This is a genomic window from Bacillus sp. FSL W8-0102 (genome assembly GCF_038007225.1).
Taxonomy (GTDB): domain Bacteria; phylum Bacillota; class Bacilli; order Bacillales; family DSM-4216; genus Bacillus_O; species Bacillus_O smithii.
In genome coordinates, this window is the sequence record NZ_JBBOWT010000001.1 from 57,672 (window position 1) to 115,342 (window position 57,671).

Annotated in this window: 43 protein-coding genes, 9 tRNA genes and 6 rRNA genes (1 of these 58 only partly in view); 56 read left to right on the top strand and 2 right to left on the bottom strand. The window is 43.4% G+C overall.

The features are described from left to right. Positions 1–232: 232 nt before the first annotated feature. Positions 233–1,102 (top strand): 4-(cytidine 5'-diphospho)-2-C-methyl-D-erythritol kinase, encoded by an 870-nt coding sequence (gene ispE / locus N1I87_RS00275; protein WP_341100166.1) that lies wholly within the window; start codon positions 233–235, stop codon positions 1,100–1,102. 61 nt (positions 1,103–1,163) lie between these two features. Beyond that, positions 1,164–1,997, top strand: a complete 834-nt coding sequence (purR, locus tag N1I87_RS00280) for a pur operon repressor (protein WP_341100168.1) — start codon at positions 1,164–1,166, stop codon at positions 1,995–1,997. Positions 1,998–2,004: 7 nt separating this feature from the next. Here purR and N1I87_RS00285 read toward each other — a convergent pair whose 3' ends face one another. Next, positions 2,005–2,883, bottom strand: a complete 879-nt coding sequence (locus N1I87_RS00285) for an IS982 family transposase (protein WP_011230510.1) — start codon at positions 2,881–2,883, stop codon at positions 2,005–2,007. A 139-nt stretch (positions 2,884–3,022) separates the two neighbouring features. On the opposite strand from N1I87_RS00285, the gene N1I87_RS00290 reads away from it, so the two are divergent. The 16 genes from N1I87_RS00290 to N1I87_RS00365 all read left to right on the top strand — a co-directional run bounded on the left by N1I87_RS00290 (position 3,023) and on the right by N1I87_RS00365 (position 18,958). Beyond that, a complete protein-coding gene (locus N1I87_RS00290; protein ID WP_003352314.1) occupies positions 3,023–3,400 on the top strand; it encodes a RidA family protein in 378 nt (125 codons plus the stop codon). 273 nt (positions 3,401–3,673) lie between these two features. After that, on the top strand, positions 3,674–3,967 hold the full coding sequence (gene spoVG, locus N1I87_RS00295) for a septation regulator SpoVG (RefSeq protein WP_003352313.1): 294 nt from the start codon (positions 3,674–3,676) through the stop codon (positions 3,965–3,967). 183 nt (positions 3,968–4,150) lie between these two features. Beyond that, a complete protein-coding gene (gene glmU, locus N1I87_RS00300; RefSeq protein ID WP_341095980.1) occupies positions 4,151–5,524 on the top strand; it encodes a bifunctional UDP-N-acetylglucosamine diphosphorylase/glucosamine-1-phosphate N-acetyltransferase GlmU in 1,374 nt (457 codons plus the stop codon). A gap of 15 nt (positions 5,525–5,539) precedes the next feature. Then, positions 5,540–6,496, top strand: a complete 957-nt coding sequence (locus N1I87_RS00305; RefSeq protein ID WP_048622335.1) for a ribose-phosphate diphosphokinase — start codon at positions 5,540–5,542, stop codon at positions 6,494–6,496. 312 nt (positions 6,497–6,808) lie between these two features. Beyond that, entirely contained in the window at positions 6,809–7,453 is a 645-nt protein-coding gene (locus tag N1I87_RS00310; protein ID WP_048622336.1) for a 50S ribosomal protein L25/general stress protein Ctc, read from the top strand. A 301-nt stretch (positions 7,454–7,754) separates the two neighbouring features. Next, complete coding sequence (gene pth, locus N1I87_RS00315; RefSeq protein WP_341103232.1) at positions 7,755–8,315, top strand: aminoacyl-tRNA hydrolase; 561 nt, start codon at positions 7,755–7,757, stop codon at positions 8,313–8,315. A gap of 66 nt (positions 8,316–8,381) precedes the next feature. After that, a complete protein-coding gene (locus N1I87_RS00320) occupies positions 8,382–8,612 on the top strand; it encodes an anti-sigma-F factor Fin family protein (protein WP_341100169.1) in 231 nt (76 codons plus the stop codon). A 70-nt stretch (positions 8,613–8,682) separates the two neighbouring features. Next, positions 8,683–12,210: a transcription-repair coupling factor gene (gene mfd, locus N1I87_RS00325; RefSeq protein ID WP_341100171.1), complete on the top strand. Its 3,528-nt coding sequence runs from the start codon at positions 8,683–8,685 to the stop codon at positions 12,208–12,210. A gap of 295 nt (positions 12,211–12,505) precedes the next feature. After that, on the top strand, positions 12,506–13,042 hold the full coding sequence (gene spoVT / locus N1I87_RS00330) for a stage V sporulation protein T (RefSeq protein WP_003352305.1): 537 nt from the start codon (positions 12,506–12,508) through the stop codon (positions 13,040–13,042). Between the two features lie 202 nt (positions 13,043–13,244). Then, positions 13,245–14,840 (top strand): putative polysaccharide biosynthesis protein, encoded by a 1,596-nt coding sequence (locus tag N1I87_RS00335; RefSeq protein ID WP_270583674.1) that lies wholly within the window; start codon positions 13,245–13,247, stop codon positions 14,838–14,840. Next, on the top strand, positions 14,840–16,306 hold the full coding sequence (gene mazG / locus N1I87_RS00340) for a nucleoside triphosphate pyrophosphohydrolase (RefSeq protein WP_341100173.1): 1,467 nt from the start codon (positions 14,840–14,842) through the stop codon (positions 16,304–16,306). Before N1I87_RS00335 ends, mazG begins: the two co-directional genes overlap by 1 nt. Before the next feature lie 74 nt (positions 16,307–16,380). Then, on the top strand, positions 16,381–16,641 hold the full coding sequence (locus N1I87_RS00345) for an RNA-binding S4 domain-containing protein (protein ID WP_040340798.1): 261 nt from the start codon (positions 16,381–16,383) through the stop codon (positions 16,639–16,641). Positions 16,642–17,110: 469 nt separating this feature from the next. Beyond that, on the top strand, positions 17,111–17,410 hold the full coding sequence (gene yabP / locus N1I87_RS00350) for a sporulation protein YabP (RefSeq protein ID WP_003352300.1): 300 nt from the start codon (positions 17,111–17,113) through the stop codon (positions 17,408–17,410). After that, entirely contained in the window at positions 17,407–18,036 is a 630-nt protein-coding gene (gene yabQ, locus N1I87_RS00355; RefSeq protein ID WP_341100175.1) for a spore cortex biosynthesis protein YabQ, read from the top strand. The genes yabP and yabQ overlap by 4 nt, the downstream gene beginning before the upstream one ends. A gap of 22 nt (positions 18,037–18,058) precedes the next feature. After that, positions 18,059–18,454, top strand: coding sequence for an FtsB family cell division protein (locus N1I87_RS00360; protein ID WP_341100176.1), 396 nt, complete (start codon positions 18,059–18,061; stop codon positions 18,452–18,454). A 75-nt stretch (positions 18,455–18,529) separates the two neighbouring features. After that, entirely contained in the window at positions 18,530–18,958 is a 429-nt protein-coding gene (locus tag N1I87_RS00365) for a S1 domain-containing RNA-binding protein (protein ID WP_003352297.1), read from the top strand. Between the two features lie 367 nt (positions 18,959–19,325). Here N1I87_RS00365 and N1I87_RS00370 read toward each other — a convergent pair. Beyond that, positions 19,326–19,399 (bottom strand) — tRNA-Met (locus N1I87_RS00370). 404 nt (positions 19,400–19,803) lie between these two features. Between N1I87_RS00370 and spoIIE the strand changes: the two genes are divergently transcribed. From spoIIE to disA, 38 genes are all read left to right on the top strand, one after another. Beyond that, positions 19,804–22,284, top strand: coding sequence for a stage II sporulation protein E (gene spoIIE, locus N1I87_RS00375; protein WP_341100179.1), 2,481 nt, complete (start codon positions 19,804–19,806; stop codon positions 22,282–22,284). Between the two features lie 75 nt (positions 22,285–22,359). Then, the gene (locus N1I87_RS00380; protein WP_003352295.1) at positions 22,360–23,094 is read left to right on the top strand and encodes a VWA domain-containing protein; all 735 of its coding nucleotides are present in this window, start codon (positions 22,360–22,362) and stop codon (positions 23,092–23,094) included. Then, complete coding sequence (locus tag N1I87_RS00385; protein WP_341100182.1) at positions 23,063–24,055, top strand: protein kinase domain-containing protein; 993 nt, start codon at positions 23,063–23,065, stop codon at positions 24,053–24,055. Before N1I87_RS00380 ends, N1I87_RS00385 begins: the two co-directional genes overlap by 32 nt. A gap of 356 nt (positions 24,056–24,411) precedes the next feature. After that, entirely contained in the window at positions 24,412–25,797 is a 1,386-nt protein-coding gene (gene tilS, locus N1I87_RS00390; protein WP_341100184.1) for a tRNA lysidine(34) synthetase TilS, read from the top strand. 114 nt (positions 25,798–25,911) lie between these two features. Next, complete coding sequence (locus N1I87_RS00395; protein WP_040037972.1) at positions 25,912–27,093, top strand: IS701 family transposase; 1,182 nt, start codon at positions 25,912–25,914, stop codon at positions 27,091–27,093. A gap of 97 nt (positions 27,094–27,190) precedes the next feature. Further along, entirely contained in the window at positions 27,191–27,745 is a 555-nt protein-coding gene (hpt, locus tag N1I87_RS00400; protein ID WP_048622347.1) for a hypoxanthine phosphoribosyltransferase, read from the top strand. Between the two features lie 117 nt (positions 27,746–27,862). Then, positions 27,863–29,866 (top strand): ATP-dependent zinc metalloprotease FtsH, encoded by a 2,004-nt coding sequence (gene ftsH, locus N1I87_RS00405; RefSeq protein ID WP_341100186.1) that lies wholly within the window; start codon positions 27,863–27,865, stop codon positions 29,864–29,866. 424 nt (positions 29,867–30,290) lie between these two features. Beyond that, on the top strand, positions 30,291–31,058 hold the full coding sequence (locus N1I87_RS00410; RefSeq protein WP_040340791.1) for a type III pantothenate kinase: 768 nt from the start codon (positions 30,291–30,293) through the stop codon (positions 31,056–31,058). 14 nt (positions 31,059–31,072) lie between these two features. Then, positions 31,073–31,951, top strand: a complete 879-nt coding sequence (gene hslO, locus N1I87_RS00415; RefSeq protein WP_341100187.1) for an Hsp33 family molecular chaperone HslO — start codon at positions 31,073–31,075, stop codon at positions 31,949–31,951. Between the two features lie 248 nt (positions 31,952–32,199). After that, complete coding sequence (gene cysK / locus N1I87_RS00420) at positions 32,200–33,129, top strand: cysteine synthase A (protein ID WP_341100190.1); 930 nt, start codon at positions 32,200–32,202, stop codon at positions 33,127–33,129. Between the two features lie 313 nt (positions 33,130–33,442). Next, on the top strand, positions 33,443–34,270 hold the full coding sequence (folP, locus tag N1I87_RS00425; RefSeq protein ID WP_341100192.1) for a dihydropteroate synthase: 828 nt from the start codon (positions 33,443–33,445) through the stop codon (positions 34,268–34,270). Then, the gene (gene folB, locus N1I87_RS00430; RefSeq protein ID WP_040340789.1) at positions 34,263–34,634 is read left to right on the top strand and encodes a dihydroneopterin aldolase; all 372 of its coding nucleotides are present in this window, start codon (positions 34,263–34,265) and stop codon (positions 34,632–34,634) included. Before folP ends, folB begins: the two co-directional genes overlap by 8 nt. Further along, positions 34,627–35,154 carry a 2-amino-4-hydroxy-6-hydroxymethyldihydropteridine diphosphokinase gene (gene folK / locus N1I87_RS00435; RefSeq protein ID WP_003352283.1) on the top strand — a complete coding sequence of 176 codons (528 nt, stop codon included), beginning with the start codon at positions 34,627–34,629 and terminating at the stop codon, positions 35,152–35,154. The genes folB and folK overlap by 8 nt, the downstream gene beginning before the upstream one ends. After that, positions 35,106–35,312 carry a helix-turn-helix domain-containing protein gene (locus tag N1I87_RS00440; protein ID WP_048622354.1) on the top strand — a complete coding sequence of 69 codons (207 nt, stop codon included), beginning with the start codon at positions 35,106–35,108 and terminating at the stop codon, positions 35,310–35,312. The genes folK and N1I87_RS00440 overlap by 49 nt, the downstream gene beginning before the upstream one ends. A 25-nt stretch (positions 35,313–35,337) precedes the next feature. Beyond that, positions 35,338–36,333 carry a tRNA dihydrouridine synthase DusB gene (gene dusB, locus N1I87_RS00445; RefSeq protein ID WP_270584646.1) on the top strand — a complete coding sequence of 332 codons (996 nt, stop codon included), beginning with the start codon at positions 35,338–35,340 and terminating at the stop codon, positions 36,331–36,333. A gap of 179 nt (positions 36,334–36,512) precedes the next feature. Further along, positions 36,513–38,000 (top strand): lysine--tRNA ligase, encoded by a 1,488-nt coding sequence (gene lysS / locus N1I87_RS00450; protein ID WP_341100193.1) that lies wholly within the window; start codon positions 36,513–36,515, stop codon positions 37,998–38,000. Between the two features lie 8 nt (positions 38,001–38,008). Beyond that, positions 38,009–38,185, top strand: a complete 177-nt coding sequence (locus tag N1I87_RS00455; RefSeq protein WP_341100196.1) for a hypothetical protein — start codon at positions 38,009–38,011, stop codon at positions 38,183–38,185. 94 nt (positions 38,186–38,279) lie between these two features. Beyond that, positions 38,280–39,834, top strand: a 16S ribosomal RNA gene (locus N1I87_RS00460). 134 nt (positions 39,835–39,968) lie between these two features. Then, positions 39,969–42,901, top strand: a 23S ribosomal RNA gene (locus N1I87_RS00465). Positions 42,902–42,977: 76 nt separating this feature from the next. Then, positions 42,978–43,093, top strand: a 5S ribosomal RNA gene (gene rrf / locus N1I87_RS00470). A gap of 6 nt (positions 43,094–43,099) precedes the next feature. Beyond that, positions 43,100–43,175 (top strand) — tRNA-Val (locus N1I87_RS00475). Positions 43,176–43,240: 65 nt separating this feature from the next. Further along, positions 43,241–43,313: transfer RNA gene (locus N1I87_RS00480), tRNA-Lys, on the top strand. Between the two features lie 6 nt (positions 43,314–43,319). Further along, positions 43,320–43,401, top strand: a tRNA-Leu gene (locus N1I87_RS00485). Positions 43,402–43,410: 9 nt separating this feature from the next. Continuing rightward, positions 43,411–43,485: transfer RNA gene (locus N1I87_RS00490), tRNA-Gly, on the top strand. A gap of 7 nt (positions 43,486–43,492) precedes the next feature. Beyond that, positions 43,493–43,578, top strand: a tRNA-Leu gene (locus N1I87_RS00495). Between the two features lie 7 nt (positions 43,579–43,585). Continuing rightward, positions 43,586–43,662 (top strand) — tRNA-Arg (locus tag N1I87_RS00500). 2 nt (positions 43,663–43,664) lie between these two features. Next, positions 43,665–43,738 (top strand) — tRNA-Pro (locus N1I87_RS00505). Between the two features lie 16 nt (positions 43,739–43,754). Then, positions 43,755–43,830: transfer RNA gene (locus N1I87_RS00510), tRNA-Ala, on the top strand. A gap of 138 nt (positions 43,831–43,968) precedes the next feature. Beyond that, positions 43,969–45,523, top strand: a 16S ribosomal RNA gene (locus N1I87_RS00515). A gap of 135 nt (positions 45,524–45,658) precedes the next feature. Further along, positions 45,659–48,591 (top strand): 23S ribosomal RNA (locus N1I87_RS00520). 76 nt (positions 48,592–48,667) lie between these two features. Further along, a 5S ribosomal RNA gene (rrf, locus tag N1I87_RS00525) occupies positions 48,668–48,783 on the top strand. Together the 16S, 23S and 5S rRNA genes with 8 tRNA genes alongside form the textbook arrangement of a ribosomal RNA operon. Positions 48,784–49,097: 314 nt before the next feature. Then, the gene (locus tag N1I87_RS00530) at positions 49,098–50,657 is read left to right on the top strand and encodes an IS1182 family transposase (protein ID WP_270584763.1); all 1,560 of its coding nucleotides are present in this window, start codon (positions 49,098–49,100) and stop codon (positions 50,655–50,657) included. 494 nt (positions 50,658–51,151) lie between these two features. After that, entirely contained in the window at positions 51,152–51,616 is a 465-nt protein-coding gene (locus N1I87_RS00535) for a CtsR family transcriptional regulator (protein WP_371836624.1), read from the top strand. Between the two features lie 16 nt (positions 51,617–51,632). Beyond that, the gene (locus N1I87_RS00540) at positions 51,633–52,187 is read left to right on the top strand and encodes a UvrB/UvrC motif-containing protein (RefSeq protein WP_003354818.1); all 555 of its coding nucleotides are present in this window, start codon (positions 51,633–51,635) and stop codon (positions 52,185–52,187) included. After that, positions 52,177–53,247 (top strand): protein arginine kinase, encoded by a 1,071-nt coding sequence (locus N1I87_RS00545; protein ID WP_048622356.1) that lies wholly within the window; start codon positions 52,177–52,179, stop codon positions 53,245–53,247. Before N1I87_RS00540 ends, N1I87_RS00545 begins: the two co-directional genes overlap by 11 nt. 15 nt (positions 53,248–53,262) lie before the next feature. Then, complete coding sequence (gene clpC, locus N1I87_RS00550) at positions 53,263–55,707, top strand: ATP-dependent protease ATP-binding subunit ClpC (RefSeq protein WP_048622357.1); 2,445 nt, start codon at positions 53,263–53,265, stop codon at positions 55,705–55,707. Between the two features lie 354 nt (positions 55,708–56,061). Next, positions 56,062–57,435: a DNA repair protein RadA gene (gene radA / locus N1I87_RS00555; protein ID WP_341100198.1), complete on the top strand. Its 1,374-nt coding sequence runs from the start codon at positions 56,062–56,064 to the stop codon at positions 57,433–57,435. Between the two features lie 3 nt (positions 57,436–57,438). Continuing rightward, on the top strand, positions 57,439–57,671 hold the beginning of the coding sequence (gene disA / locus N1I87_RS00560) for a DNA integrity scanning diadenylate cyclase DisA (RefSeq protein ID WP_003354814.1). 835 nt of this gene lie beyond the right edge of the window; 233 of the gene's 1,068 nt are visible here — the first part of the coding sequence; it begins with the start codon at positions 57,439–57,441; its stop codon lies beyond the right edge, outside the window.

The window sequence follows — 57,671 nt, forward strand, 5'->3', positions numbered from 1 at the left end:
AATAACATACTTGAATGGCTATAATGTGAAAGAATACATACATTTGCATAACAACGTTTTATTTTTTCTTTAGTAAATGATTGATTGACAAATACATCGAACGTTCGATTGGGATGAAGGAAGGGCACATGGGTGTTCTTTTCTGTCTCTAAATACCTTCCGATTTCAAACTGCTCAGGGCGGTTTCCAATATCAAACCATCATTCTTCGGTTCAATAGAGTAGGTGAATAAATGAAATTGCATGTAAAAGCACCGGCGAAAATCAATTTATCTTTAGATGTCCTTCATAAGAGACCTGACGGCTATCATGAAGTGGAAATGGTAATGACGACCATTGATCTGGCAGATCGAATAGAGTTAAAAGAATTACGACAAGATGAAATTAGAATTGACTCTCATAACCGTTTTGTTCCCGACGATCATCGCAACTTGGCGTTTCAAGCGGCTAAGTTGTTAAAAGAAACGTATCACATCAAAAAAGGCGTCTCCATTTCCATTGATAAAGCGATTCCGGTAGCGGCCGGACTTGCAGGAGGGAGCAGCGATGCCGCAGCTGTGCTTAAAGGTCTTAATCAAATGTGGCAATTAGGTCTCTCTCTAGAGGAACTGGCCGACCTAGGTTCTCAAATTGGATCTGATGTTTCATTTTGTGTTTTTGGAGGAACGGCGCTTGCAACCGGTAGAGGGGAAAAAATTACCCCGCTTCCAACACCGCCGAATTGCTGGGTGGTTTTGGCCAAACCCCAAATAGGAGTCTCTACCGCGGAAGTTTATCGAAATTTGAAATTGGAAGAGGTTCGACATCCGAATACGAAAGCAATGATTGAAGCGATTGTCGAGCAAAATTATGAAAAAATGTGCCAAAATGTAGGAAATGTATTGGAAAGTGTCACTTTAAAAATGCATAAGGAAGTGGCGCAAATCAAAGAACAAATGATTCGATCGGGAGCGGATGCAGTATTAATGAGCGGAAGCGGGCCTACTGTTTTCGCTCTTGTACAGCATGATTCACGAATGAATCGGATTTACAATGGGTTGAGAGGATTCTGCGGCCAAGTTTTTGCGGTTAGAATGGTGGGCGGACCGCCGACCATTGTGTAAAACCGTATATTAATGTATATTTAAAAGAAAATATTCGGTTTTAAGGAGGCGCGGTGATTATATGAAATTTCGGAGAAGTGAACGGCTCATTGATATGACTTATTATTTATTAGAACATCCCCGCGAGCTAGTATCTTTAACTTTTTTTTCGGAAAGGTACGGTTCTGCCAAATCTTCCATTAGTGAGGATTTAGGAATTTTGAAAGAAACGCTGGAGCAAAGAGGGATGGGCACTTTGCAGACCATTCCCGGCGCTGCGGGAGGGGTCAAGTTTTTTTCAAAAGTAAAAGAAGAGGATGCAAAGGCATTTATTAAAGAATTATGTCAGCAATTAGAAAAACCTGAGAGGCTTCTTCCCGGTGGATATTTATTTATGACAGATCTCATTGGAAACCCGCAAATCATACACAAAATTGGGAAACTATTAGGATCCGCGTTTTCTGAAATCGAAATAGATGTGATTATGACGGTGGCCACCAAGGGTATTCCAATCGCTTACGCTACAGCTGCCCATTTAAATGTGCCAGTGGTCATTGTCAGAAGCGACAGTAAAGTGACAGAGGGACCCACTGTAAGCATCAACTATGTTTCCGGTTCGACAAAACGGATACAAACCATGGTGTTGTCAAAACGAAGTTTAAAAGAGGGATCAAGAGTGTTGATCGTGGATGACTTTATGAAGGCTGGCGGAACGATCAACGGAATGAAAAGCATGCTGGCTGAATTTAATGCCGAAGTGGCAGGCATCGCCGTTTTGGTTGAGTCCGAGCATGCAGAGGAACGATTGGTGGAAGATTATATTTCACTTGTAAAATTGCGGGATGTTGATGTAAAAAAGAAGGAAATAAAGGTAGATGAAGGGAATTTTTTTACTAAAAATAACCCGTGGTGCTAGTTGAGCTTTAGCGCTCAACTAGCCCAAGTGTAACCAGGGAATAAGCTAACAATATACCGTCTAGTGCCACTTCAAATCCGATAATCGAATTGGCTCGGATCCCCGTGATGCGATAGTGGTCAACCAGAACCGAGAACACCGTCTCGATCACTTTGCGTTTTTGTTGGATCCACTGCTCCCATGTCTCAGACGCACGATGTTTCTGGTTTTTTCGAGACGGAGTCCAAAGCGCCATTTGGTATTCTTCGTACAGCCTTTTTTGCAAGTCACGGCTAATGAATCCTTTGTCCCCAAAGTTATAGGGATGAGGAATTTGAGTCATCACGCTTTCGGCTGCGATTCGATCGTGGCAAGATGCTTCCGTCACCACATACCCCATTGGCAGCCCTTGATCGGTCACTTGAAGGTGCAGCTTCAACCCGTAGTACCATTGCTTTTTGGAAGCGCAATACCCGATGTCGGCGATCTCTTGAAACCGTTTGACGCGATGCATTCTTGCCGTATGGCACAACGGGAGCGGCAAGCTGTCAACGACGGCATAGGCATGATGTTGACCGCGTTTTGCCAGCTCATGACGGATCCATTTGATGGCGAAACCAAGCGCCCGGCAACGGCGGTTGTATCGGGAGCGTTCAAGAAACGAGCCGTTTGTGAACAAATTTCCCGTGACAAAACGATGCCACGCCCGTTCAGAAGTAAAACCGAGCAGCTTTCCTAAAAGATGAATGGCGATGATGACAGCGTCCTCTTGCTTGACCAAATGGCGATTTCGACGATGAAGATGCACCTGAATGCATGAAAGTTGAGCAGAAACAAAAACGAAAATGGCGGCATATTGCTTTTGAATCTTGGCCCGATCTGTAGTAAAATGAAAGTGCTCTTGCATGGGGATTCTCCTTTCGAATGGTAGGTCGCACTTTCATTCTACAGGAGATTCGCCAGCAAGGGCTATTTTTATGCTTGCTCAAGTTTATCTAGCACCACGGGTTAAAAATATTCATTTTATTTAAGGAGAGAAAAGAAGGATGAAACAAGTTGCTACGAAGAATGCCCCTGCTGCCATCGGCCCTTATTCCCAAGGAATCATTGTCAATAACCTCTTTTTCAGCTCAGGTCAGATTCCGTTGACGCCTGAGGGAGTATTGGTGGAAGGAAGCATTGAAGAACAGACAAGGCAAGTGTTCCGCAATCTGCAAGCTGTATTGCAAGAGGCAGGAGCGTCGCTGGAAACCGTTGTAAAAGCAACGGTATTTTTAAAGGATATGAATGATTTTTCCGTTGTAAACGACATTTATGCGGAGTTTTTCGGGGACCATAAACCGGCTCGATCTTGTGTGGAAGTGGCTCGGCTGCCAAAAGACGCAAAAATTGAAATAGAAGTGGTTGCACTCGTGAAATCATGATGGATAAAAAACTGTCGACATCGTCGGCAGTTTTTTTCATTGGACTCCTTACACATAATGATTCAGTTTCTTTGATGGCTGGAAATAGAGATGGGTTCATCCATCTTCCCATTTCTTTTTACTTGGCTGTTTTACAAAATTATTTTGGAGACGTTAAGAGAAAAGGAGTGACTACTAAAAATTTTTAAAAAATTTTCCTATTAAAAGAAGGAAAATTAGAAATACTGTTGAATATATTTATTAGATTTTCACAAAGGAAGGGTGGTGAACAGAGTGGAAGTAACAGATGTTAGACTCCGCCGTGTCAACACGGACGGTCGTATGAGGGCAATCGCTTCCATCACTCTGGACAACGAATTTGTTATTCATGATATTCGAGTAATTGATGGCAATAATGGCTTATTTGTTGCCATGCCGAGCAAACGGACACCGGATGGTGAGTTCCGTGATATTGCTCATCCAATTAACTCCAATACTCGCGGTAAAATTCAAGACGCAGTATTGAGCGAATATCATCGGTTGGGAGAGTTAGAAGAAATAGAATTAGAAGAAGCCGGAGCTTCCTAATCACATATGAAACAGCATGAGCCTACTTCATAAGTAAGGCTCTTTTTTTGCGCTTCTACCCCCCATCATTTACCATCCTTTTCTTTCCCACGCTGAAAGCATGAGTTTCCCAAGCAACCTTGAAAAGATTGTGTATTTAGGATATTATTCAATATGGATAAAAAGGTTATTGGGGGACCCTGTATGACAAATATATATGCCATTATTTTGGCTGCCGGCCAAGGCACAAGAATGAAGTCTAAGCTTTATAAAGTATTGCATCCTGTATGCGGCAAACCAATGGTAGAGCATGTAATCGATCAAGTTTCGACTTTGAATACAGATAAGATTGTTACAATTGTAGGCCACGGCGCGGAAGCAGTAAAAGCGCAGTTGGATGGAAAAACGGAGTTTGCAGTACAGGAAGAACAATTAGGTACAGCTCATGCCGTTATGCAAGCGGAAGGGCTTTTAGGTGATAAAGAAGGAATGACATTAGTGATTTGCGGTGATACGCCGCTTATTCAGGCTGATACAATGAAAGCGCTTATCGAACACCATCAACAGCATCAATCAAGCGCTACGATCTTAACGGTTCATATGGATCAGCCGGATGGATACGGCAGGGTAATCCGCAATCAGGAAGGCTTTGTTGAGCGGATTGTTGAACATAAAGACGCAACGGAAGAAGAGAGAAAAGTACAAGAAATTAATACTGGCACTTACTGTTTTGACAATAAAGCTCTTTTTGAAGCATTAAAGAAAGTAAGCAACGATAACGCTCAAGGAGAATATTATTTGCCGGATGTCATTGAAATTATGAAATCGGAAGGAAAAACCGTTGCCGCTTATCAAATCGATGATTTTGAAGAAACGCTCGGAGTCAATGATCGAGCTGCTTTAAGCCAAGCAGAGAAAATTATGAGAAGAAGAATCAACCTTCGTCATATGAAAAATGGTGTCACTATCGTTGATCCCGACCACACCTATATCGGAACGGACGTAGTGATCGGACAAGATACGATCATTTACCCAGGCACGATGATCACAGGTCACACTGTAATTGGAGAAGATTGTGAAATTGGGCCTAATAGTGAGATAAAAGATTGCACCGTAGGGGATCGAACATCGATTCGCCAATCGGTTGCATACGATAGTGCCATTGGCAGTGATGTGAAGATTGGCCCGTTCGCGCATATCCGCCCAGATTCCCAAATTGAAGATGAAGTAAGGATCGGGAATTTTGTTGAAATTAAAAAGACGGTATTTGGCCGCGGAAGCAAAGCTTCACATTTAAGTTATATAGGAGATGCAGAAGTGGGCAAAGGAGTGAACATCGGCTGCGGCTCCATTACCGTAAATTATGATGGTAAGAATAAACATAAGACGAAAATAGAAGACGGGGTTTTTGTCGGCTGTAACTCAAATCTAGTTGCTCCTGTGACAATCGGCAAAGGCGCCTATATAGCTGCAGGCTCCACGATTACGGAAGATGTCCCTGGGGATGCTTTAGCGATAGCGCGCGCCCGCCAAATCAATAAGGATGGCTATGTTCAAAAATTAAACCATAACAAATAATTTCGGAGGTCCATCATGTATAACCAGTATTTAGATCCAAATTTGAAAATCTTTGCCCTCAATTCCAACAGGGCATTGGCAGAAGAAATTGCCAATTTTGTCGGAGTGGAGCTTGGAAAGTGTTCTGTTAAACGTTTCAGCGACGGAGAAATCCAAATTAATATTGAGGAAAGTATTCGTGGATGCGATGTCTATGTCATTCAGTCAACCAGTTCTCCGGTGAATGATAATCTGATGGAACTGTTAATTATGATCGATGCCTTAAAACGGGCTTCTGCCAGAACGGTGAATCTTGTGATTCCTTATTACGGTTATGCACGACAAGATCGAAAAGCGCGCGCTCGCGAACCGATTACAGCAAAATTAGTGGCAAATTTATTGGAAAAAGCCGGTGCGACCCGTGTCATCACATTGGATTTGCATGCCCCGCAAATTCAAGGATTCTTTGACATTCCTATTGATCATTTAATGGGAGTAAAAATTTTAGCCGATTATTTCAAAAAGAAACAGTTTGACGACGATATTGTGATTGTTTCTCCTGACCATGGCGGTGTTACACGCGCTCGAAAAATGGCGGAACGCATGAAAGCACCGATTGCCATTATTGACAAACGTCGTCCAAAACCAAATGTTGCTGAAGTCATGAATATCGTGGGAAATATTGAAGGGAAAATTGCTATTTTAATAGATGACATCATTGATACAGCTGGTACAATTACATTAGGAGCAAACGCCCTTGTAGAAAACGGGGCTAAAGAAGTGTATGCATGCTGTACACATCCGGTATTATCCGGGCCGGCGATTGATCGGATTCAAAATTCCAATATCCGGGAACTTGTTGTAACCAACTCTATTGCTCTTCCCGAGGAAAAGAAAATCGATAAAATCGTGGAACTTTCCGTTGCACCATTAATGGGTGAGGCCATTATTCGTGTTCATGAAGATCAATCTGTCAGCATGCTGTTTGATTAATCCATCATCGAAAATAGGTCTTGCGGATGGTATGGATTCCAAAAATAAGGAGCAAAAGAATGAAGGGTGTGTTCGAAGCAATAATGGGCGGCTTTCCATACAGAATATATAGACACCTTCTAGTCGCCCCATTCAAGTCTTTTCGAAGCTGGATTCTGGCTTTCGGCTCCGTACTTTTCAACTAGCTACCAAGCCGATTGACTATCACCATTCTTGTTTTTCATGTAATGACCATGTTTAAAGATTGCCTGTTTAGGCAATTCATATAAAAGGGTTTTTACATTAAAAAACTAGAACGGGAGGATGTCTAATATGAGTGCAGTACTAGAAGTGAAAAGACGGAATGACTTGAGAAAATCGACATTAAATAAACTTCGGCGTGAAGGAAACATACCGGCCGTTATATATGGAAAGGGATTAGAAAATCAAGCGGTTTACGTAAGCAGAACAGATTTGCTAAAAACGATTAAAGAAGTGGGTAGGAATGGAATAATCACCTTAAATATTGATGATCGTGAGCAGAGCGCTGTTTTACACGACTATCAAGAAGATACGCTCACAGGCGAAATGATTCATGCTGACTTTTTTGCTGTCGATCCTTCCACGGAAATCTCCGCTGAAGTTGTGGTGGAATTAAAAGGGGAAGCTCCAGGTGTAAAAGATGGCGGTGTTTTGCAGCAGCCGTTATTTGAATTGACTGTAAAAGGCAAAGTGACCGATATACCGGATGCCATTCAAGTGGACGTTTCCCAATTGCAAGTCGGTGATACGATTACCGTAGGAGATATAAAAGAACATTATCCATTTGAGATTCAGCACGGCGATGAAGAGACGATTGTCTCTATCTTGGCTCCGCGTCAAGAAGAAGAAATCAGCACCGGCGAACAACAAGAGCCTGGCATACCGGAAAATGAAGAAGGAAGGGAAACACCGGCAAGCAAAGAAAGCGAAGGTTAATAGGTGTAAGGGCACAGCATGAAAGGCTGTGTCTTTCTTTCATAGTTATGTTTATTACTGAAATATAACTGTGTTGGCAAAAATTTTTTACGATGAAAATCATAAGGGGTTCTATGCTTTTATCCGCTTCCCATTTCAAGCATCTATTTTGCCTGAATAGAAAATCTTCAGTTTAAGATAAGAAAAAGAAATTTTTACGAAAAATGTTATTTTTTTCAAGCAGGGCGGTTGCCTCGCTTTTTTTGTACATACCGCATAATATGTTAGAATGTAAAGAAGAAACTTGAGGTGTTTTTGGATGATAAAATTAATAGCGGGGCTTGGAAATCCCGGTGAAAAGTATAGAGGAACAAGACATAATATTGGATTTGATGTGATAGACGAGCTTGCGCATCGATTGCAATCTCCATTGACAACTGCGAAGCACAAAGGAATTTATACGATTGTACGGTCAGGCGGGCATCAAGTTTTGCTGCTCAAACCTCTTACTTATATGAATTTGTCAGGGGAAAGCATTGCTGAAGTCATGCGTTACTATAAGATAGATATCGAGAATTTATTGGTTGTGTATGATGATTTAGATCTTCCGCCCGGAAAAATTCGCTTGCGCCAAAAAGGGAGCGCAGGCGGGCATAATGGCATAAAATCGGTCATACAACATACAGGTACAGAACAATTTAAAAGGATTCGGATTGGCATTGGACGCCCTGACGGAAATAATACGGTTATTGATTATGTATTAGGAAAGTTTGACAAAGAGCAGCGGTTGATCATGAATGAAGCTGTTAAAAAGAGTGCAGATGCTTGCCTTGAATGGTTAGAGAAGCCATTTCCTGAAGTCATGAACCAATTTAATTCCTGAAGAATGAATATCCTCGTTTTGACGTGTACATACTAAAAACAAGATGTGTACACGGAGGAGGACGTAATGGCTATTCATTATTATTGCCGGCATTGCGGCATTAAACTAGGTAGCTTGGAAAACCATATTATTAGCAGTGAAAAGCTAGGTCTTCATAAACTTGCGGACCATGAACGAAAAGAGATGGTTCAATATGAAAGTAATGGCGATATTTCTATAAAATCTATTTGTGAAGATTGCCAGGAATCGCTTGAACGATATCCGGATTTTCACCAAAATGATTATCTTATACATTGATTGAACAAGCTTTGGATGCGGTCCAAAGCATTTTTCTGTTTTTTTGTTTGGACGCCAGGAGGGGAGAATAATGTTAAAAAATTTAGAAAATTTACTTCTTACTAATGATGAAATTCAATCCATCACTCAAGGTGTAGAAATAGGGCTTTCAGAGCAGCTTATTGCCGGATTATCAGGCTCTGCGCGCTCTTTGCTCATCTCTTCCGTATATCACAAGACGAACCGTCCGACATTGGTCGTGACCCATAATTTGCTGCAAGCGCAAAAACTGTATGACGATCTTATTCAAAGCATCCCTGAAAACGAAGTGTATTTATATGCAGCCAATGAACTGATTGCGGCGGAAATCTCTATTGCGAGTCCAGAGTTAAAAGCCCAAAGGATTGAAATGTTGAATCATTTAACGACAAGCACTAAAGGAGTGTATATCGTACCGGTAGCCGGTTTGAGAAAGATCTTGCCTCCAAAAGATGTTTGGAAGAAATTTCAAAAAATGCTTTCTGTCGGGGATGAAGTGGATTTAGACAGCTTTTTGCAAGAATTGGTCGTAATGGGTTATGAACGAGCCGATATGGTGAACACCCCAGGCGAGTTTAGTTTAAGGGGAGGCATATTAGATATCTACCCGTTGACAACCCCTGATCCCATTAGGATCGAATTTTTTGACACGGAAATTGATTCGATTCGCACGTTTTCCATTGAAGACCAACGTTCCATAGAAAATTTAAAGGAAGTCAGCATTGGCCCGTTTTCCGAAATGCCGCTCGATCGTGATCAATTGGTGATAGTGGGCGATAGGCTTCAAACAGCGCTGGCAAACAGCTTGAAAAAGGTGAAGAATGAAAAAACAAAAGAACTTCTCACTCAAAATATTGGAAATGATGTTGAGAGATTAAAAACAGGCAGCCTTCCAGATCAAATGGCCAAATATATAGCGATTGCTTATGAACATCCTGCAAGTTTAGTAGATTATCTTTCGGACAGAGGAATCGTGTTTTTTGATGAGTTAAGCCGAATTAATGAAATGAATGACTCGCTGGAAAAAGAGGAAGCAGAATGGTATACGTCACTCATTGAAGAAGGTCAAATGGTACATGACTTGCAAGTGTCCCATTCGCTAGCGGATCTCCTGTCATCGATAAAGATGCCACGGCTCTATTTTTCTTTGTTTTTAAGGCATATTCCTCATACCAATCCGCAAAATATTGTGAATTTGTCTTGCAAACCAATGCAAAACTTTCATGGCCAAATGAATGTCTTAAAGGCGGAAACGGAACGATGGAAACATGGAAAATATACAGTTGTCTTTTTGTGTTCCAGCAAAGAACGAATGAAAAAATTCCAAAGTGATTTAGAAGAGTATGAGATTGAAGCTTCATTGCTGGAGGAAGAAGAGAATCTGTTCATCGGCAATCATCAAATTCTATATGGGAATTTGCAAACGGGGTTTGAACTTCCTTCTTTGCGGCTTGCCGTGATTACAGAAGAAGAATTATTTAATAAAAAGGTAAAACAGTCCAAGAGAAGGCAAAAACTTTCGAATGCCGAGAGGATAAAAAGCTATTCGGAATTAAACGTCGGGGATTATGTGGTCCATGTGAATCATGGGATCGGAAAATATTTGGGGATTAAAACATTGGAGATCAACGGAGTCCATAAAGATTATCTCCATATTAAGTATCAGGGAACGGATCAATTATATGTACCGGTTGATCAAATTGACTTAGTTCAAAAGTATATTGCTTCCGAAGGAAAAGAACCGAAGATTTACAAGCTAGGAGGCAGCGAGTGGAAGCGGGTTAAAAAGAAAGTACAATCGTCTGTTCAAGATATAGCCGACGATTTGATCAAGCTTTATGCAGAAAGAGAAGCATCAAAAGGATATGCTTTTTCTCCTGATGGCGACTTGCAGCGGGAGTTTGAAGCGGCTTTCCCTTATCAGGAGACGGAGGATCAATTGCGCTCTATTCAAGAAATTAAACGGGATATGGAAAGAGAACGGCCGATGGATCGATTGTTGTGCGGAGACGTTGGATATGGAAAAACGGAGGTAGCTCTAAGAGCGGCTTTCAAAGCAATTATGGACGGAAAACAGGTGGCTATGCTTGTTCCCACCACGATATTAGCGCAGCAGCATTATGAAACGATGAAAGAGCGCTTTCGAGGATATCCGATCAATATTGGAATGTTAAGCCGATTTCGAACACGAAAACAAATTCAAGAAACCATTAAAGGAATTAAAAATGGAACGATTGATATTGTAGTCGGCACGCATCGGCTATTGTCCAAGGATGTTCAATACCATGATCTAGGCTTGCTGATTGTCGATGAAGAACAACGTTTCGGAGTGACGCATAAAGAGCGGATCAAGCAATTAAAAACGAATGTAGATGTATTAACGCTAACGGCTACCCCTATTCCTAGAACTCTGCATATGTCGATGTTAGGCGTAAGAGATTTATCGATCATTGAGACTCCTCCGGAAAACCGGTTCCCGGTTCAAACGTACGTGATGGAGTATAACGGAACGGTTGTCAGAGAAGCGATTGAAAGAGAATTGGCGCGGGACGGACAAGTTTTCTTCCTTTATAACCGAGTAGAAGATATTGAGCGGAAAGCGGAGGAAATATCTTTACTTGTGCCGGATGCGCGCGTTACGTATGCCCACGGACAAATGACCGAGTCTGAGCTGGAAGATGTCATTTTAAGCTTTCTGGAAGGCGAATACGATGTGTTGGTGACAACAACCATTATTGAGACGGGAGTCGATATCCCAAATGTCAATACACTAATTGTATATGATGCCGACCGGATGGGGTTATCGCAGCTATACCAATTAAGAGGCCGAGTGGGCCGATCCAACCGAATCGCTTATGCTTATTTTATGTATCGAAAAGATAAAGTTCTTTCAGAAACGGCAGAAAAGCGTCTGCAATCGATCAAAGAGTTTACGGAATTGGGATCGGGATTTAAAATCGCAATGCGCGATTTGTCGATTCGGGGAGCAGGAAATTTATTAGGCCCTCAGCAACATGGATTCATTGATTCAGTGGGATTCGATCTATATTCGCAAATGTTGAAAGAAGCGATTGAAGAAAGAAAAGGAATCACTGTGGAAGAAAAACCGCCTGTTTTTGAAGTGGAACTGGATATCGATGCTTATATTCCGGATGCTTATATTCCAGACGGACAGCAAAAAATTGAAATGTACAAACGGTTCCGTGCTCTTGAAACGTTGGAAGAAGTGGCTGAATTGCAAGAGGAAATGGTCGATCGTTTTGGTGAATATCCGAAAGAAGTAGAATATTTATTCCGAGTGGCGGAAATGAAAATCTTTGCGAAAGAGGTTCATTTAGAGTCCATTAAGCAGACAAAAAATGAAGTGACGATTCTAGTCAGTGAAAAAGGGACACCGCTTTTAGACGGATCAAAAGTAGTAGAATTATGCCAAACATACGGTCGGATGATGGGATATGGAATGGACGGGTATAAATTAAAAATTACGATGAATATTAAAAATGTTCCTGTAGAAAAATGGTTTTCTATTGCTTACAACATTATTCAAAATTTAAAAGAAGCAAAAAAGAAAGCCTCTTGAATAAGTCGGCACCCGAAAGGAGCCATTGACCTGTTTGCCGTGAAGTGAATGCTGTTTTTTGATCCGTTCCTCTTATGCAAAATGATGAAAAATTTTTATGGATAACTGTTGAAAAGAGTATAAACTGAAAATAATGCCTCGCTTGAAATATTTTTTTTCAATAGAAAATTCTCACTGAAAGTGAATAGAACTTCTAAGTTGTTAGATACTAACATCAACAAAAAGAATGATTGTAAAACTGGCAAGCAAATAATGGATTGCCAAAATATCATCTGATGAAAGCGAGGCAGCAAAGATGAAAGCAACAGGTATTGTTCGTCGTATTGATGATTTAGGACGTGTAGTCATTCCGAAAGAAATTCGCAGAACTCTTAGAATCCGCGAAGGAGACCCGCTTGAAATTTTTGTGGACCGGGATGGTGAAGTCATATTAAAAAAATATTCCCCGATAAGTGAATTGGGTGATTTTGCTAAAGAATACGGAGAAGCATTATATGACAGCCTAGGATGTTCGATCCTCATTTGTGACAGGGACGCAGTAATTTCTGTGGCCGGGGTGTCGAAAAAAGAATATTTAAATAAAAACATTAGTGATTTGATTGAAAACGCTATGGAAGAACGACAGTCGGTGATCCAAACAAACCAAGGTGAGGTCTCTTTTGTTGATGGCCACGAAGAAACGGTTCAATCATACACCATTGCCCCAATTATCGCTAATGGCGATCCAATTGGAGCCGTTATTGTCTTTTCCACTGATCGAACGATAGGCGAAGTGGAGAAAAAAGCCGCGGAAACTGCTTCAGGATTTCTTGCACGGCAAATGGAACAATAAGAACGGGAAGAGCAGCTTGAAAAAGCTGTTCTTTTTTCATAAGCAGGAGAAAACATACGAATTTTACACATCGTGAATCAGGAACGCCGCTTTTGCTTTAGATAAAAAGAAAAGAGAATTATTGGTATTCTGCAAACCTCTCATTTTGATATAATACATTCGACTATAGATGCTTATTATATGGAAGAAAGGCGGCGTTCTTTTGTCGAAGCAATCATCACAGATATTTATGAAAGGAGCGCTAACGCTGACCGTTGCAGCACTTGCTGTCAAAGTGCTCAGTGCAGTTTATAGAATTCCTTTTCAAAACATTGTCGGGGATGTAGGCTTTTACATATATCAACAAGTATATCCGATTTATGGAATTGCGGTTGCCTTTTCTACTTATGGTTTTCCTGTGGCCGTTTCAAAATTGATAGCGCAAGGAGAAGAAAAGGACAAAAGCAGAATATTAACTGCTTCTTTTGTATTTTTGTCGCTGCTTGGAGTGCTATTGTTTTTAGCACTTTATTTTCAAGCAAAAACGATCGCAGCGGTAATGGGCGATCTAAAATTGGCAAGGCTCATTCAAATCATTTCACTATCCTTTTTGCTGATGCCGTTTTTATCCGTTGCAAGAGGACTTTTCCAAGGAAAAGGCGATATGGTGCCGACTGCCGTTTCCCAAGTGACTGAGCAATTGATAAGAGTTGGGGCGATATTAGGCTTTTCCTATTGGTTTATCCATTTAGGCAGTAATTTGTATACGGTCGGCGGGGCTGTCCTTTTTGGATCGATTATGGGTGGACTGGCTTCCTCTATCGTGTTGATTTTTTTCTTAAAGCATCGGAGAGAGTCCATTTTTTATGTTCACCGCTTTTCATTTGGCGAAATGGAAAGACGGTTGATCCAAACTTTAGTGCTGGAAGGCGTTGCGATTTGCTTATCTAGCATGATGCTGGTTCTCTTTCAATTTGTGGATGCTTTAAGTTTATATTCGTCGCTAGTTGATTCAGGGATATCGAAATCGGCTGCAAAAGTTGCGAAAGGCGTCTATGACCGAGGGCAGCCGCTTTTGCAATTGGGAACGGTGGTCGCAACCTCTTTTTCATTGACGCTTGTGCCGCTTATTAGCGCCAGCTATCAAGAAAGCGATTATGAGTCTGTTCACAAGAGCGTTCGCATTGCCGTAAAAATCAGTTTTGTCATAGGCCTTGCTGCCATGGTTGGGTTGTTAAATATTCTTGTTCCAACCAATATCATGCTGTTTGAGAATGGATTTGGGTCCAATATTTTGGCGTTTTTTAGCGCCGGCATATTGCTTAGCTCGATGGCGCTTACCTTTTCGGGAATTTTGCAAGGGGTAGGATCGCCGTATTTTCCTGCTATCGTTCTTTTCATCGGTCTTGTCGTTAAATTTGTCGGGAACTTATATCTTGTCCATATGTGTGGAGCAGTGGGAGCAGCTTTTTCCACGGTTCTTTCATTGCTGTTGACATCCTTGATTTTGTTTTTGAAAATCAAAACATTAATGCGCATTCAAGTGCTGACATGGTCATCCGTTGGTCAAAGTCTTCTAGCGGCGGCAGCTATGACTGTTCTTTTACAAGTATGGTCGTTTCTTTTCCGATGCTTGGATTTTTCCGGCACCCGTCTGCAAGCGGCGCTGGAAGCAGTCGGTGGTGTTTTTCTAGGCGGCACTGTTTTTCTAGTGCTTATCTTAAAAATGAAGATATTCTCCAAAGAAGAATTGGTTTTGTTTCCGTTTGGCAGGAAATTGGTTCAAATAAGTGAAAAACTGAATGGGAGAAATGTATAATGGCTTATAAAATAACGATTGTTGGATTGGGAGCAGGTGATATAGACCAGCTCCCATTAGGAGTCTATAAACGGTTGAAAAAAGAGTCTTTCGTCTTTTTGCGGACAAAGGAGCATCCTGTCGTCCGACAGCTGGAGGAAGAAGGTGTTTCGTTTATCAGTTTTGATTCTGTTTACGAACAACACGACCAATTTGAACAAGTGTACGAAGAAATAGTCGAGCGTTTGTTGAACAAAGCAAAAGAGGAAGATATTCTATATGCTGTTCCAGGGCATCCCCTTGTGGCTGAAAAAACAGTCCAGCTTTTGCTTGAAAGAGGAAAAGATGCGGATGTGGATGTGGTGATCGGCGGCGGGCAAAGCTTTTTGGATTCGTTGTTTGCTGCTCTGAAAATCGATCCTGTAGAAGGATTTCAATTTTTGGACGGGACTGATCTGCATAGAGACGATATACATGTCCGCGGGCATATTATCATCGGGCAGGTGTACGATTCTTTCGTAGCATCCGATGTGAAGCTGACACTAATGGAAAAATACCCGGACGACTATCCGATTTATATCGTTCAGGCGGCAGGATCGAGCGAGGAAAAAATAGCGAAAGTCCCTCTTTACCAATTGGATCATGAAATTTCTTCCGTCAACAACCTAACCTCCATTTATGTACCGCAGGTGAAGGATGACTTTGTTTACCGCGAATTTTCTTCATTGAGGGAAATCATTCGCATATTGCGGGGACCAAATGGTTGTCCTTGGGATAAAAAGCAGACTCATCAGTCGTTAAAAAAATACTTAATAGAAGAATGTTATGAACTTTTATCCGCCATTGATCACGATGACATTGATAATATGATTGAAGAGTTGGGAGATGTTCTTCTTCAAGTGATGCTTCATTCTCAAATCGGCGAGGACGAAGGTTTGTTTTCGATAGAAGATGTGCTGGAATCCATATCCCGAAAGATGGTGCATCGGCATCCACACGTATTCGGAGATGAAACCGCTAAAACGGCGGAAGAGGTTGTGAAAAACTGGGAAGCCTTTAAACAGAGGGAAAAGGGCAGAAACGCTAAAGGCGTCGGTATTTTAGATGAAATCGAAAAAGGACTTCCGGCCGTTATTAGAGCGTACGAAATTCAAAAGAAAGCAGCAAAAACAGGCTTTGATTGGGAGAAAGCGGACGAAGCAGCTCAAAAAGTGGAAGAAGAATGGCGGGAATTTTTAGATGAAGTCAAAAGCGGCGACAAAAAGAAACAAGTGGATGAATTGGGGGATGTGTTATTTGCATTAATCAATACAGCGCGCTTTTTCTCCATTCATCCGGAAGAAGCCCTTGCTCAAGCAAATGATAAATTTATTAGGCGGTTTTCTTATGTGGAACAGAAAGTGAAGGAAAGCGGTCAATCTTTCCAAGATTTCTCCTTAACGGAACTTGACCGTTTTTGGAATGAGGCAAAAGAAAAAGGACTTTGAAAATAGCAAATCTTTTATAACAAACCATCAAATGTGAAAACACTCTTTAAAAAGGGGGAGAAGCAATGGAAACGATGCGGTTGGATAAATTTTTAAAGGTTTCGCGCATTATTAAAAGAAGAACGTTAGCAAAAGAAGTTGCGGATCAAGGCAGGGTATTCGTGAACGGACAGCAAGCAAAAGCGAGCACGAATGTAAAGGCAGGAGACGAATTGACCATCCGTCTTGGACAAAAAATCATAAAGGTTCGTGTTGAAAGTCTTCAGGAATCTACTCGGAAAGAAGACGCAGCGAGTCTCTATTCCGTATTGTCCGAAGAAAAAATAGAAGAATGAACTGAGGCTTTCTCCAAAGCCCCTTTTTAACAAGAAGACCCGCCGAGATATATCCATTTATCTCGACGGGTTTTTCTTTTGGGAGGCTTTCTTTCTGAAGCAGGCGGTTCTTTTCCTTCACTTGTTTCAGAAGATTGTGGGTGATGGCAATCAGCCCGAATTCGATTGTACCAATCCAGCTCTCCCAGCGAGGTACGGGAGTATTGCGGACCGTCCGCGGAAATCAAGTGAAATTCTCGATTGTCAACGCTCCACGAAAACCATTCCTTCCATAAAAAACAGGCTTGTTCTATTTCTTCTCTTGCGTGCATATGTATTGTTACAAAGCATGTACTTTTTCAAGGCTTCCGTTTATAAGTAGATCCCTTTGGTTTATCAGTTGGTTCAGCCTAAAAAACAAATACAAATGACCAAGACGATGACGGACAAAGCCTTTTAAAAAGCGATGAAAGGAAGCGGGGGAGAAACTATGGCGCAATTTCAAGAGTCTAAAAATAATGGATCATATCAAGAACACGATGTCATTATGAGGGGCAGAAAACTGCTTGATATCACAGGCGTAAAGCAAGTAGAAAGTTTTGATAATGAGGAGTTTTTGCTTGAAACAGTCATGGGTTTTTTGTCTATTCGAGGTGAAAATCTTCAGATGAAAAATTTGGATGTCGATCAAGGAATTGTATCGATCAAAGGGAGGGTATATGACCTTATTTATTTGGATGATCAGCATGGGGAGAAAGCTAAAGGGTTCTTTAGCAAGTTGTTTCGATGAGCTTGACAACTCAGTTTTATACTATGCTTGCCATGATTGCAATGGGAAGCTTTTTTGGTGCATCGTTTGATACGTACAACCGATTTCTAAAAAGAAGCAAGCGGAATAGGTGGATCGTCTTTTTTCACGATGTGCTTTTTTGGGCCGTGGAAGGACTTCTTATTTTTTACATTTTATTTCTTGTGAATTATGGGGAAATGCGATTTTATATTTTTCTTGCTTTATTATGCGGTTTTGCCGCTTATCAGGCCCTTTTGAAAAGAGGATTTTTAGCCATATTGGAAAGCGTCATAGCCTTTGTAGCAGCTGTTTACAAATTAATGTTAAAAACTCTTTACAATTTCATTTATATTCCAGTAAAGTATATTTTTTTGTTTACTCAAACTGCTATAATAATAATGGGAAAATCAATATTGATGTTAACGCTTGCCATATGGAAAGTATTGTTTTGGCTTTTAAAAGGCGTTGCATTACCGTTTCATTGGATTCTTAAAGGATTTTGGAAGTTATTGCCGGAATCGTTTAAAATATTCGTCGATAAGTTCTTGGCACGTTTAAAAGGAACTTATGGAAAAATAAAGAATACTATTACTAAACTGTTGGACGGAGTACGCAAAAAGAAGTAAATACTGGAAAGGGAGGTTTGGAATGGCGGTTCGAAACATAAAGGGAATCACTTCCATTAGAAACACATATATGGAAAACGAAGAAAAGAAACAATATTTGATGCAGCAACGAAAAAAGAAACTATACAGAAGATTGATTGCTTTTTCCTCCTTATTCTTAATCATCACCATCCTTTTAGTTTCGACACTTATATCTCAAACTTCCCGTTTGGAAGAAAAACAGCGGCAAAAAGCACAATTGGAACATTCGTTGGCCAAACTTGAAAAAAAACAGGTTTTACTGAAAGAAGAATTGGCAAAATTAAAGGATGACGACTATGTTGCCAAGCTAGCCCGCGAAAAATATTTTTTGTCGGATAAAGGTGAGATTATTTTTTATCTTCCTAAGGAGAAAAAGAAAGAAAAGGATGTGGAGTAGTCTTATTGACACTCCTTTTTTCCGATATATAATATAAGATAAGCTTGATATTTTTTAAGGAGGAACAATTTTTTTATGTCAATTGAAGTAGGCAGCAAGTTACAAGGAAAAGTAACAGGCATCACGAATTTTGGAGCGTTTGTTGAATTGCCTGATGGCTCCACGGGGTTGGTGCACATTAGCGAGGTTGCCGATAATTATGTAAAGGATATCCACGATCATTTAAATGTCGGTGATCAAGTAGAAGTAAAAGTGCTCAACGTTGAGAATGACGGAAAAATAGGGTTATCGATCCGCAAAGCAAAAGATCAGCCCCAACATTCAAGCCATAATCATCATGGAAACCAGCGTCCACAGCGGCACAACAAAGGAAATGATCATCGTTCCAAAGAAAGTTTCGAACAGAAGATGGCCCGCTTTTTAAAAGAAAGTGAAGATCGCCTGTCTTCTTTAAAACGTCATACCGAATCCCGTCGTGGAGGCAGGGGGGCAAGAAGAGGCTAACTTGCTGTCTATTTCAAGCAGGGGCCGTAACAATTTTTTTGTTCTTATAAGTAAACCTATTTTTCCATAACGGGGTAATCAGCTTCATTTTATGATGAGGCATTTTACGTGCTGTTGTTGAATCTTTGGAAGAATGAACTTTGTGTCGTTTCGGTGACATACGGTTTTCAAAGTCAGATCCTTTTTTCAAACAATTGAAGAGACCCGTTCTAAATAAGAATGGAAAAAAGTTTGAAAAAGGACTGGATCCCTATTTTGAATAGAAAAATACGATTTATTTAACGCTTTAATATGAAAGCATCGCTTTTTATATACAAAAAGCCAAAGAGATCAATCCCTCTTTGGCTTTTTTTACTTAATCGATCGATAGCGGCGGAGGGAATCGAACCCCCGACCTCACGGGTATGAACCGTACGCTCTAGCCAGCTGAGCTACGCCGCCAAAGTATGTGATTTGAAACACAATGAATATATTAATGGCAACATCAAAAAATGTCAAGAGGTGGAATGGCGGCTTTTTGTTTTTCCTTGTCAAAAAAATGAGGCATCGAGATGGATCCCTTTCAGCTGGCGCGAAGATCATCTTTTTTTCCGACAATCATTTTACGGAACAGATAAATTAATCCTATCGTAAGGGAAAAAGGGTGATGTTTTTACAATTCCTTTGAAGTTTATTCACTGGTTTTGCTCTGCAGCACCTCTCTGCGTGATCAATTTGTTTCCTTTTTGAAGATTAGGCTGAAAATAGTCGAACTTTTCTTGAACGGGAACTGGTCATTTTGACAAAGTTTTATGCTTGTCCCCTTTATAATGTCTTCAATAATACGAGTTGGGGAGGATTATTTGATGGAAAGAGTAGAGCAAAACGTAATGGAGCCGGTAGGAAACGTCAATCTGGAAGAAACGAAATTGGAAGTGACAAGGAGGTTTAAAAGATTTCTGTTTAAACTGGAATTGGCTCTTCAACAAAAAGGAATGATGTTGTTTTTAATAGGTTTTCTGTTAGGAAGGGCTCTCATTTTATCCCATTTAACGCCGTTTGCATTGCCATTTTTTGCGTCTGTTTTCATGATTCGAAGAGACCGGGCACCGATCGTTTTTATTGGACTGTTATCGGGTGCTTTAACTTTATCGATAGGAAACTTAGTCTACACCTTTGCCGTCATCTCTTTGTTTTTAATCGCTTTTCGGCTGTCTAGACAATTTCGTAAAGAAGAGTTAAATGCATTGCCGTTCTTTGTGTTTTTTACTACTATAACAGTTAAACTGGCTTTTACCTACGTCAATCAGCAGCAAACGTTAAGCCTCTATGATGGTCTTATGGCACTGATTGAGGCGGGCTTGACCTTTATCCTTACTTTAATTTTTATGCAAAGCATCCCCTTATTATCCATTCATAAACGAAAAACTTCATTAAAAACAGAAGAAATTGTCAGTCTTATCATTTTATTAGCATCCATTTTGACAGGAACCATCGGTTGGAGATTATATGGATTATCCGTTGAACATATCTTTTCACGTTATTTGGTGCTGCTATTCGCATATGTTGCCGGTGCCACTGTAGGATCGACCGTAGGAGTCGTGACCGGGTTAATTTTTAGCCTAGCTAACGTTTCGAGCTTCTATCAAATGAGTTTATTGGCTTTTGGCGGATTGCTAGGCGGTCTTTTGAAAGAAGGGAAAAAATTCGGTGCTGCAGCCGGAATGCTGGTGGCTACGTTGTTGATAGGGATGTACGGGGAAGAAAATGTTTCTTTAATGCCCACTCTTTATGAAACACTGGCTGCTATTATGCTGCTCTTTTTAACGCCCAGAAATTTAACAGAACGAGTCGCGAAGCATATTCCCGGCACTCCGGAACATTCCCATCACCAGCAGCAGTATTTGAAAAAGATCCGTGATGTAACGGCGAATCGAGTGGAGCAATTTTCTTCTGTCTTTCAGGCTCTATCCAAAAGCTTTGCCCAGTCCGGACGGCTTCATGAAGAAACATCTGAAGAGCGCGAGTTGGATTATTTTCTGGGCAATGTAACGGAAAAGACTTGTCAGACATGCTTTAAAAAAGAACAGTGCTGGACCAAAAATTTTCATAAAACGTACGAATTAATGAGGGAGGCTACGTTGGATTTGGAGGAAGGAACGCTGTCCGGCTCTGTAGCAAGAGAAATGGAAAAGCATTGTGTCCGGGCTAAACGGGTTCAAGAAGTGATTCAGCAGGAGCTCACTCATCTTCAGGCGAATCAAAAGTTAAAACAGCAAGTTCAGGAAAGCCGAAAGCTTGTTGCCGATCAACTCTTGGGCGTTTCTAAGGTGATGGACGATTTTGCGAAAGAGATCCAGAAAGAGCGTGAAAATCACCATAACCAAGAAGAGCAAATACATGAAGCTCTGCAATCCTTTGGACTGGAGGTGGAAAAGATTGATATTTACAGCCTCCAAAAAGGAAATGTAGATATAGATATGGTCTTTCCTTATGCGGGCGGTCACGGTGAATGCGAAAAATTGGTAGCACCCATGCTTTCGGATATTTTAGGAGAAACGATTTTGGTGCAAAATGAAGAATATACTGGATTCCCGGGAGGCTATTGTTATGCGACTTTTCGTTCGGCAAAAGCATTTGTTGTAGAAACAGGAGTCGCCTTTGCGGCCAAGGGGGGAGGCTTGGTTTCAGGAGACTGCTATTCAACGATCGACTTAGGGGTTGGAAAATATGCCGTTGCCATCAGCGACGGTATGGGAAATGGCGTAAGGGCCCATCATGAAAGCAATGAAACGTTAAATCTTTTGCAAAAAATTCTCCAATCCGGCATTGATGAAAAGGTGGCGATCAAGTCTATTAATTCTGTTTTGTCTTTAAGAACGACGGATGAAATTTTTTCGACGTTGGATTTGTCGATTATTGATTTGCAAAACGCAACAGCTAAATTTCTGAAAATTGGATCATCTCCAAGTTTTATTAAAAGGGGAAGCAAAATTATAAAAATCGAAGCAGGCAATTTGCCTATGGGCATCTTACGGGAGGTGGATGTAGATATCGTTTCGGAACAGCTGAAAGCAGGAGATTTGCTCATTATGATGAGCGACGGCGTTTTTGAAGGAGCGAAGCATGTTGAAAATCATGATTTGTGGATGAAAAGAAAAATTGGAGAAATTGAAACAAATGATCCTCAAGAAATAGCGGATTTAATTATGGAAAAAGTCATTCGTGCAGGGGGAGGCGGCATAGAAGACGATATGACAGTCGTCGTTACAAAGATTGAGCATAATATACCAAAATGGGCCGCCATTCCGGTAACAAAATTGAAAAAGAAGAAGAATGCTTCATGACTTTTTCTTGAAATGTATAATCGCCCCTCCGATTGGAAAAAATGGTAACGATAGTGCAAGATTGGAGGGGACCTTATGAAAACAGGTACGCTGCGGCAAATTTTGCTGATTACAGACGGCTGTTCCAATTATGGAGAAGATCCTATTGCCATGGCGGCTCTTTCAAACGAGCAAGGGATAACCGTCAATGTCATTGGAGTGCTAACGAACGATGCGATGGATGATAAGGGAATGAAAGAAATTGAGGGAATTGCCAAATCGGGCGGCGGGGTCAGCCAAATTGTATATGCAGCTCAGTTATCGCAAACCGTTCAAATGGTGACGCGTCAAGCGATGACGCAAACTTTGCAAGGATTGGTAAATCAAGAATTAAAACAAATTTTGAACAGGGATATTTCAATGGAAGAACTTCCCCCCGAAAAACGCGGAGAGGTAATGGAAGTGGTAGAAGACCTTGGTGAAAAGGCTAATTTAGAAGTATTGATATTGGTAGATACTAGCGCAAGCATGAAAGAGAAATTGCCGATCGTGAAGGAAGCTCTTTTGGATCTTTCTTTAAGCATGAATGCAAGAATGGGAAATAACTTGTTTTCTGTCTATATATTTCCCGGGAAACAAAGAGAAGTTGAAAGAATTCTGGATTGGACTCCTAAGATGGAATCGCTCACCAGCATCTTTTCAAAACTGACCCCGAGTGGAATGACTCCAACTGGTCCTGCTATTCGGGAAGCATTAGGACAATTTATGAAAAAACGTTCGGCAAGGAGTTTGCTGTCAAGTGATGATGAATTCTTTGAAGAATCCGTTTAATTTTCCAAAAGGTACAGTCATTAAGGGAAAATGGAATCAAAAAATGTATGTTCTGTTAAAAGAACTTGGATATGGTGCAAACGGAACGGTTTATCTAGTTCAAAATGAAAATGGGTATGCGGCTTTAAAAATGAGCAAAAACAGCATGTCCATCACATCGGAGGTAAATGTTCTAAAGGCTTTTCGAAGGGTCCAAGGGTCTTCCCTGGGGCCTTCTTTATTAGATGTTGATGATTGGATCATAAAAGGGTCTGCCATCCCTTTTTATGTAATGGAGTATATTCAAGGGCCTAATCTTCTTGATTTTATTAAGCAAAAAGGGCCTTCTTGGATTGGGGTTTTGCTCAGTCAATTGTTAAGAGATTTAGAATCGCTGCATGAACAAGGATGGGTATTTGGTGATTTAAAGCCTGAAAATTTAATTGTTGCCGGTCCTCCTTATCGCATTCGTTGTATAGATGTGGGTGGGGCAACCATCCAAGGAAGGGCGATCAAAGAGTTTACGGAATTTTTCGACAGAGGCTATTGGGGAATGGGGAATAGAAGAGCTGAACCGTCATATGACCTTTTTTCGGTGGCTATGATTGCTTTAAATCTTACTTATTTAAAAAAATTTGAGAAGCGGGTAAACGGTCAAGCGGAAATTGTGCAGATGATGATGAAAAGACCGGAATTACAGTTGATGAAACCCGTATTGCTGAAAGCTGTCAACGGGCATTATTCTTCCGCTAAAGAAATGAGAAAAGAACTGCTGTTAGCACTATCTTCACCAGCTAATCAGAAAAAGTCTGAAAAAAATGAACATCTGGCCAATTCGGCAGCGAAGGCCGCGGCAAAACCGCTTCCGTCCAGAAAAGCCATCCATAAAAAGAAAAAGAACAGGAAGCTGCTTGAAACTTTTTTGATCATCGTGAGTTTGTCCTTCCTTTATTTAGTCTACTTGTTTTTCCAGTTGATCTAAATCATGTATCATACATTCGAATTTGAAAATGTTTATTCAAAATATAAACATTTTTGTGATCAATAAAGTTAAATGATACTATTATAAGTAAATAAAAGATAAACTTGAACAGGTGCTTTATGGCTTTATCTAGTGAGGAGATTTCGGAGGAATGCTATTTTACGGAAAAAAGGCCTAAGCCTTATTTGTTTTTAAGTCGACAAAAGTGTCTAATAGGAACTGCATTGCTGTTTTTACATTCACCACGTTCATGCTTATTTAGCGAGCGCTTTATTGTATAACAGAAAAATGGTCTATTCCGAATATCCCACATGGTGAAACCTTTCACCTGCTTTCAAGATAAAGGACGAATTGCGATGCTTGAGTATGAAGAAAAGGTCAGACAGTTTATTAAGAAACATCAATTGATTAATAAGGGCGATAAAATAGTCGTCGGGGTATCAGGTGGGCCGGATTCTTTATCTTTGTTGCACTATTTGGCGAGAAAACGAGATTTTTATGGGATCGATCTGTTTGCCGTTCACCTTGACCACATGTTTCGCGGGCAGGAGTCGTATGAAGAACTTCTGTTTGTTGAAGAATTTTGTAAAGAATTTCATATTCCGTGCTTATCCAAGCGGATCAACGTTAGTGAGATCATTCGAGACAATGGAACAGGGCTTCAAGAAACCGCTAGAATGGTGCGTTATCAAGTTTTTCAACAGGCAATGACCCAGTTTGCGGCTAATAAATTGGCGCTTGCGCATCATGGGGATGACCAGGTAGAAACGATCTTAATGCGGTTGACAAGAGGAACATCCGGGAAAGGAAGGGCAGGGATTCCTTATTTGAGGCCTTTCCACAATGGATGGATCATCCGTCCGTTGTTAGGCATAACGAAAGAGGAGATTTTAGCCTACTGTGATTTTTACAGACTGAATCCTCGAATCGACCCCAGCAATTCGAAAGGCGCATATACACGCAATCGTTTTCGTCTCGAAGTGCTTCCTTTTTTGAAAACAGAAAATCCGAAAGTTCATGAACATTTTCAAACATTTAGTGAGGAAATGCTGGACGATGAACGTTTTTTGCTAAAATTGACCTATGAAAGAATGGAAAACATATGGACGCACAAAAACGACGGAATTTCCTTGGATATTGAAGAGTTTCAAAAAATGCCTTTGTCTTTACAAAGAAGAGGGATTCATCTAATATTAAACTATCTTTATAAGAAAAAAACCCCATTTACAAATGTACATATTCGTCAAATTTTGCAATTGATCCAACATCACCACCCCTCTGGAAGCCTTGATCTTCCGGAAGGATTGAAAGTGATTCGGCAGTATCAGGAATGTTTTTTCGGTTTCATAAAGGATGAAACAAAAGAATATTCATATGAATTAAAAACGGAAGGAAAAGTTGTCCTTCCGAACGGTGACCAATTGATCCTGACAAAAAGGAAGAACGCGGACAAATTCCCATCAAAAGATGACCAATTTTGCCTGAATCGAGAAGCAGTCGCAATGCCGTTGATTATCCGTACGCGAAAACCGGGCGACCGCATCGCATTAAAAGGGATGGACGGATTCAAAAAGGTGAAAAAGGTTTTTATTGATTTGAAAGTACCGCGTTCTTATCGTGATCATTGGCCAATTGTGGCCGATTCCAAAGGGAAAGTTTTATGGATCCCGGGTCTTAGGAAATCGATCTTTGAAAAACAAAACGAAAATGAGAATGATGATATTTTAATTTATATTCTATAGATGAGCAAATTCGCTAACATAAATTTACAACCAAACAAAAAAAGAGACATGAACCCGATTCCTTGATTAGAATAGATGTGTCACCAAAACTATTCACAAGGAGGTTCATGTCTCATGAATAGATTAGCACATCATCAAGGAATCCACAAGTTTTTCACGATGTTGGGGTTGGCACTTTATTTTTCAAAACCTGTCATGAAGCATCTCGTTCATATCGTGGATGCGCTGACCACCAAAGGATTTGCGGGAACATTGACCGATCTTCATCATTGGAGCTTTCATCCGAACCACCGCACGACACTCAGCCATTTTTTCACGAAAAGCCCTTGGGATGAAGAGACGCTGCTTCGCAAACTTCAACAGTGGATGCTTCGTCGTGTCGAACGCATCGCCAAACAGGAGAATCAACCCCTTTTTGTTTCGATCGATGATACGATTTGCCAAAAAACCAAGCCTTCGTCACAGGCAACGCACGCCATTCAAGGGTGTGATTGGCACTATTCTCACACAGAGAAAAAGTCGATCTGGGGACATTCTCTCGTTTGGCTCATGGTTCATACGATGACCCAGGCTTTTCCCTTTGCGTTCCGCCTCTACGACAAGGCGGCTGGGAAAAGCAAGGGGGAACTCGCGATCGAGATGCTTTCTTCTTTGGATGTACACCGTCCTGTTTATGTGCTGATGGACTCTTGGTATCCATCGCAAACGCTCGTGGAAGCTTGTCTGAAAAAGGGATTCCACGTAATCGCAATGCTCAAGGCCAATCGGCTTCTTTATCCAAAAGGCATTGCGGTTCAGGTGAGGGAGTTTGCCCGCTACATCGAACCGAAAGACACTCACCTCGTCACGGTGGGAGAAGAGCGTTATCGGGTTTATCGCTACGAAGGCTCTCTCAAAGGTCTCGATGATGCCGTGGTGCTGCTCGCTTGGAAAGCCGATCAGCCGATGACATCGGAACATCTTCACTGCGTCTTGAGCACCGACCGGGATCTAAGCGATGAAGAGATCTTGCGCTACTATGCCCAGCGTTGGTCGATCGAATGTTTTTTCCGTCAAGCGAAAGACCAGCTGAAACTCGATGGATACCGCGTTCGCGGACGTCGGGCGGTGAAACGCTACTGGATCTTGGTGCAGCTTGCTTACGTGTACAGCATGTTCGAGTCGAACAGCGATTTTTCTGATGGGCTCGATCTTCTGCGCAAGAGAAAAGGACATAGCCTCGTGGAGTTCATTTACCGTGCAGCGAAACAAAATATTCCCATTGATACCGTGAAAAAACAGCTCCACGTGGCATAAGGGGTACCCTGTTTGTCTCTTTTACATGGTAATTATTGTAATTAAAATTGCTCAACTACAGTTATATTAAGCAAACATCATCTGGGGGGCAAACAAAGTGCTGAATCAGGATATTGAAAAAATTTTAATCACAGAAGAAGAGATCCAAGAAAAAATTAAAGAATTGGCTGGCTATTTGACAGAAGAATACAAGGACAAGTTTCCGCTTGTGATCGGCGTTTTGAAAGGAGCCATGCCGTTTATGGCGGATTTGTTGAAACGGGTGGACGCCTATTTGGAAATGGATTTTATGGATGTTTCCAGCTATGGCAATTCCACCGTTTCATCCGGAGAAGTGAAAATTGTGAAGGACCTTGATACTTCTGTCGAGGGGCGGGACATACTAATCGTTGAAGATATCATCGACAGCGGATTGACTTTAAGCTATTTAGTCGAGCTTTTCCGTTACCGTAAAGCAAATTCGATCAAGATCGTAACCCTTCTGGATAAACCGACAGGACGCAAGGCGAATATTGAAGCGGATTATGTTGGCTTCATCGTTCCGGATGAATTTGTGGTTGGTTACGGTTTGGATTATGCTGAAAAATACCGGAATTTACCTTTCATCGGGGTTTTAAAACCTGAAGTTTATAGGAATAATGAAAGCAAATAGGTAAAGTGGGTTGCGCGAATGAAAAAACGAATTCAAGGGATGATTATTGTTTGTAACACTAAGATTCAATATGATACTATTGTATATAGTTTTCTTGATGGTGGGAGGAGGTAAGGGATGAATCGCATTTTTCGCTATACCATATTTTACTTGCTAGTCTTTTTAGTGATTATTGGCGTTGTCGGTTATTTTAATAACAACAACCAGCCAACTAAAAATATAACGTATAACGAGTTTATATCTCACTTGGAAAATAATGATGTAAAGTCTTTTTCCATGCAGCCTGAGCGAGGCGTTTACGAAGTTCGCGGTCAATTAAAAGGTGATGATGGCAATTATTTTCAAACGTATGTCATGAACAGCGACACTCTTCTTAACCGCATCGACAATGCTGCGAAGAACGCCAGAGTGGAAGTGCTGCCTGCTAAGGAAACTAGCGGTTGGGTCTCCTTTTTTACTACAATTATTCCATTTTTGATTATCTTTATACTATTTTTCTTCTTATTAAACCAAGCGCAGGGCGGCGGAAGTCGTGTCATGAACTTCGGAAAAAGCAAAGCCCGGTTGTATAATGACGAGAAGAAAAAAGTACGCTTTCGGGATGTAGCTGGAGCTGATGAGGAAAAGCAGGAGCTGGTTGAAATTGTTGAATTCCTGAAAGATCCGCGTAAATTTTCCGAATTAGGAGCTCGTATTCCGAAAGGTGTGCTTTTAGTCGGACCTCCTGGGACAGGGAAAACTCTGCTTGCTCGAGCTGTAGCAGGCGAAGCGGGAGTCCCGTTTTTCTCCATTAGCGGTTCCGATTTTGTAGAAATGTTTGTTGGGGTTGGTGCTTCTCGTGTCCGGGATTTATTTGAGACAGCCAAAAAGAATGCCCCCTGTATTATTTTTATAGATGAAATTGATGCAGTTGGCCGTCAACGCGGTGCAGGTCTTGGTGGCGGACATGACGAAAGAGAACAAACGTTAAACCAATTGCTTGTTGAAATGGATGGATTTAGTGCAAATGAGGGGATTATCATCATTGCAGCAACAAACCGTCCGGATATTCTCGACCCAGCATTGTTGCGTCCGGGACGTTTCGACCGTCAAATCACAGTAGATCGTCCTGATGTAAATGGAAGAGAAGCAGTTCTTCGAGTTCACGCCCGCAATAAACCTTTAGATGATTCTGTAGATTTAAAGGCGATTGCGCAAAGAACTCCCGGTTTTTCTGGAGCAGATTTGGAAAACTTGTTAAACGAAGCGGCGCTTGTTGCGGCCCGTGCAAACAAGAAAAAAATAGATATGTCCGATATTGATGAGGCAACAGATCGTGTCATTGCCGGACCGGCCAAACGCAGTAAAGTGATTTCAGAAAAAGAACGAAGAATTGTGGCTTTCCACGAGGCAGGGCACACAGTGATTGGACTAGTACTGGATGATGCGGAAATGGTTCATAAAGTAACGATTGTCCCGCGCGGTCAAGCTGGTGGATATGCGGTTATGCTTCCGAAAGAAGATCGTTATTTTATGACAAAACCAGAATTGCTGGATAAGATCACAGGATTGCTTGGGGGTCGTGTATCGGAAGAGCTTACCTTCGGAGAAGTGTCGACTGGTGCTCATAATGATTTCCAACGCGCTACAAGTATCGCTCGCAGAATGGTAACCGAATTTGGAATGAGCGATAAATTGGGTCCGCTTCAGTTCGGACAATCTCAAGGCCAAGTGTTCCTTGGACGGGATTTAAACAGTGAGCAAAATTATTCGGATGCAATCGCTTACGAAATTGATCTTGAAATTCAGCGTATTATTAAAGAGTGTTATGAGCGCGCTAAAAAGATTCTGACTGAAAATCAAGATAAAGTGAAATTGATTGCCACAACATTGTTGGAAGTAGAAACGTTGGATGCGGCCCAAATTAAGCATTTAGTGGATCACGGCACTTTACCGGACCGCTCCGCTTCAACTGACAAAAAGGCAACAAACAATGATAATGTAAAGGTAAATATTCAGAAAAAAGAAGAGCCGCCGACGGAAGAATCGTATCAGAGTGATTCAACAGATCAGAGTGAATCGGATTCCAATTCTGATAAAAATCCCCCAAATTCAGGGAACGATGGGGACAAAACAGTTTAAGATCGACTCCTTCAAGAGAAAAGCAAGCTTGCTTGGAAGCATTTTTGGGCATAAAGTAAGACGACAATGATATAAAGCCTCCCGGATATCAAAGATGGAACAGCTTTGATATCCGGGAGGCTATTTTTGAAATGAAGCAGATAAACTTTCGCGGCAAACTTGTTTCATGAATACAGATGGGAAAAGAGCAGAATGGATTTTTAACGACTTTTTTGAGTTGGATGTTTGCGATGAACGAATATGGATACGTCTCTGCAGTAGATGAACATGGATTTCAACAAGTTGGATTTTTCGTTTAGTTTACGGCTAGTATCAACGGGTATGTTCGGAAACTTTTCTGCAAGAGCCAATCTTTACGAAAATCGGATATTCTGTGATATGATGTTGACAGGAATTTTTAAGATTAATATGTGTGGTGAGTGGGTTGATTTTTGTATTGGATGTAGGAAATACTAATACAGTATTAGGGGTATATGAAAAGGACGAATTAAAATTCCATTGGCGAATCGAAACGAACCGGAGTAAAACGGAAGATGAATACGGCATGTTGGTGAAATCTCTTTTTGAGCATGTGGGGATTCGCTTTGAAGATATTCATGGTATTATCATTTCATCGGTAGTCCCTCCTATTATGTTTTCCTTAGAGAGAATGTGTCAAAAGTATTTTCATGTGAACCCGCTGATTGTAGGTCCAGGAATTAAAACGGGGCTGGATATTAAATACGACAATCCGCGTGAAGTAGGAGCGGATCGAATTGTGAATGCGGTTGCCGGGATACACGAATACGGAAGTCCGTTAATTATCGTCGATTTTGGTACGGCAACTACTTATTGTTATATCAATGAGAAGGAACAGTATATGGGAGGAGCTATTGCCCCGGGCATTGGTATTTCCACGGAAGCTTTATATACTAGGGCATCAAAACTGCCCCGGATAGAAATTGCGGCACCCGACCATATCATTGGAAAAAGTACGGTTGCAGCCATGCAGTCCGGGATTTTTTATGGGTTTGTAGGACAGGTTGACGGCATTGTCAGTCGAATGAAAGCATATAGCAAAATTGAGCCGAAAGTGATTGCCACCGGGGGATTGGCCTCGCTTATTGCCAATGAGTCGGAAACCATCGATCACGTTGATCCGTTTTTGACGTTGAAAGGCTTGAGACTCATTTATAAGCGAAACATGGAATAGGAAAGGAGAAACATATGAGTGATTATTTAATAAAAGCCCTTGCTTTTGATGGCAAGGTCCGTGCTTATGCTGCCAACACAACCAACACAGTCGGAGAAGCACAAAGAAGACATTACACATGGCCTACAGCATCTGCAGCATTAGGGCGTACTATGACAGCCGGGGTCATGATGGGTTCCATGATGAAAGGAAACGCCAAAGTGACCATTAAAGTGGATGGCGGAGGCCCTATCGGGATTATTTTAGTAGACAGCGACGCGAACGGAAATGTCCGCGGCTATGTCACCAATCCTCAAACCCATTTCGATTTAAATGAACATGGAAAACTTGATGTCCGCCGTTCTGTTGGGACCTCAGGAACACTTACAGTCGTGAAAGATCTTGGATTAAGAGAAAATTTTTCCGGACAAGTTCCGATTGTATCCGGTGAACTTGGTGAAGATTTTACTTATTATTTTGCTTCCTCTGAACAAATCCCTTCTTCTGTCGGTGTGGGAGTCTTGGTGAATCCTGACAATTCGATTCTGGCTGCCGGAGGATTTATTATTCAATTGATGCCTGGCACCGATGATGATACGATTGACAGGATAGAAGAACGACTCAAAACGATTCCGCCCATTTCAAAGCTCATTCAGAATGGATTAACTCCGGAAGAAATTTTATTTGAAATTCTTGGGAAAGACCAAGTAAAAATACTGGATAAAATACCTGTTCAATTTAAGTGCAATTGTTCTAAGGAACGTTTTGCGACTGCCATTATTGGGCTTGGAAAAGAGGAAATTCAAGACATGATCGATGAAGATGGCCAAGCGGAAGCGCAATGTCATTTTTGCAATGCGAAGTATGTATTTACTAAAGACGAATTGGAAGCCATGCTGCAAGAGGCAAAATAAAGACCATCTATTGGGCGGGAAATTTTCCCGCCCGTTTTGATAATAGGGCTGTTGTTCCTTTTTTGGATACTTAAGATAGAATTCTCTATTAAATCATATTTTTTTAAAATAATATATTTTCCGTTTAAATCCAAAGATTTTTTTGTTTTATTATAAATTTCAGACATTATCAATTGACATTTTGATAATTTATTGGTAAATTATCTACGATAATACCAATAAAATTACTCGGTTTTGAGGTGATCGAAGTGGCAAAAATTGCGAATTCCATTACAGAATTGATCGGGAATACGCCGATTGTAAAGCTGAACAGAATTGTCGATGCCGATTCAGCTGATGTTTATTTAAAATTAGAGTATTTCAATCCGGGCAGCAGCGTAAAAGATCGTATTGCATTGGCCATGATCGAAGCGGCTGAAAAATCAGGAAAACTTCAACCTGGCGGAACGATCATTGAGCCTACAAGCGGAAACACCGGGATCGGACTTGCTATGGTAGCTGCGGCGAAAGGCTATCCTGCGATTTTTGTTATGCCGGAAACGATGAGTTTAGAACGTCGCAACCTTCTGAAAGCATATGGAGCTCAACTTGTTCTTACTCCAGGTCCCGAAGGAATGAAAGGCGCCATCAAAAAAGCAGAAGAGCTCGCTAAAGAAAATGGCTATCTGTTGCTTCAACAATTCGAAAACCTTGCTAACCCGGAAATTCATCGTCAAACGACCGGTAAAGAAATTGTAGAACAGTTCGGTGATGAACAACTGGACGCATTTGTGGCTGGTATCGGTACAGGCGGAACCATTACGGGAACGGGCCAAGTGCTGAAAGAAAAATATCCGAATATTAAAATTTATGCAGTAGAACCAGCAGATTCCCCGGTTTTATCCGGAGGACAACCTGGTCCACATAAAATTCAAGGAATTGGGGCAGGCTTCGTTCCTAAAGTTTTAGATACCGATGTTTATGACGAAGTGATTACGGTAACTACTGAACAAGCATTCGATTCTGCAAGAAAAGCTTCACTGAATGAAGGAGTGCTCGGAGGCATTTCCGCTGGCGCTGCCATTTATGCGGCTCTTCAAGTCGCCAAAAAGTTAGGAAAAGGCAAAAAAGTTTTGGCGATTGTTCCAGACAATGGGGAACGCTACTTAAGCACACCGCTTTATCAATTTGAAGACTAAGCTTTGAAAAAGCAAGCCGAAATGGCTTGCTTTTTTTATCCCTGTATTTCCTTGCATCCATCAACCCCCCTTAAGCTCGTAGGAATAACAACGCGGGGCATTAGTCTATCATTTTCCCTCAAAAAACCTTCCGGAATCGATTTCCACAACTTTACATGAATAGTAGCAATGAATAGTTTTTCGTTGATTACGGGCTGTTTTTGGTTTATAAAAACACCCGCGCGGCTTGCATCTGATTTGCCATCGTTTTTTCAAAAATTATGCTACAATAAGTCCAAAAGAGAAGTTCTAACGTGCTAAGGGGATGATTCATATGAAAGTGCTTGCGGGGCGCTTTCGGTTCGATTTTGATAAAAAAACGTATATTATGGGGATTTTAAATGTAACCCCTGATTCTTTTTCGGATGGCGGCAAGTTTTATTCGGTGGAGGATGCAGTATCTCATGCTATCGAGATGGTACAAGATGGAGCAGGGATTATCGATGTAGGAGGAGAATCTACACGTCCCGGCCATAAGCCTGTTTCGATAGAGGAAGAATTGCGAAGGGTGATTCCGGTCATTCAAGAAGTATCCAAGCGAGTAGATGCGCCTATTTCCATTGACACCTTTAAGGCGAGGACGGCAGCGGAAGCGATTGAAGCAGGTGCCCATATAATTAATGATGTTTGGGGAGCCAAACAAGACCCGGAAATTGCGGATGTGGCAGCGGAAAAAAAAGTGCCGATCATTTTGATGCATAACCGCCCTAATATGGATTATGAAAATTTTGTAAGAGATGTTTTGTTTGATTTATATGAAAGTATTGAGATAGCGAAAAAAGCGGGTGTTCCCGACGAAAAAATCATTTTGGATCCGGGTATTGGTTTTGCGAAAGATAGAGATCAAGATATGCTGTTGATGCAAAATCTCGATAAAATTGTGGCTCTTGGCTATCCTGTACTTTTAGCTACTTCTAGAAAAAGAGTAATTGGGCATGTGCTGGACCTTCCGGTAGAAGAAAGGATGGAAGGGACAGGCGCAACTTGTTTATTTGGCATGCAAAAAGGATGTCATATCGTACGTGTACACGATGTGAAACCGATCAGCCGAATGGTGAAAATGATGGATGCACTAATGGGAAAAGGTGAGAGGATTGGATAAAGTGATCTTAAAAGGGATGGGATTTTACGCCTATCACGGGGTCTATCCCGAAGAAAACCGACTAGGACAACGGTTCGAAGTGGACGCAGAATTACGGTTATCTTTAAAAAAAGCAGGAGAAACAGACGATTTAACTCAATCAGTCAATTATGCGGAAGTTTACATGGTTTGTAAAGAAATCATGGAGAAACAAACTTTTCGATTGGTGGAAACGGCTGCGGAGACAATCGCTAGACAAATATTAGAAAAGTTTCCGATTGTAAATGAATGCACCATTAAGGTGGTGAAACCCAATCCTCCCATCCCGGGCCATTACAATTATGTAGCGGTAGAGATTACTAGAGGCAGGGAAAATCATGAATAATATTGCATATTTATCGCTTGGTTCAAATCTCGGCGATCGGATGAATTATTTGAAACATGCCATTCAGGCATTGGCTTGTCATCCGAAGATAAACGTTCTGGCTATTTCTTCCGTTTATGAAACGGATCCGGTCGGATATACTGATCAAGGGAAGTTTTTAAATATGGCAGTTAAAATAAAAACATCGCTTGATGCCGAAGAATTGCTGGAAACTTGCCTGGAAATTGAAAAGTCGCTAGGGAGAGTAAGAGAAACAAAATGGGGGCCAAGAACGATCGATCTTGACATTTTGCTTTATAATAATGAAAATAGGAAAACAGATCGTTTGATCATACCGCACCCACGAATGCACGAAAGGTTGTTTGTACTTATTCCGATTTTAGAAATCGATCCTTTTTTAAAGATCCCGACAATAGATAAACCTTTAATTGACATATTAGAACAAATTCCAAACAAAGAAGGGGTACGGTTATGGAAACAGATAAATGGGGAAGACGTATACGCGCTTTTCGAAAGCTAAAGGGATATACTCAAGAGGGATTGGCGAATGAATTAGGAATTTCGGTTTCGGTTTTAGGAGAGATTGAAAGGGGAAACCGCTTGCCGACAGAAGAATTTTTAAGGCAAGTGGCTGAATGCCTGCAAATTTCAATGGAAGAGCTTAACCCTTCCGACTAAATAAACGTAAAAGGGGATAGAGCATATGCTTAAAATAGGAAATATCGAAATGAAAAACCCGGTGGTTCTTGCGCCGATGGCTGGCGTTTGCAACTCGGCTTTTCGATTGACAGTAAAAGAGTTTGGCGCAGGGCTTGTTTATGCGGAAATGGTGAGTGACAAGGGAATTATTTTTAAAAACGAAAAAACAATGAACATGCTCTATATCGATGAACGCGAAAAACCGCTCAGTTTGCAGATTTTCGGCGGAGAAAAAGAATCTCTCGTAGAAGCGGCCAAGTTCGTTGATAAAAATACGAACGCCGATATTATTGATATCAATATGGGATGCCCAGTGCCTAAAATTACAAAATGCGATGCTGGGGCAAAATGGTTGCTTGACCCCAATAAAATTTATGAAATGGTAGCTGCTGTTGTTGACGCAGTGGAAAAACCGGTGACCGTTAAAATGAGAATAGGCTGGGATGAGGAACATATCTATGCAGTGGAAAATGCGCAAGCAGTAGAACGCGCAGGCGGACAAGCGGTTGCCGTTCATGGAAGAACAAGAGCTCAAATGTACGAAGGCACATCAAACTGGGACATTATCCGTGAAGTAAAACAAGCTGTAAGCATTCCTGTCATCGGTAACGGCGATGTCAGTACGCCGCAGGATGCAAAAAGAATGCTTGAAGAAGTAGGCTGCGATGGCGTCATGATAGGGAGAGCCGCACTTGGAAATCCTTGGATGATTTATCGGACCGTTAAATATCTCGAAACTGGAGAGTTAATTGGTGAACCTACCCCGAGAGAAAAGATCGATGTCTGCATTCTTCACTTGGATCGTTTGATTGCTTTGAAAAATGAAGAAATTGCTGTTAGAGAAATGAGAAAACACGCGTCATGGTATTTAAAAGGAATTCGCGGAAACGCCAAAGTCAGAAATGCGATTAATGCCTGCACGACTCGAGATGAACTTGTCAATCTGCTGACTTCTTTTGTGGAAGAACTAGAAGAAAAACAATCTGTTCAAGCAGGATGAATAGAAACTGCCAACTTATTGGCAGTTTTTTTGTAAGGAAGTTTTCCATAAACATTGCTATTTGGGACAAATAAATTATAAAATAATAGGGATGTCTATATATGAAGAACATGCACAATCGTAAATGTATAAACGTGCGGCCCATCAATAAATAAATATCAGATGTAGGAGTGAAAAAAATGAGTCATGAAGATACACATGATCAATTTGCTGTAAGAAGAGAAAAATTAGAATCTCTTCGCAGTAAAGGAATCGATCCGTTCGGCAAACGCTTCGAGCGCACGCATCTATCTCAAGAAATAAGATCTGAATATGAAGCTCTTGAAAATGAAGAATTAGAGAATAAAAACGTAAAAGTAGCGGTGGCTGGAAGAATTATGACAAAACGCGGCAAAGGGAAAGCAGGTTTTGCTCATATACAGGATTTGACCGGCCAAATTCAAATTTATGTACGCAAAGATAATGTTGGAGACAGCGAATACGATTTGTTTAAAACAGCAGATTTAGGAGACATCGTTGGCGTTACAGGTACTGTTTTTAAAACAAAAGTCGGTGAATTATCGATCAAAGTGGACCAATTTGAACTGTTAACCAAATCTCTTCGCCCGCTCCCTGATAAATTCCACGGTTTAAAAGATGTCGAACAACGCTATCGCCAGCGCTACTTAGATTTAATCGTCAATCCTGAAAGCAAACAAACGTTTATTACAAGAAGCTTAATCATTCAATCGATGCGTCGGTATTTGGATGCTCACGGCTACCTTGAAGTAGAAACGCCTATGATGCATGCGATTGCCGGAGGAGCAGCAGCCCGTCCGTTTATTACTCATCATAACGCTTTGGACATGCCTTTGTATATGCGCATTGCCATTGAGCTTCATTTAAAGCGTCTGATTGTCGGAGGGTTAGAAAAGGTATATGAAATTGGACGAGTTTTTAGAAACGAAGGAATTTCAACTCGTCATAACCCCGAGTTCACCATGATAGAGTTATATGAAGCTTATGCTGATTATACGGATATCATGAAGCTTACAGAAAATTTAATCTCTCATATAGCGCAAGAAGTGCTGGGAACTCAAGTTATTCAGTATGGGGAACATACGGTTGATCTTACCCCTGAGTGGAGACGTCTGCACATGGTCGATGCTATTAAAGAATATACAGGCGTTGACTTCTGGAAACAAATGAGCGATGAAGAGGCTCGTGCGTTGGCGAAAGAACATAATATTGAGATAACAGATAATATGAAATTCGGTCATATTGTTAATGAATTTTTTGAACAACGAGTGGAAGACAAACTCATTCAACCTACTTTTGTTTATGGCCATCCTGTGGAAATTTCTCCTTTGGCTAAGAAAAACGAAAAAGATCCAAGATTTACGGATCGCTTTGAGTTGTTTATTGTTGGCCGCGAACACGCCAATGCATTTACGGAATTAAATGACCCGATTGATCAGCGTCAGCGTTTTGAAGCTCAGTTAAAAGAACGCGAACAAGGCAATGATGAAGCTCATATGATGGATGAAGATTTTGTGGAAGCTCTGGAATACGGAATGCCACCTACAGGCGGTTTGGGAATCGGTGTTGACCGCTTGGTTATGTTGTTAACCAACTCACCGTCCATTCGGGATGTGCTGCTTTTCCCATTAATGCGTCAAAGAGATTAGGAGAGACTGTGGCTGCTGAAACTGTTGCATACAGTAGTTTCAGCAGCCGTTTTTTATTAAAAAAATACTTGCGCATTTTCTGGACAGGTGATATATTTATTTCCGTTGTCGCTGTTAAATCACGCACGATCAAAGATCTTTCAAAAAAAGTATTGACGTTGTGTGAGAAGAGTGATAATATATAAAAGTCGCTGATTTGCGAACAGAATGGATCCTTGAAAACTGAACAAAACGAAGCGTAAACCAATGTTTCGATAGAAACAAGCCAAGTCAAATTTCTTTTTGGAGAGTTTGATCCTGGCTCAGGACGAACGCTGGCGGCGTGCCTAATACATGCAAGTCGAGCGGACTTTCAAGAAGCTTGCTTTTTGAAAGTTAGCGGCGGACGGGTGAGTAACACGTGGGCAACCTGCCTGCAAGACGGGGATAACACCGGGAAACCGGGGCTAATACCGGATAACATCTTTCTTCGCATGAAGGAAGGTTGAAAGGCGGCGCAAGCTGCCGCTTGCAGATGGGCCCGCGGCGCATTAGCTAGTTGGTGAGGTAACGGCTCACCAAGGCGACGATGCGTAGCCGACCTGAGAGGGTGATCGGCCACACTGGGACTGAGACACGGCCCAGACTCCTACGGGAGGCAGCAGTAGGGAATCTTCCGCAATGGACGAAAGTCTGACGGAGCAACGCCGCGTGAGCGAAGAAGGTCTTCGGATCGTAAAGCTCTGTTGTCAGGGAAGAACAAGTACCGTTCGAACAGGGCGGTACCTTGACGGTACCTGACCAGAAAGCCACGGCTAACTACGTGCCAGCAGCCGCGGTAATACGTAGGTGGCAAGCGTTGTCCGGAATTATTGGGCGTAAAGCGCGCGCAGGCGGTCTCTTAAGTCTGATGTGAAAGCCCACGGCTCAACCGTGGAGGGTCATTGGAAACTGGGAGACTTGAGTGCAGAAGAGGAGAGCGGAATTCCACGTGTAGCGGTGAAATGCGTAGAGATGTGGAGGAACACCAGTGGCGAAGGCGGCTCTCTGGTCTGTAACTGACGCTGAGGCGCGAAAGCGTGGGGAGCGAACAGGATTAGATACCCTGGTAGTCCACGCCGTAAACGATGAGTGCTAAGTGTTAGAGGGCTTCCACCCTTTAGTGCTGCAGCTAACGCATTAAGCACTCCGCCTGGGGAGTACGGCCGCAAGGCTGAAACTCAAAGGAATTGACGGGGGCCCGCACAAGCGGTGGAGCATGTGGTTTAATTCGAAGCAACGCGAAGAACCTTACCAGGTCTTGACATCCTTCGCTACCTCTAGAGATAGAGGGTTCCCCTTCGGGGGACGGAGTGACAGGTGGTGCATGGTTGTCGTCAGCTCGTGTCGTGAGATGTTGGGTTAAGTCCCGCAACGAGCGCAACCCTTGACCTTAGTTGCCAGCATTCAGTTGGGCACTCTAAGGTGACTGCCGGTGACAAACCGGAGGAAGGTGGGGATGACGTCAAATCATCATGCCCCTTATGACCTGGGCTACACACGTGCTACAATGGATGGTACAAAGGGTCGCGAAACCGCGAGGTGGAGCCAATCCCAAAAAACCATTCTCAGTTCGGATTGCAGGCTGCAACTCGCCTGCATGAAGCCGGAATCGCTAGTAATCGCGGATCAGCATGCCGCGGTGAATACGTTCCCGGGCCTTGTACACACCGCCCGTCACACCACGAGAGTTTGCAACACCCGAAGTCGGTGAGGTAACCCTTACGGGAGCCAGCCGCCGAAGGTGGGGCAGATGATTGGGGTGAAGTCGTAACAAGGTAGCCGTATCGGAAGGTGCGGCTGGATCACCTCCTTTCTAAGGATATCAATTGTACGCTTTTGTTTTGTTCAGTTTTGAAGGATTTCATCCTTCCAAGTTGTTCCTTGAAAACTAGATAGAAGAAAGAAGCAGCATAAACCGAGTATCGCCATCTAGGATAAAACCAACATGGTTAAGTTAGAAAGGGCGCACGGTGGATGCCTTGGCACTAGGAGCCGATGAAGGACGGGACTAACTCCGAAAAGCTCCGGGGAGCTGTACGTAAGCGTTGATCCGGAGATTTCCGAATGGGGAAACCCGCTGCCCGTAATGGGGCAGCATCCTTGCCTGAATCCATAGGGTAAGGAAGGCAACCCGGGGAACTGAAACATCTAAGTACCCGGAGGAAGAGAAAGCAACAGCGATTCCCTGAGTAGCGGCGAGCGAAACGGGAACAGCCCAAACCAGAAGGCTTGCCTTCTGGGGTTGTAGGACACCAATGGTGGAGTCACAAAGGAACGAGGTAGACGAAGAGGTCTGGAAAGGCCCGTCAGAGAAGGTAACAACCCTGTAGTCGAAACTTCGTTCCCTCCCTGGTGGATCCTGAGTACGGCGGGACACGAGGAATCCCGTCGGAAGCTGGGAGGACCATCTCCCAAGGCTAAATACTCCCTAGTGACCGATAGTGAACCAGTACCGTGAGGGAAAGGTGAAAAGCACCCCGGGAGGGGAGTGAAAGAGAACCTGAAACCGTGTGCCTACAAGTAGTCAGAGCCCGTTTATGGGTGATGGCGTGCCTTTTGTAGAATGAACCGGCGAGTTGCGATCTCATGCGAGGTTAAGTCGGAAAGACGGAGCCGCAGCGAAAGCGAGTCTGAACAGGGCGCATGAGTATGGGGTCGCAGACCCGAAACCAGGTGATCTACCCATGTCCAGGGTGAAGGTGAGGTAACACTTACTGGAGGCCCGAACCCACGCACGTTGAAAAGTGCGGGGATGAGGTGTGGGTAGGGGTGAAATTCCAATCGAACTTGGAGATAGCTGGTTCTCTCCGAAATAGCTTTAGGGCTAGCCTCAAGGGAAGAGTCTTGGAGGTAGAGCACTGTTTGGACTAGGGGCCCTCATCGGGTTACCGAATTCAGACAAACTCCGAATGCCAGTGACTTATCCTTGGGAGTCAGACTGCGAGTGATAAGATCCGTGGTCAAAAGGGAAACAGCCCAGACCGCCAGCTAAGGTCCCAAAGTATACGTTAAGTGGAAAAGGATGTGGAATTGCTTAGACAACCAGGATGTTGGCTTAGAAGCAGCCACCATTCAAAGAGTGCGTAATAGCTCACTGGTCGAGTGATTCTGCGCCGAAAATGTACCGGGGCTAAACGTATCACCGAAGCTGCGGGTGGACACCTTCGGGTGTCCGCGGTAGGAGAGCGTTCTAAGGGCAGAGAAGCCAGACCGGAAGGACTGGTGGAGCGCTTAGAAGTGAGAATGCCGGTATGAGTAGCGAAAGAAGGGTGAGAATCCCTTCCACCGAATGCCTAAGGTTTCCTGAGGAAGGCTCGTCCTCTCAGGGTTAGTCGGGACCTAAGCCGAGGCCGACAGGCGTAGGCGATGGACAACAGGTTGATATTCCTGTACCACCTCTTTTCCGTTTGAGCGATGGGGGGACGCAGGAGGATAGGGTAAGCGCACTGTTGGATGTGCGTCCAAGCAGTGAGAGGGGCAGCGAGGCAAATCCCGTTGCCATTCACCTCAAGCTGTGACGGCGAGGGAAATATAGTACCGAAGTTCCTGATTCCACACTGCCAAGAAAAGCCTCTAGCGAGGAAAAAGGTGCCCGTACCGCAAACCGACACAGGTAGGCGAGGAGAGAATCCTAAGGTGTGCGAGAGAACTCTCGTTAAGGAACTCGGCAAAATGACCCCGTAACTTCGGGAGAAGGGGTGCTTTTTGGGGTGCATAGCCCCGAGAAGCCGCAGTGAATAGGCCCAGGCGACTGTTTAGCAAAAACACAGGTCTCTGCGAAGCCGTAAGGCGAAGTATAGGGGCTGACGCCTGCCCGGTGCTGGAAGGTTAAGGGGAGCGCTTAAAGCTTTGCTTGAAGGTGCGAACCGAAGCCCCAGTAAACGGCGGCCGTAACTATAACGGTCCTAAGGTAGCGAAATTCCTTGTCAGGTAAGTTCTGACCCGCACGAAAGGCGTAACGATCTGGGCACTGTCTCAACGAGAGACTCGGTGAAATTATAGTACCTGTGAAGATGCAGGTTACCCGCGACAGGACGGAAAGACCCCGTGGAGCTTTACTGCAGCCTGATATTGAATTTTGGTACAGCTTGTACAGGATAGGTAGGAGCCTGAGAGACATGAGCGCCAGCTTGTGTGGAGGCGCCGGTGGGATACTACCCTGGCTGTACTGAAATTCTAACCCGCACCCCTGATCGGGGTGGGAGACAGTGTCAGGTGGGCAGTTTGACTGGGGCGGTCGCCTCCTAAAAGGTAACGGAGGCGCCCAAAGGTTCCCTCAGAATGGTTGGAAATCATTCGCAGAGTGCAAAGGCAGAAGGGAGCTTGACTGCGAGACCTACAAGTCGAGCAGGGACGAAAGTCGGGCTTAGTGATCCGGTGGTTCCGTATGGAAGGGCCATCGCTCAACGGATAAAAGCTACCCCGGGGATAACAGGCTTATCTCCCCCAAGAGTCCACATCGACGGGGAGGTTTGGCACCTCGATGTCGGCTCATCGCATCCTGGGGCTGTAGTCGGTCCCAAGGGTTGGGCTGTTCGCCCATTAAAGCGGTACGCGAGCTGGGTTCAGAACGTCGTGAGACAGTTCGGTCCCTATCCGTCGCGGGCGCAGGAAATTTGAGAGGAGCTGTCCTTAGTACGAGAGGACCGGGATGGACGCACCGCTGGTGTACCAGTTGTCTCGCCAGAGGCATCGCTGGGTAGCTATGTGCGGAAGGGATAAGTGCTGAAAGCATCTAAGCATGAAGCCCCCCTCAAGATGAGATTTCCCATTTCTTCGGAAAGTAAGATCCCTGAAAGATGATCAGGTAGATAGGTCCGAGGTGGAAGCGTGGTGACACGTGGAGCTGACGGATACTAATCGATCGAGGACTTAACCAAATGAAAGAGCGAGATCGGTGAAACTGCTTCTTCTATCTAGTTTTGAAGGAACAATCGTTCCGACAACTTCATACCGTCTGGTGGCGATGGCGAAGAGGTCACACCCGTTCCCATACCGAACACGGAAGTTAAGCTCTTCAGCGCCGATGGTAGTGAGGGGATTCCCCTTGCGAGAGTAGGACGCTGCCAGGCGATGATGGAGGTTTAGCTCAGCTGGGAGAGCACTTGCCTTACAAGCAAGGGGTCGGCGGTTCGATCCCGTCAACCTCCACCATTATTTTTCTATTCATTTTCCAATATATTCATGAGTACGAAAAGAAAACAAAATAATTCCATTATGAGCCATTAGCTCAGTCGGTAGAGCATCTGACTTTTAATCAGAGGGTCGGAGGTTCGAATCCTCCATGGCTCACTTTATGCGGGTGTGGCGGAATTGGCAGACGCACCAGACTTAGGATCTGGCGCCACAAGGCGTGGGGGTTCGACTCCCTTCACCCGCATATGTAAATGCGGAAGTAGTTCAGTGGTAGAACACCACCTTGCCAAGGTGGGGGTCGCGGGTTCGAGTCCCGTCTTCCGCTCCATTATCATGCCGGGGTGGCGGAATTGGCAGACGCACAGGACTTAAAATCCTGCGGTGGGTGACCACCGTGCCGGTTCGAGTCCGGCCCTCGGCACTCGCTTGCGCCCATAGCTCAATTGGATAGAGCGTCTGACTACGGATCAGAAGGTTAGGGGTTCGACTCCTCTTGGGCGCGCCATACGGGAAGTAGCTCAGCTTGGTAGAGCACATGGTTTGGGACCATGGGGTCGCAGGTTCGAATCCTGTCTTCCCGATTGAAATAAAAGTAATGGGGCCTTAGCTCAGCTGGGAGAGCGCCTGCTTTGCACGCAGGAGGTCAGTGGTTCGATCCCGCTAGGCTCCACCAAATAATTTTAAAAAAAGCTATTTACATTTTTATGTTTTTAAGCTACACTTAAAAAGTTGATTGAAAATGGATCCTTGAAAACTGAACAAAACGAAGCGTAAACCAATGTTTCAATCGAAACAAGCCAAATCAAATTTCTTTTTGGAGAGTTTGATCCTGGCTCAGGACGAACGCTGGCGGCGTGCCTAATACATGCAAGTCGAGCGGACTTTCAAGAAGCTTGCTTTTTGAAAGTTAGCGGCGGACGGGTGAGTAACACGTGGGCAACCTGCCTGCAAGACGGGGATAACACCGGGAAACCGGGGCTAATACCGGATAACATCTTTCTTCGCATGAAGGAAGGTTGAAAGGCGGCGCAAGCTGCCGCTTGCAGATGGGCCCGCGGCGCATTAGCTAGTTGGTGAGGTAACGGCTCACCAAGGCGACGATGCGTAGCCGACCTGAGAGGGTGATCGGCCACACTGGGACTGAGACACGGCCCAGACTCCTACGGGAGGCAGCAGTAGGGAATCTTCCGCAATGGACGAAAGTCTGACGGAGCAACGCCGCGTGAGCGAAGAAGGTCTTCGGATCGTAAAGCTCTGTTGTCAGGGAAGAACAAGTACCGTTCGAACAGGGCGGTACCTTGACGGTACCTGACCAGAAAGCCACGGCTAACTACGTGCCAGCAGCCGCGGTAATACGTAGGTGGCAAGCGTTGTCCGGAATTATTGGGCGTAAAGCGCGCGCAGGCGGTCTCTTAAGTCTGATGTGAAAGCCCACGGCTCAACCGTGGAGGGTCATTGGAAACTGGGAGACTTGAGTGCAGAAGAGGAGAGCGGAATTCCACGTGTAGCGGTGAAATGCGTAGAGATGTGGAGGAACACCAGTGGCGAAGGCGGCTCTCTGGTCTGTAACTGACGCTGAGGCGCGAAAGCGTGGGGAGCGAACAGGATTAGATACCCTGGTAGTCCACGCCGTAAACGATGAGTGCTAAGTGTTAGAGGGCTTCCACCCTTTAGTGCTGCAGCTAACGCATTAAGCACTCCGCCTGGGGAGTACGGCCGCAAGGCTGAAACTCAAAGGAATTGACGGGGGCCCGCACAAGCGGTGGAGCATGTGGTTTAATTCGAAGCAACGCGAAGAACCTTACCAGGTCTTGACATCCTTCGCTACCTCTAGAGATAGAGGGTTCCCCTTCGGGGGACGGAGTGACAGGTGGTGCATGGTTGTCGTCAGCTCGTGTCGTGAGATGTTGGGTTAAGTCCCGCAACGAGCGCAACCCTTGACCTTAGTTGCCAGCATTCAGTTGGGCACTCTAAGGTGACTGCCGGTGACAAACCGGAGGAAGGTGGGGATGACGTCAAATCATCATGCCCCTTATGACCTGGGCTACACACGTGCTACAATGGATGGTACAAAGGGTCGCGAAACCGCGAGGTGGAGCCAATCCCAAAAAACCATTCTCAGTTCGGATTGCAGGCTGCAACTCGCCTGCATGAAGCCGGAATCGCTAGTAATCGCGGATCAGCATGCCGCGGTGAATACGTTCCCGGGCCTTGTACACACCGCCCGTCACACCACGAGAGTTTGCAACACCCGAAGTCGGTGAGGTAACCCTTACGGGAGCCAGCCGCCGAAGGTGGGGCAGATGATTGGGGTGAAGTCGTAACAAGGTAGCCGTATCGGAAGGTGCGGCTGGATCACCTCCTTTCTAAGGATATATGAATGAGCGCTTTCGTTTTGTTCAGTTTTGAAGGATTTCATCCTTCCAAGTTGTTCCTTGAAAACTAGATAGAAGAAAGAAGCAGCATAAACCGAGTATCGCCATCTAGGATAAAACCAACATGGTTAAGTTAGAAAGGGCGCACGGTGGATGCCTTGGCACTAGGAGCCGATGAAGGACGGGACTAACTCCGAAAAGCTCCGGGGAGCTGTACGTAAGCGTTGATCCGGAGATTTCCGAATGGGGAAACCCGCTGCCCGTAATGGGGCAGCATCCTTGCCTGAATCCATAGGGTAAGGAAGGCAACCCGGGGAACTGAAACATCTAAGTACCCGGAGGAAGAGAAAGCAACAGCGATTCCCTGAGTAGCGGCGAGCGAAACGGGAACAGCCCAAACCAGAAGGCTTGCCTTCTGGGGTTGTAGGACACCAATTGTGGAGTTACAAAGGAACGAGGTAGACGAAGAGGTCTGGAAAGGCCCGTCAGAGAAGGTAACAACCCTGTAGTCGAAACTTCGTTCCCTCCCTGGTGGATCCTGAGTACGGCGGGACACGAGGAATCCCGTCGGAAGCTGGGAGGACCATCTCCCAAGGCTAAATACTCCCTAGTGACCGATAGTGAACCAGTACCGTGAGGGAAAGGTGAAAAGCACCCCGGGAGGGGAGTGAAAGAGAACCTGAAACCGTGTGCCTACAAGTAGTCAGAGCCCGTTTATGGGTGATGGCGTGCCTTTTGTAGAATGAACCGGCGAGTTGCGATCTCATGCGAGGTTAAGTCGGAAAGACGGAGCCGCAGCGAAAGCGAGTCTGAACAGGGCGCATGAGTATGGGGTCGCAGACCCGAAACCAGGTGATCTACCCATGTCCAGGGTGAAGGTGAGGTAACACTTACTGGAGGCCCGAACCCACGCACGTTGAAAAGTGCGGGGATGAGGTGTGGGTAGGGGTGAAATTCCAATCGAACTTGGAGATAGCTGGTTCTCTCCGAAATAGCTTTAGGGCTAGCCTCAAGGGAAGAGTCTTGGAGGTAGAGCACTGTTTGGACTAGGGGCCCTCATCGGGTTACCGAATTCAGACAAACTCCGAATGCCAGTGACTTATCCTTGGGAGTCAGACTGCGAGTGATAAGATCCGTGGTCAAAAGGGAAACAGCCCAGACCGCCAGCTAAGGTCCCAAAGTATACGTTAAGTGGAAAAGGATGTGGAATTGCTTAGACAACCAGGATGTTGGCTTAGAAGCAGCCACCATTCAAAGAGTGCGTAATAGCTCACTGGTCGAGTGATTCTGCGCCGAAAATGTACCGGGGCTAAACGTATCACCGAAGCTGCGGGTGGACACCTTCGGGTGTCCGCGGTAGGAGAGCGTTCTAAGGGCAGAGAAGCCGGACCGGAAGGACCGGTGGAGCGCTTAGAAGTGAGAATGCCGGTATGAGTAGCGAAAGAAGGGTGAGAATCCCTTCCACCGAATGCCTAAGGTTTCCTGAGGAAGGCTCGTCCTCTCAGGGTTAGTCGGGACCTAAGCCGAGGCCGACAGGCGTAGGCGATGGACAACAGGTTGATATTCCTGTACCACCTCTTTTCCGTTTGAGCGATGGGGGGACGCAGGAGGATAGGGTAAGCGCACTGTTGGATGTGCGTCCAAGCAGTGAGAGGGGCAGCGAGGCAAATCCCGTTGCCACTAACCTCAAGCTGTGACGGCGAGGGAAATATAGTACCGAAGTTCCTGATTCCACACTGCCAAGAAAAGCCTCTAGCGAGGAAAAAGGTGCCCGTACCGCAAACCGACACAGGTAGGCGAGGAGAGAATCCTAAGGTGTGCGAGAGAACTCTCGTTAAGGAACTCGGCAAAATGACCCCGTAACTTCGGGAGAAGGGGTGCTTTTTGGGGTGCATAGCCCCGAGAAGCCGCAGTGAATAGGCCCAGGCGACTGTTTAGCAAAAACACAGGTCTCTGCGAAGCCGTAAGGCGAAGTATAGGGGCTGACGCCTGCCCGGTGCTGGAAGGTTAAGGGGAGCGCTTAAAGCTTTGCTTGAAGGTGCGAACCGAAGCCCCAGTAAACGGCGGCCGTAACTATAACGGTCCTAAGGTAGCGAAATTCCTTGTCAGGTAAGTTCTGACCCGCACGAAAGGCGTAACGATCTGGGCACTGTCTCAACGAGAGACTCGGTGAAATTATAGTACCTGTGAAGATGCAGGTTACCCGCGACAGGACGGAAAGACCCCGTGGAGCTTTACTGCAGCCTGATATTGAATTTTGGTACAGCTTGTACAGGATAGGTAGGAGCCTGAGAGACATGAGCGCCAGCTTGTGTGGAGGCGCCGGTGGGATACTACCCTGGCTGTACTGAAATTCTAACCCGCACCCCTGATCGGGGTGGGAGACAGTGTCAGGTGGGCAGTTTGACTGGGGCGGTCGCCTCCTAAAAGGTAACGGAGGCGCCCAAAGGTTCCCTCAGAATGGTTGGAAATCATTCGCAGAGTGCAAAGGCAGAAGGGAGCTTGACTGCGAGACCTACAAGTCGAGCAGGGACGAAAGTCGGGCTTAGTGATCCGGTGGTTCCGTATGGAAGGGCCATCGCTCAACGGATAAAAGCTACCCCGGGGATAACAGGCTTATCTCCCCCAAGAGTCCACATCGACGGGGAGGTTTGGCACCTCGATGTCGGCTCATCGCATCCTGGGGCTGTAGTCGGTCCCAAGGGTTGGGCTGTTCGCCCATTAAAGCGGTACGCGAGCTGGGTTCAGAACGTCGTGAGACAGTTCGGTCCCTATCCGTCGCGGGCGCAGGAAATTTGAGAGGAGCTGTCCTTAGTACGAGAGGACCGGGATGGACGCACCGCTGGTGTACCAGTTGTCTCGCCAGAGGCATCGCTGGGTAGCTATGTGCGGAAGGGATAAGTGCTGAAAGCATCTAAGCATGAAGCCCCCCTCAAGATGAGATTTCCCATTTCTTCGGAAAGTAAGATCCCTGAAAGATGATCAGGTAGATAGGTCCGAGGTGGAAGCGTGGTGACACGTGGAGCTGACGGATACTAATCGATCGAGGACTTAACCAAATGAAAGAGCGAGATCGGTGAAACTGCTTCTTCTATCTAGTTTTGAAGGAACAATCGTTCCGACAACTTCATACCGTCTGGTGGCGATGGCGAAGAGGTCACACCCGTTCCCATACCGAACACGGAAGTTAAGCTCTTCAGCGCCGATGGTAGTGAGGGGATTCCCCTTGCGAGAGTAGGACGCTGCCAGGCAAAAAAAGAGGGTGTCCCAAAAGTATAGCTTTTAGGGACACCCATTTTTTGTGAATGGTTCTTTGAACCTGGTCTGTTGATTTCCGTTCCAGGCGCTTCGCTTTCCGCGGGCGTGCCGGGGAGCCTCCTCGTCGCTTACGCTCCTGCGGGGTCTCCCCTGTCCCGTACTCCCGCAGGAGTCTTCGCGCCTTCCACTCCAATCAACAGAGTGAAAAATTAATCTTGAAACTCTGTACAAAAAAATAAAGAAAATCGTTCTTTTTTGGTATAATTTAGTCACTACAACCAATCTACCGGAAAGGAACGATTTTCTTATGTACATAAATTATACCACGACAGGACAATTAGTTCTACCAATGGATATAGAAGTTCTAATCCCCGAACATCATCTTTGCCGAATTGTGGATTTGGCAGTAGAAAAGATGAATCCAAACATCCTTCTTTCTCTTCATCCTGGTGGCGGCCGCCCGCCTTACCATCCCAAAATGATGTTAAAAATTATCCTTTATGCCTACGTCAATCGAATTTATTCTTCCCGGCAAATTGCTAAACAACTGGGAGAAAACATTTATTTTATGTGGCTTTCGGGAAACCAAAAACCTGATTTTCGTACAATCAATCGATTTCGCTCCAATCGTATGAAGGATGTCATTTATGAAACCTTCTTCGGAATTGTGGATCTTTTATGCCAGGAGGGGTTAGTAAAGCTTGAAGATTATTATTTTGATGGAACGAAAATTGAAGCTAACGCTAATCGATATACTTTTGTTTGGAGGAAGGCGACCGAAAAGTTCGATACAAAGCTGGATGAGAAATACAAACAGATCGTCTTATCGATTGAGGAAGTAATGAAAGAAGATGAGCAAGCTGAAAAAGAAATGGATTTTCAAGAAAAATTGGAGGCAGCTCCTGTTACCTCCGAGAAAATCCAAGAGACCATCAAAAAGGTAGAGAAAAAATTAGAACAGGAACCTACAAATCGAACCCTGAAAAAAGCAAAACGACAATTGGAAAAGGATCTTTTGCCCAGAAAGCAAAAATATGAAGAACAAAAAGCAACATTTGGCGACCGAAACAGCTATTCAAAAACGGATAAAGATGCCACTTTCATGCGCATGAAAGAAGACCACATGAAGAACGGTCAATTAAAGGCTGGTTACAATGTACAAATCGGAACGGAAGGACAATTTATCACAGGGTTCAGTCTACATCAACGTGCCGGAGATCCCGGCTGCCTAATTCCTCACTTTGAATTAATGAAAAAGTATAATCGGCCAAAACCAAAGACACTCATTGCCGATTCTGGTTATGGTAGCGAAGAAAACTATGATTATTGTGAAAAGGAAGAAATGGAAGCACTGGTTAAATACAACACATTCGATAAGGAACAAACAAAAGCTTGGAAAAATCAAATCGGTAAATTGGAGAACATGACTTATGACGAGGAATTAGACGAATGGATCTGTGCAAATAATAAACGACTTACCTTTAGTTACGAAAGAAAACGGAAATCAGAAAATGGGTATGAATCGGTGAAACGAACTTACATGTGCACAGACTGCTATGGATGCCCTTTTCAATCTTCTTGTGCAAAAGGAAAGAACACAAAAAGCATCAGTGTTTCCATGAAGAATCAGAAGCAGCGCCAAGAAGTCCGTGAAAGATTAACCTCGGAGGAAGCGAAAAAGAAGTATAGACAACGAAAAATAGAAGTGGAGCCAGTATTTGCTCAAATTAAGCACAACAGCCACTTCCAACGATTTACATTAAGAGGCCTTTCCAAAACAACGGTGGAATGGGGTCTTATTTGTGTTGCCCACAATTTGAAAAAGTGGGCAACATACACTGAAAAACAACAAAAAGTGAGGGAATAAAACAGGGGAATGATCTTCTGTGCACGAATTACAACCAATAATATCCAATAAATCATTCTAAAGAAAAAGGCTGAGCCCTAAAAAGTCGATTTTATCGACCTTTTGGGTCAGCCTCTTTTTTTGTGCACCAAGAATAGGAGCAATTTATTTGCGTTAAATTTCATTGAAACGCCGTCTATCGGACAGGAGGGGCTAATCCCCTTTTTTCCTACTCGATTATCGAGCAAAATCTAGTATTTTTTAATTTGTTCTTTTCTTTTTGCGCCAAAAAAGAATAAAATGGCCGAGAATTGTTAACATTATTGATCGTAAGAATAAAATAATTGAAAAGAGAAATGTCGTGAAGGGATTCTTGGCTTTTGCGGCAAGTCGATTTGCAGCATTCATTTTTTTGTTATGAAAAAGCGGATCATACATACTTAAAAATTGCCAAACAAGAGTTATTTCCGTTATAATTAATGTCAAATATAGTCAAAGTCAGAAGAGGAGGAGGCTTGGTGAGAAACATATCGGACATTATTGAAAATTACTTAAAAAAAGTTTTAGAAATGAGCGAAAGTGAAATTGTAGAAATAAAAAGAAGTGAAATTGCCGATAAATTTCAATGTGTCCCTTCTCAAATTAATTATGTGATAAACACAAGATTTACGATTGAAAGAGGCTATTTAGTGGAAAGCAAAAGAGGCGGCGGTGGATATATACGCATCATGAAAGTTCAGACTCATGATCAATCCCACTTAATAGACCAGTTGATTTCCTTAGTCGGGAATCGAATTTCTCAAGCGAACGCCGAACAGATTGTATATAGATTAGTGGAAGAAGAGGTTATTTCCAAAAGGGAAGCCAAAATTATGATCAGTGTTATGGATCGCTCTGTTTTATATATTGATTTGCCGGAGCGGGACGAGTTAAGAGCGAGAATGCTTAAGGCGATGCTTTTAACTTTAAAATTCAAGTAATGGAGAGGTGAATATTGTGATATGCCAGGAATGTCATCTGCGCCCAGCCACTCTTCATTTCACAAAGATCATTAACGGAGAAAAAACAGAATTTCATTTGTGTGAGCACTGTGCAAAAGAAAAAGGGGAATTTTCTTTTTTTGGAGGAAGCCAAGGGTTTTCCATTAACAACCTTCTAGCGGGATTGTTTAACGTTGAGCCTGTTTTTCAAAAGGTAGATCAGAATCCTTTTGTTCAGCCGGATGAATTGCAATGCGACTATTGTCATATGACGTTTCAACAATTTGTGAATACAGGGAAATTTGGCTGTTCGCACTGTTACAAAACGTTTGCGGACCATATAGATTCTATATTAAAACGACTACATGGAGGAAATAATGCTCATCATGGCAAAATCCCTAAACGAAAAGGAGGAGCCCTGCACTTAAAAAAGAAAATTGCCCATTTGAAGCAGCAACTTCAGTCGTTAGTAGCTAAAGAGGAGTTTGAAAAAGCGGCGCAAGTCCGTGATGAAATTCGCTCTCTTGAAAGTCAAATCAATCAAGAGGGAGGAGAAAATCATGTCTCTTGAGAAATTTATTAATCATGCTGTAAGTTCTTGGATGAAAAACGAAGGCCCTCACTCTGACATCGTATTGAGTTCCCGAATCAGGCTGGCTCGGAATTTAGAAAATCATCAATTTCCTACCGTTTTTTCTGGCGATGAGGCGATGAAAGTCGTGCATGAAGTGGGAGAAGCTTTAAAAAGGTTTCCCGGGATGAATGAAAATCCTCTGGAATTGCTGTTAATGAATGAACTGCAGCCGCTTCAAAAAAGAGTGCTTGTAGAAAAGCATCTCATTAGTCCTCTTCTCGCAGAAGGTACCAATTACGGAGCTGTTTTTTTGTCAGAAAATGAAGATATCAGCATTATGGTGAACGAAGAAGATCATATTCGTATACAATGCCTGGCTTCTGGATTACAATTAAAGGAAACTTTAGTTAAAGCCAACCAAATTGATGATTTGATCGAAGAAAAAGTTCCATATGCTTTTGACGAAAAAATCGGCTATCTCACGAGTTGTCCCACAAATGTTGGCACCGGCCTTCGCGCATCCGTCATGGTTCATCTTCCGGCACTTGTCATGACTCAACAAATGAATCAGATCATTCCGGCAATTAATCAATTAGGACTGGTCGTCCGAGGAATTTATGGTGAAGGAAGCCAATCAGTGGGGAATTTATTCCAAATCTCTAATCAGCTGACATTAGGGAAATCAGAAGAGGAAATCGTTAACGATTTAATAAGCGTTGTTTCCCAAATTATTGATCAAGAAAGATCCGCTAGAGAAGCATTGGTCAAAACAAATCATATACAATTGGAAGACAGGATTTTCCGTTCCTATGGAGTGTTGGCCAATTCGCGTATTATTGAATCAAAAGAAGCAGCTCAATGTCTTTCCGATGTTAGATTAGGTATAGATTTAGGTTATATTAATACTATTTCTAAGAATGTTTTAAATGAATTATTGATTTTAACTCAGCCGGGATTTTTGCAACAGTATGCAGGAGCTTCGCTTCGCCCCGAGGAACGAGATGTACGCAGAGCGACATTGATTCGGGAAAAATTAAGACAGGAACATGGATATTAAAGGAGGAGAAAAGAGATGATGTTTGGGAGATTTACCGAAAGGGCTCAGAAAGTTCTGGCATTAGCTCAAGAAGAGGCAATCCGTCTTGGACACAATAATATCGGAACCGAGCATATTTTATTAGGGTTGGTAAGGGAAGGCGAAGGAATTGCGGCGAAGGCTCTTTACGGTTTAGGTTTGAGCCCTGAAAAAATTCAGAATGAAGTGGAGAATTTAATTGGGAAAGGCCAAGGAGTCGCCCAAACCATTCATTATACGCCAAGGGCTAAAAAAGTAATTGAGCTTTCAATGGATGAAGCCAGAAAACTGGGACATTCTTATGTTGGTACCGAGCATATTTTACTCGGGTTGATCCGAGAAGGCGAAGGTGTTGCGGCCCGCGTATTGAACAATTTAGGAATTAGTTTAAATAAAGCTCGTCAACAAGTGCTGCAGCTTTTAGGAAGCAATGAAACGAATGGGCATGCATCAGGATCGTCCGCCCATGCCAATACGCCGACACTGGATAGCTTGGCTAGAGATTTGACAGCTATTGCTCGCGACGGAAAACTTGATCCTGTGATCGGACGCAGTAAAGAAATTCAACGTGTGATTGAAGTGTTAAGCCGCAGAACGAAAAACAATCCAGTATTGATTGGTGAACCGGGTGTTGGGAAAACAGCCATTGCGGAAGGATTAGCCCAACAAATTGTCAATAATGAAGTGCCGGAAACTCTTCGTGATAAACGAGTTATGACATTGGATATGGGGACCGTTGTAGCCGGAACGAAATATCGAGGAGAATTTGAAGACCGTTTGAAAAAAGTCATGGATGAAATCCGGCAAGCTGGAAATATTATTTTGTTTATCGACGAGCTTCATACTTTAATCGGTGCGGGAGGAGCAGAAGGCGCCATTGACGCATCCAATATATTGAAGCCGGCATTGGCAAGAGGCGAGTTGCAATGCATTGGAGCAACAACATTAGATGAATATCGCAAATATATCGAAAAAGATGCTGCTTTGGAAAGACGCTTTCAGCCTATTCAAGTAGATGAACCGACCATTGAAGAATCGATTCAAATTTTAAAAGGGCTAAGAGATCGCTACGAAGCACATCACCGTGTATCCATTACAGATGAGGCGATTGAAGCGGCGGTTAAATTATCGGATCGTTATATTTCGGATCGTTTCTTGCCGGATAAAGCGATTGACCTTATTGATGAAGCAGGCTCGAAAGTAAGATTACGCTCCTTTACCACTCCTCCGAATTTAAAAGAACTGGAGCAAAAACTTGAAGAAATTAGAAAAGAAAAAGATGCAGCTGTACAAAGCCAAGAATTTGAAAAAGCAGCTTCTTTAAGAGACGCTGAGCAAAAATTGCGCGAGCAGTTGGAAGAAACGAAAAAATCTTGGAAAGAAAAACAAGGAAAAGAAAACAGCGAAGTGACGGTTGAAGATATTGCGACAGTTGTTTCCAGCTGGACAGGAATTCCTGTTTCCAAATTGGCACAAACTGAAACAGAAAGATTGTTAAATCTTGAAGAAATTCTACATTCGCGGGTCATTGGCCAGGAAGAAGCTGTAAAAGCGGTGGCTAAAGCTGTTCGTCGTGCACGGGCAGGATTAAAAGATCCAAAACGTCCAATCGGCTCCTTTATTTTCCTCGGACCGACCGGAGTTGGGAAAACAGAGCTGGCTAGAGCATTGGCGGAAGCTATGTTTGGCGATGAAGATGCTATGATCCGAATCGATATGTCAGAATACATGGAGAAACATTCGACTTCCCGTTTAGTTGGCTCTCCTCCTGGTTATGTCGGATTTGAGGAAGGCGGACAATTGACAGAAAAGGTTAGACGTAAGCCATATTCTGTTATATTGCTAGACGAAATTGAAAAAGCGCATCCGGATGTTTTCAACATTCTTCTTCAAGTATTAGAAGACGGCCGTTTAACTGATTCAAAAGGTAGAACGGTTGATTTCCGGAATACAGTTCTGATAATGACGTCCAATGTGGGCGCTGAAGCGTTGAAGAAAAACAAGTATGTTGGATTTAATATTCAGGACGGCGAGCAGGAATTTAAAGATATGAAAGGGAAAGTGCTGGAAGAACTCAAAAGAGCATTTCGTCCTGAATTTTTAAATCGAATTGACGAAATTATTGTGTTCCATTCGTTGGAAAAAGATCAATTGAAACAGATTGTTTCGTTAATGTCTGATCAATTAACCAAACGTTTGAAAGAGCAGCATATTGAGCTTGAACTGACCGATAAAGCAAAAGAGAAAATTGCCGAAGAAGGATACGATCCTGAATATGGAGCTCGTCCGTTGCGTCGGGCGATCCAGAAACATATTGAAGATCGGCTGTCGGAAGAACTTTTAAAAGGCAATATCCATCCAGGACAAAATGTCGTGATTGACGTGGAAAATAACGAATTCGTCGTAAAAACAAAACAACCGTCAATTGGAGTAATGGAATGACATCTAAAAAGTACCCTATCCCGATTCTGGAAGAATTCGGATCTAAAGCCGTTACAACATCCCTTTGATGCCTGGATATATCGAAAGTTATTTGGCTTCGTTAAAGTTATCAGTTAGCAGGTCAGGGAGTTATCAGGCTTTTGAATAAAAGACCTTTTCCCAAGGAAATTTGAGGATGATGTCTGTCCAGGGGGAAATCAACAAGAGGTACGCGTATGATAAGCATCCGTGTACCTCTTTTTTATCTTGGATTGTTATAATAATCTCACACATCTGTAAGGCAAATTCCAGAGGAAATGAATTGTTTCACATGAATGTTCAAATGTTTTCATAATATAAAGGAAGAGGATCCATATGGTAAAGAAAAAAACAAAATTTATTTGTCAATCATGCGGATATGAATCGCCGAAATGGATGGGGAGATGTCCCGGATGCGGGGAATGGAACCAAATGGTGGAAGAAGTGGATATGACGGGCCGACAAAAGAAAACATTTATTCATTCCGAATCTTCGGGGATTTCGAAGCCATCACCGCTCATTACAGTACAATCAACGGAAGAGCCTAGAACGATAACCAATATGAAAGAATTTAACCGTGTTTTAGGCGGGGGAATCGTCGCCGGCTCTCTTGTTTTAATCGGAGGAGATCCGGGTATCGGAAAGTCGACATTGTTGCTGCAAATTTCCAGCCAGCTAGCGAGCGGAGGCCATAAAGTTTTATATATATCCGGAGAAGAATCGGCGAAACAAATCAAACTTCGTGCAGATCGCTTGAATGTGGATTCTAGCAATCTCTATATCTATTCAGAAACCAATTTGGAATTAATAAACCTTGCGATCGAGCAATTAAATCCGGAATTTGTCATCATTGATTCGATTCAAACTGTCTACCACCCTGAAGTTACTTCTGCCCCGGGCAGCGTTTCCCAAGTGCGGGAAAGTACGGCCGAATTCATGAGAATGGCGAAGGTCCAAGGAATGGCTATCTTTATTGTAGGGCACGTAACGAAAGAAGGCTCGATTGCCGGTCCTAGAATTTTGGAGCATATGGTTGATACAGTTCTTTATTTTGAAGGGGAGCGGCATCATTCTTACCGCATTTTAAGAGCGGTTAAAAACCGCTTTGGTTCTACAAATGAGATGGGAATTTTTGAAATGAAAGAAACCGGACTCATAGAGGTGGAAAATCCGTCGGAAATCTTTTTGGAGGAGCGTGCGCAAAGTGCATCGGGGTCAACGGTAGTTGCTTCTATGGAAGGGACACGCCCCGTGTTGGTAGAGATACAGGCATTGATAGCACCGACCAGTTTTAATTATCCGCGTCGAATGGCCACAGGGATCGATCATAATAGAGTGTCTCTTTTAATGGCGGTATTGGAAAAAAGGGTCGGCCTTCTGCTTCAAAATCAAGATGCTTATTTAAAAGTGGCTGGGGGAGTCAAGCTTGATGAACCTGCCATTGATTTAGCGGTTGCTGTCAGTATTGTGTCCAGTTTCCGCGACAAGCCGACACGATCAACAGATTGTATAATTGGAGAAGTAGGATTAACCGGCGAAGTCAGAAGGGTAACGAGAATTGAACAGCGAGTGCGAGAAGCAGAAAAGCTGGGATTTTCCCGTGTCATTATTCCGGCCCATAATCTTGGTGGTTGGAATACTCCAGGGAAAATAGAGGTGATTGGAGTTTCAACAGTAGAAGAAGCATTGGAGTATGCGTTGGGAGGATAGAGAATGGAGGATAAAAAGGAGAAAACCATCTCAGATATTCTAAAATTAGTGGCTCCTGGAACACCTATTCGTGAAGGGATAGACAATGTTTTAAGAGCCAAAACGGGCGGCCTAATTGTCATGGGCTACAATGAGAAAGTGAAAGAATTGGTGGATGGCGGCTTTTATATAGATTGTGATTTCACACCAAGCAATTTATATGAATTGGCCAAAATGGATGGAGCGATTATTTTGAA

Excerpts from the sequence above, each read along its gene's own strand:
- N1I87_RS00305 (WP_048622335.1), top strand. The coding sequence starts at position 5,540 with ATGTATAACCAGTATTTAGATCCAAATTTGAAAATCTTTGCCCTCAAT.
- glmU (WP_341095980.1), top strand. The coding sequence starts at position 4,151 with ATGACAAATATATATGCCATTATTTTGGCTGCCGGCCAAGGCACAAGA.
- clpC (WP_048622357.1), top strand. The coding sequence starts at position 53,263 with ATGATGTTTGGGAGATTTACCGAAAGGGCTCAGAAAGTTCTGGCATTA.
- N1I87_RS00310 (WP_048622336.1), top strand. The coding sequence starts at position 6,809 with ATGAGTGCAGTACTAGAAGTGAAAAGACGGAATGACTTGAGAAAATCG.
- hslO (WP_341100187.1), top strand. The coding sequence starts at position 31,073 with ATGAGTGATTATTTAATAAAAGCCCTTGCTTTTGATGGCAAGGTCCGT.
- N1I87_RS00285 (WP_011230510.1), bottom strand. The coding sequence starts at position 2,883 with ATGCAAGAGCACTTTCATTTTACTACAGATCGGGCCAAGATTCAAAAG.
- N1I87_RS00380 (WP_003352295.1), top strand. The coding sequence starts at position 22,360 with ATGAAAACAGGTACGCTGCGGCAAATTTTGCTGATTACAGACGGCTGT.
- yabQ (WP_341100175.1), top strand. The coding sequence starts at position 17,407 with ATGAGCTTGACAACTCAGTTTTATACTATGCTTGCCATGATTGCAATG.
- lysS (WP_341100193.1), top strand. The coding sequence starts at position 36,513 with ATGAGTCATGAAGATACACATGATCAATTTGCTGTAAGAAGAGAAAAA.
- ispE (WP_341100166.1), top strand. The coding sequence starts at position 233 with ATGAAATTGCATGTAAAAGCACCGGCGAAAATCAATTTATCTTTAGAT.
- mfd (WP_341100171.1), top strand. The coding sequence starts at position 8,683 with ATGTTAAAAAATTTAGAAAATTTACTTCTTACTAATGATGAAATTCAA.
- N1I87_RS00345 (WP_040340798.1), top strand. The coding sequence starts at position 16,381 with ATGCGGTTGGATAAATTTTTAAAGGTTTCGCGCATTATTAAAAGAAGA.
- spoVT (WP_003352305.1), top strand. The coding sequence starts at position 12,506 with ATGAAAGCAACAGGTATTGTTCGTCGTATTGATGATTTAGGACGTGTA.
- N1I87_RS00545 (WP_048622356.1), top strand. The coding sequence starts at position 52,177 with ATGTCTCTTGAGAAATTTATTAATCATGCTGTAAGTTCTTGGATGAAA.
- ftsH (WP_341100186.1), top strand. The coding sequence starts at position 27,863 with ATGAATCGCATTTTTCGCTATACCATATTTTACTTGCTAGTCTTTTTA.
- mazG (WP_341100173.1), top strand. The coding sequence starts at position 14,840 with ATGGCTTATAAAATAACGATTGTTGGATTGGGAGCAGGTGATATAGAC.
- N1I87_RS00530 (WP_270584763.1), top strand. The coding sequence starts at position 49,098 with ATGTACATAAATTATACCACGACAGGACAATTAGTTCTACCAATGGAT.
- N1I87_RS00320 (WP_341100169.1), top strand. The coding sequence starts at position 8,382 with ATGGCTATTCATTATTATTGCCGGCATTGCGGCATTAAACTAGGTAGC.
- N1I87_RS00290 (WP_003352314.1), top strand. The coding sequence starts at position 3,023 with ATGAAACAAGTTGCTACGAAGAATGCCCCTGCTGCCATCGGCCCTTAT.
- dusB (WP_270584646.1), top strand. The coding sequence starts at position 35,338 with ATGCTTAAAATAGGAAATATCGAAATGAAAAACCCGGTGGTTCTTGCG.
- N1I87_RS00440 (WP_048622354.1), top strand. The coding sequence starts at position 35,106 with ATGGAAACAGATAAATGGGGAAGACGTATACGCGCTTTTCGAAAGCTA.
- yabP (WP_003352300.1), top strand. The coding sequence starts at position 17,111 with ATGGCGCAATTTCAAGAGTCTAAAAATAATGGATCATATCAAGAACAC.
- N1I87_RS00365 (WP_003352297.1), top strand. The coding sequence starts at position 18,530 with ATGTCAATTGAAGTAGGCAGCAAGTTACAAGGAAAAGTAACAGGCATC.
- N1I87_RS00395 (WP_040037972.1), top strand. The coding sequence starts at position 25,912 with ATGAATAGATTAGCACATCATCAAGGAATCCACAAGTTTTTCACGATG.
- folP (WP_341100192.1), top strand. The coding sequence starts at position 33,443 with ATGAAAGTGCTTGCGGGGCGCTTTCGGTTCGATTTTGATAAAAAAACG.
- tilS (WP_341100184.1), top strand. The coding sequence starts at position 24,412 with ATGCTTGAGTATGAAGAAAAGGTCAGACAGTTTATTAAGAAACATCAA.
- spoIIE (WP_341100179.1), top strand. The coding sequence starts at position 19,804 with ATGGAAAGAGTAGAGCAAAACGTAATGGAGCCGGTAGGAAACGTCAAT.
- purR (WP_341100168.1), top strand. The coding sequence starts at position 1,164 with ATGAAATTTCGGAGAAGTGAACGGCTCATTGATATGACTTATTATTTA.
- N1I87_RS00360 (WP_341100176.1), top strand. The coding sequence starts at position 18,059 with ATGGCGGTTCGAAACATAAAGGGAATCACTTCCATTAGAAACACATAT.
- radA (WP_341100198.1), top strand. The coding sequence starts at position 56,062 with ATGGTAAAGAAAAAAACAAAATTTATTTGTCAATCATGCGGATATGAA.
- folK (WP_003352283.1), top strand. The coding sequence starts at position 34,627 with ATGAATAATATTGCATATTTATCGCTTGGTTCAAATCTCGGCGATCGG.